We start from the raw sequence: 55607 nt of genomic DNA, 5'->3' as shown, positions 1-55607 counted from the left end.
CGCTATTGCAACGTGACGGGGGCTCGCCCGCCTTCATCCTGACGGTCGACGCCGCGACCAAAAATTTCACCGTCCGCAAGGTCGGGGCCGATGCCGAGCCCGGCAAGAGCTTTGAGCTGTGGCTGATCTCCGACAGGCTGCCGCAGCCGCGATCGCTCGGCGTGATCGGCGGCAGCGATTTCACCGCGCGCCCGGTGCTCGCCGACTTCGACGCCGGTACGATCAATTCCGCGCTTTTTGCGGTGACGGTCGAGCAGGCCGGCGGCTCGCCCGACGGCAAGCCGCACTCGGCGCCGGTCTTCACCGGCAAGCTGATCGAGACGGTGCCGGCCACGCGCTAGTGCTTCCCATCCCTCATGGTGAGGAGGCGCCAAGCGCCGTCTCCGGACGATGCTCCGCCTCGCCGGGCGAACCATGAGGCCCCCGATCTGCCCGCCGCCATCCTTCGAGATGCAGGCTTCGCCTGCTCCTCAGGATGCGGTCTGTGGGTGTGGATGAGGTCGATCAGCATGGCGGCAGCTACCGCACAAAAAGAAAACGCCCGTGGGGAGCGGGCGTTTTCGTAGTCAACTTGGGGGTAGTTGGGGTCTTAAATATCCACGTGGCGACTTTGGGGGGCTATAAAGAGCCGCGTGAATTCCGTGAATTCGTGAATTCTCCTCTAGCGTACGACAGAGTTGCCTGAACTCGTAATCACGACCGGCTTACCGGCCTTCATTACGCGCGTGCTCGCGGTCTGGGTCAGACCCTCATCCGAGGTGCTGCGCGCCGAGATGCTGAAACCGGCAAGTGCGATACCCGCAACCAAAGCCACGACCACGATCTTGAGATGGGTCGTGCGATCTGCGCTGTAGATCGAATGGTTCATGGAAGTCTCCTGCCGCCTTCCGCCTCGCAAATTCGTCGATGCCATTCGCAGGGCGGTTCAACGTCTCGCGTCAGGAAACGTGGGAATCCGGGGAATAGTTCCCAAGGGGCGATCACAAGCCGGTGAAAAGACTTGAACAGCCGCGATCAGCAAGCTGCGTCCGCTGCGGAAAATTGAAAATTATTTTTTGTATTACAATATGTTAAGTCGATAATCGCTGCGCGCGGCGTGGAGTCCTGCCGATCTGCGCGGTTTTAACAAACCATTTGCCTGTGGCGAAAAGGCTTCGCCGTTTTTACCGCTGATTTGCGTTAGCCGCCCGGCTTGCCGGCCTACACGCTTCCCACCGTCTTCAGCCGCGCGCGCGGGTGGATTTCGGCCTGCGACAGCACGGTGGTCTGCGCGCGGAAGCGCTCGACCAGCGAGCGGACGAACGGGCGGATCGCGGACGAGGTGACGAGCACCGGCGCTTCGCCTTCGCGGGCGGCCTGCTCGAAGGCGTTGCGGACCGAGGTCATGAACTCCGACAGTTTTGAGGGCTGCATGGCCAGGCTGCGGTCCTCGCCGGTGCCGACGATCGATTCCGCAAACGCCTGCTCCCAGCGCGCCGACAGCGCGATCAGCGGCAGGTAGCCGTTATAGGTGGTGTTCTGCGCACAGATCTGCCGCGCCAGCCGGGCGCGGACGTGCTCGACCATGGTGGCGGGGTGTCGCGAGAAGGCGAGCGCGTCGGCGATGCCTTCGAGAATGGTGGAGAGATCGCGGATCGAGATCCGTTCGGCCAAAAGCAGTTGCAGCACGCGCTGGATGCCGGAGACCGTGACCGAACTCGGCACGATGTCCTTGACCAGTTCGCCCTGTTCCTTCGGCAGGTCCTTCAAGAGCTTCTGCACCTCGCCATAGGACAAGAGGTCGCTCATGTTGTTCTTGAGCAGCTCGGTCAGATGCGTCGACAGCACGGTGGCGGCGTCGACCACCGTGTAGCCCTTCAGCGACGCCTCTTCCTTCAGCGCGGCATCGACCCAGGTCGCCGGCAGGCCAAACGTCGGCTCGATGGTGTGAATGCCGGGCACGCCGACCTGGTTGCCGGCGGGGTCCATGACCATGAACTGGTTCGGCCAGATCTTGCCAGAGCCGGCGTCCACTTCCTTGATCTTGATGACGTAGGTGTTGGCCTCGAGCTGGACGTTGTCGAGGATGCGCACCGCCGGCATCACAAAACCCATTTCGATGGCGAGCGAGCGGCGCAGCGCCTTGATCTGTTCGGTCAGGCGGTCGGTGCCGTCGGGACCATTGACCAGCGGCAACAGCGCGTAGCCGAGTTCGATCTTGAGATCGTCGATCTTGAGCGCGGTGGCGATCGGCTCTTCGGCGGCGGCCTGGGCGGCTGCGGCTGCGAGTTCGGGCGCTGCCGCTGCGGTCGCTTCCGCCGCCTTGGTGACGCGGTTGTGGTTGCGCGCTTTCCAGGCCAGCGCCGCGGCGCCGCCGCCGAGCGCAAGGAACGGCAGCATCGGAATGCCCGGCAGCAGCGCCAGCACCAGCATCACGCCGGCCGACATGCCGAGCGCCTGCGGATAGCCCGAGAGCTGCTTCATCATCGCCTTGTCGGCCGAACCGGTGATGCCGGCCTTCGACACTAACAGGCCCGCTGCGGTCGAGACGATCAGCGCCGGCACCTGCGTGACGAGACCGTCGCCGACGGTCAGCACGGTGTAGGTGCGGGCGGCGTCGCCGAAGCTCATGCCCTGCTGCGCGACGCCGATGATGATGCCGCCGATGACGTTGATGAAGACGATGAGAAGACCCGCGATGGCGTCGCCGCGAACGAATTTCGAGGCGCCGTCCATGGCGCCGAAGAAGCCGCTTTCGTCTTCCAGCGCCTTGCGGCGGGCCTTGGCGGTCGCCTCGTCGATCAGGCCGGCGGAGAGATCGGCGTCGATCGCCATCTGCTTGCCGGGCATCGAGTCCAATTGAAAGCGGGCGGCGACTTCGGCGATGCGGCCCGAACCCTTGGTGATGACGACGAAGTTCACGATCACGAGGATCGCGAACACGATAATTCCGATGACGAAATTACCGCTCATCACGAAATTGCCGAAGGCCTCGATGACGTGGCCGGCCGCGGCCGTGCCCTCATGCCCGTGCGACAGGATTAGCCGGGTCGAGGCCATGTTCAGCGACAGCCGCAGCATGGTCGAGATCAAGAGCACGGTCGGAAACGCCGAGAATTCCAGCGGCGCCTGGATGAACAGGGAGGTCATCAGGATCAGGATCGAGACCGTGATCGAGATCGCCAGGAAGAGATCCAGCACCAGCGAGGGCAGCGGCAGGATCAGCACCACCAGGATGGTGAGGACGCCGAACGCCAGCGCCAGATCGCCGCGCTTCAGGATATCTCCGATTTCGCTTAAGGACGGAAACTTGCCGCTGGCGCCTGCGCCGCCCTGACCCGCCGTGATATCGACCATGGTAGCTCCCCCCCGCGATTGACGCCCGCGGGCGCCAAACGTCTGCGCGGCGGCCGAAGGGCCACCGGTCCGAAAGTGAGGCACCGCACTGGCGTCCACGGGGTTCCTCCCGTTCTACGCGGCCGACGACACTCGACTTCACTCGGCAATTCTTGCCGGGTGTATGGTTAGCAAAGGGTTAACGGGGTGGCTTTGGCCCGTCATTCGGGGCGAGGCGCCGGCATGAACCCCGGAATCTCGACCCGCATACACTGTCGTACCCCGCGCAGGCGGGGTACCCAGTACGCCGCGGCCTCTCGGTTAAATCACTGCGGCCTCTGGAATACTGGATCGCCCGCCTTCGCGGGCGATGACAGCCATAGATATTCCCGCGGCGCGTTTCGCCCGGGGTCTTGCCAACCGCTTCGCCCCATCAAGAGGGCGCAGGGAATGCCGGGTGCTTGCTGCACCCGCGGTCTCGCGTGCAAGAGATGGTGTGAGATGCGCACACGAGCATACAGGTACAGTCGGAGCACTCCGGCATTCCCTGCGCAATGGTCCTACGGCTTATGCCGCGCTCTCCCCGGAGAAGAATTCCTTTTTGCCTCCGTCATCGACGAATTGACGGTGTTGCGCGCCCGGTCGGGTTCGCAACGCCTCCGCCGATTTGACGCCAGCCACGGGCGCCAGGACCACACGGTTTTGCCGTACGCTTCAGTGCCGCTCGTCTGCCGCGCCGCCGATCGCTCACAGGCCAAAGCCCGCCCTGCGATCCCTCAGCGCAGCGGGCGCTGCCGCGTCCACCGCATTCCCTGCCCAACGTCCGTGACGATCGCGATACGCCCCTCTTGGCGGGCTGGGAACGGGCGGAGTTCTAGGACTGATTTGGGGCTCGCGCGAAGGGGTTTATTTTTGCAGCGAGGGCTGGACCGGGCAAATCATGTTGATTGGCCTGGGGAAATTCGTCTCTTCGCGCTTTGTGCTGCAGGACACGCTGGCCCCCGACCGTAGTCCACCGCAAATACGCCTTAGGTCAACCCGACTGTATTTTCCGACTCGGTGAACCGTGCTCGCTTGCGCGATAATCAGCTTGGTTTGCGGGGGCCAAGGCGTGAGCCAGTTATCTTGCATGCTTCTGCTCGTGGCGGCCTTGATGCTGACGGCATGCTTCGGACTTGCAGCTTGGCGAATCTCCGGTGGTGAAGACGATGTCACCGGAAGCGCTTCGCCGGCGTCTTTCCACTTGCGTTGATATCCACCGCCATCGGGGACGCCCGTATGTCTACGGGCTTGCTCTCGACCGTCGGTTGCGCTTGGGTGGGACGGGGGGAATTTCAAAAATGCGAAATTTGGGAATCGTGGTGCTAGGTGCCGCGCTGGCGGGCTGCGCTTCTTCCGCTGCGGATATTGCACCCGCGTATGTTTCGCCGGTTGCGTACCAATCATACACATGCCAGCAGCTTGCGCTTGAGGCTCAAGCGATCTCGACGAGGGCGGCTACGTTGTCGGGCGCCCAGGACAGCCAGCGCACAAAAGACGGCGTCGCCACTGCGGCTGCGATCGTGATCTTCTGGCCAGCAGCTTTCTTCGTCGGCGGAGACAAACAGACGGCAGCGGAATTGTCCCAGATGAAGGGGCAGATGGTAGCCGTTGAGCAAGCCTCTATCGCGAAGAAGTGCGGAATCCAATTTCAAGGGCCGCGCCCGCCAGGCACGTAGTTAACGCCTCCAAATTGAGGGGCGCGAATTGCAAACTCGACAAGGTTCATATGCTGACGTGCTGACCCGGAAAAGGCTGCGCGGGATTATCGAGGTCGCTGCAGGTGTGCTTCACGTGCGTCGACAAGTAACCTTCCGACGTGAAGCCTCTATTCGATTATCGCTGATCAGAGCAAGATCGCCGCAAGGCAATGCCGATTCCATGGTCGAAACAGGCGCGGGCCGTTTGCTGGCCCCGTGCTGAAGGAAGCGTTGTCCTGCTATCCACATGCCCGTAGCGAAGGCGAGAAGGACCATTGCGCTTGCGCATTGCATGAGCCATTCCCGCGAACTAGTCATGAAGGTCGACCAATTTGACATATTCGCCATTGACGCCGCTCGCGGCGTGGCCGGCCACCATGACAGCCGCCGTCGAGATAACCATCATGGTCAAAGCGGCGAACACGATGCCAATCAATTTCAAAGCACGCTTGTCTGCCATTGCAATACGTCCTTCCGACGGCGGTCTGAAAAGCCCGGCCGGCGTTCCGACCCGGGCCTTTCTTCCCTCTGGCAATTTCATCTAGTGAACAACGTGAACCAAATAATAGCCGACGCCGCCGACAACGATCACGGCCGGGACGGCCCAGAGCAAAAGAACGGGCATGTACGTTTCCTCCTCATCCGCTGCCCTCATCCATCAAACGCAGGTCCATTGCCACTTGTTCCCGATGTCGTGAGTTTCCCGTGGGGGATGGTTACCGAAAGCCGCCGAAACGAACGCATCCATAAATGGTCTTGCGGGCAAGCGCGCTACCGGAGTCGTTTCTGTCGGCCGCTGCCTGAATGGTTCCAGCAGAACGCAGTTTTAGTTACGGGAACCGCGTGCCTGAAAATCGATTGTTGATGTACGGCCTCACCCTATTGGAGGCAGGGCAATTGGAAGTGGACGGCACGAGCTTTTGCCGGAGCACTTTAATGAAAACATTTTTCAAGGTCGTCATCTGGATGGCGGCCGCCGTTGCAGGTCTTACTGTTTGGAACGCGGCTCCTGACTTTCGACCGCTGGTCTCCTCGATTCTCGCGGCAGCGTTCGTCTGTTACGTATTGTCTGCCATCGTTGAGGTCACCGTTAAGCGGGTCATATCGGACGAGCAGCTGGAGCTTCGCGACCGTCTTGAAGTCCTGGATCGCAAGGTGACCGCAATTTTGCGGGAGGCGTTTGAACGCCGCCGCCTCCATGACGATTTGAAGCCGTGATGTGCGATGCGAGCCCGCGCCAAGCGGCCCCCGCCACCTTCACGCAAGAAGCAGGAAGATCAGTCCGCCGCTGAGTGCGGCCAGCCAGATCAGCGAGACCACGAACGGGATATCGTGTTGCGTCATGCTCGTCAGCTCAGCGAAAGGCCGCCGACCTTACGATCCAGCGGCGCCCCAGGTTACAATCAATCGCAAAGTATAATTTCGCTTCCCTGGACAGGTACACGCCGGCGCGCGCCGCCTGCCTTAACAAATGATAAGAGGTTGGGAAAAAGTGGCAAACGTCATTCAAAGGTGAGGACTCCTCCGCAGTGCGGTGGAGTACAGCGCGGCGCGACCTCTCACCTTTGATGACATGGAGATGATGGCTATCGCTTCCGCCTCCGCCCTGGCGAGCTGCGGCGGACTAGTCGCTCCACCCATCCTGCGTGCTTCAATCGCAGTAGGCCGACCTGCCATAGTCGTCGACGCATCGTGCCCGCGCACGGTAGGGCACGGGCAGCGGCGGCCGCGGTGCATATTCATAGTCGTATTCCTGCGCGGAGTAGCGCTCGCGGGCGTAGTAACGCTCGGGATAGGCGGGCGCGCGGTCGACATAGACCGGCCGCGCCGCGTAGGGCGGTTCATAGTCGCCATAGACCGCTGCCGGTGCGCGATAGGCGGGGTCCACGTAAGAGGGCTGCCGATATCCGTAACCGGGTTCGGCGTAAGGCCGATAGGCCGGTCCGGGACGCACGTAGACGTTGGCGGAAGGCGCGTAGATTCCGCCGGGCGCCACGTACACGGATGACAGGTCGCTGGCCGCGCCTGCCGCCGAGTACAGGACGCAGAAGGCCAGCGTGAGCGATGATCGGTACATGTGTGTCGCCTCCAACAATGCAGCCCCTCAGCCAGCATATGATTAATTTTCGCTAAACAATTCGGAGGGCGCAATGATATTCTGCGCGAAGAAGTGTGCCATTTCTGGACTGTGCACATATCCCAAGGTCGAGCACGCAGACGTAAGCGCAATCGAGTACACCGTCACGCAATTGTAATTTCCGCGTGCCTGCTTCCGCCTTCGCTCTGGCAAGCAACGGCGGACAAGTCGTTCGCTCTTCGTCATGACGGGTGAAGTCACACATTCGAAAAGGACCGCCCGCTAATGGACGCTCTCATCGTTCGAACAATGCGGCCGGATGAAATCTCGTTGGCCGTGGACTGGGCCGCGGGCGAGGGGTGGAATCCGGGCCTCGCCGACGACGTCTGCTTTGCTTCCGTCGATCCGGAAGGCTTCCTCATCGCAGAGCTCGATGGCAGGCCTGCCGCGATCGTCTCCTGCGTCAATTACGATGCGAACTTTTCCTTTCTCGGCTTCTACATCGTGCGGGCGGATCTGCGCGGCAACGGCTACGGCTTGCGCATATGGAATGCGGCCATCGCGCACGCCGGCCCACGCGTGATCGGGCTCGATGGCGTGGTGGCGCAGCAGGACAATTATCGAAAGTCCGGCTTTCGGCTTGCTTACGCCAATGTCCGTTACGGCGGCACGGTTGCGGCGCCCGCCGCGCCGCGAGCCGGCGTCATTGCCTTGTCCGACGTCCCGGTTGCGGCAGTGGAGGCGGATGACGCGACGGTGTTTCCGGCGCCGCGGTCTGCGTTCCTGCGTGCGTGGATCGGCGCGCCTTCGCATGTCGGTTGCGCGCTGGTGCGGGATGGCCGGCTTGCCGGCTGGGGCGTGATCCGGCCGTGCCGGAGCGGTTTCAAGATCGGCCCGCTGGTGGCCGACGACCGCGCCAGCGCCGAAGCGGTGCTGTCGGCCTTGCTCGCCAGGGTAGGCGGCGGCGAGATTTTTCTGGATGTGCCCGGCATCAACCGCGTGGCGATCGCGCTCGCTCAGGATTTTGGGCTCGCGCCGGTGTTCGAGACGGCCCGCATGTATACCGGCGCGATTCCGCCGCTGCGGCTGGAGCGGGTGTTCGGCGTCACCAGTTTTGAATTGGGGTAGGTTCCCGCGATCGTTCAGGATTAATGTACCACGATCAGTTCCCACGGAACGGGTCGCGCACTCGCTTGTTAATGCCGATGGATCGTTTCTGGCTACATATCATCTGCGCAAGCACCCTGCTGCTCGTGACGGCGTTTGCGCTGGGAACGCCTGGATTGAAATCGGAAAATCCGCCCGAGAAAGCACTTTTGCTGCGGGTCGCAGCCCGATGAAGCCGATGGTTCCATCGTTGATGCCTGCAGGAAGCCGCACGGCCGCAGACTGCTAGACGTCATCCCCTGACGTGGCCCGCGATCCGACGAATATTTCCCAGCTCACCATGAACATCGCGGCAATCAACGGCCCGACGACAAAACCGTTCAGGCCGAACACTTCGATGCCGCCGAGCGTGGAAATCAGCACGATGTAATCCGGCAGCTTGGAGCCCTTGCCGACCAGGAAGGGGCGCAGAAGATTGTCCACCAGCCCGATGACGAGCACGCCATACAGGATCAATCCGATGCCCTGCCAGATGGACCCCGTCGCCAGGAAGTAGATCGCGACCGGAAGCCAGACCAGCGTGGCGCCGATCGCAGGGATCAGCGACAGGAATGCCATCAGCGCGGCCCATAGCAGGGCTGCGTGGATTCCGAGAAACCAGAACGCGATGCCACCGAGCGCGCCTTGCGCCATCGCGACGAGGATGCCGCCCTTCACGGTGGCGCGAACGACGTCGGCGAACCGGGCGAACAGCGCCGCCTTCTGCTCGCCGCGCAGCGGAATGGCCTCCCTGATCCGTTCGGCCAGGGATCTGCCGTCACGCAACAGGAAGAACAGCAAGTAAAGCATGATGCCAAGACGGATCACGAAATCGAACGTGTTCATCCCGATGCTCAGCGCCTGCGGGGCGAGAACCTGGCCGCCCTTCATGAGGCCGGAGGTGAGCTTTTCGCGCAGCGCCGAAAAATCGGCGAGGTTGAGCCGCTCGAGCAATCCGGTGGCCCAGGCCGGCAGGGCGTCGAGTACCCGCTGCAGATAGCTGCCGAAATTGTACTCTCCAGACTGGATCTTCGCGAAAAGGCCTGACGCTTCCTGCACCAGCGAAGCCGCGATCACCGCCAGCGGCAGGATGACCATGGCGATGATGATCAGAACAGTGAGCCCGGCCGCGAGGCTCGGTCTGCCCTGCATCGATTGCAGCAGCCTTCGATAGACCGGCGCGAAGAGCACCGCTACGACGACCGCCCAGAGAACGGCGCCGTAGAACGGATACAGCACCCAGGCAAACGCCAGGGTGACGGCCGTGAGCAGCAACAGAAAGCCTTGATGTTCGATTCTTTGCACGGCCTGTCCCGTTTCGCTTTTGCTCGAACCATCCTACGGCTTCGTGCCGCAATGTCGAGATTGGCGGATTTTGCGCTTTGGGAGTGTAGGGTGGGCACGCTCACGCTTTGCCCACCCTGCGGTTTCGTCCGTCAGTTGCTCTTCTGCATCTTCGTCACGGTGTATCCCGATGCGGCTTGCTCCGCCTCGAACTCGACCTTGTCGCCGACCTGCACTTCCCTCAGCATCGCGGGGTCCTTGACGCGGAAGGTCATGGTCATGCCAACGTCCATGCCGAGATTCCTGATCGGGCCGTGCTTGAGGGTGACCTTGCCGACAGCCTCGTCGATCTTCCTGACTTCGCCCTGAACGGCGTTGCCTTGCGCGGTTGCGGTGGACAGCGACAAGATCGCGGCGAGCATCGCGGCCGCCAGGGTGTGAATTGGTTTGTTCATTTTTGTCTCCTTTAAGCTTGCAGTATTCGCTTCACTTCGCGGTCATTCATTTCACCGTGACTTTGCCAATCATGCCGTAGTCGCGATGGTCGGGGATCAGGCAGGAATATTCGAACGTGCCGGCGTGAGTGAACTTCCACAAAATCTCGGCCGATTTCGCCGGCGCCAGCCGCACGCCGTTCGGGTCGTCGTGCTCCATATGCGGGTGCTTCTTCATGTCCTCGGCGTGCTTCAGGTTTTCTTCCGTGGTGGCGAGCAGGAATTCGTGATCTTCCTTGCCGGCATTGCGGATCACGAAGCGGATCTGCTCGCCGCGCTTCACCTCGATGCGCGACGGCGTGTATTCCATCTCGCTCATTTCGACCTCGATGGTGCGCGAGGGCATTTTTGGATTGCCGGGCTCGCCGGCCGCCCAGGTTTCGTGGGCGTGTTTGTCGTGGCTGTTCGCCAACGGCGGCAGCGCGACAAGTGCAGTCAGCGCCAGGGCGGCCTTCGTGATGTTCTTCATTGGTTGTTCTCTCGTTGTTGATTCAAGCGTCGTCGGTTCGGGCAATCGCGGGCTACTCGCTACATCTTCATCCCCTTGTGCATGGACTTGTGATCCTTATCCTTCGTCGCCGGCGGCGAAGTCGCCGGCGTTTCCTGCCGCGCCGGCGCGGCTGCGGGCGCGTCGACTTCCCAAGCCACCGTACCCGGAGGAAATTTGTAGGGACCGGGATCGCTGTAATCGTCGCGCGCGAGTCCCTCGCGGATCTTCATCACCGTGAACATGCCGCCCATTTCGATGGGGCCGAACTGGCCGGTGCCGGTCATCATCGGCAGCGTGTTGTCGGGCGCCGGCATCTCCATGTTGCCCATCGACATGCCGGTCGATCCCATCACCATCGCGTCCGGCGCGAGTTTGCCGACCGCCTTGGCGAGATCCTTCTGCGACACGCCGATGAAGTTGCGCATGTCGTGGCCCATTGCGTTCATGGTGTGATGCGACTTGTGGCAGTGGAACGCCCAGTCGCCGGGGTTATCGGCCAGCACGTCGAACGCCCGGATGGCACCGACCGGAACGTCGGTGGTGGTCTCCGGCCATTGCGCGCTTTCCGGAATCCAGCCGCCGTCGGTGCACGACACCACGAATTTGTGGCCGTGCAGGTGGATCGGATGATTGGTCATGGTGAGGTTGCCGATGCGCACGCGCACCCTGTCGCCGAGCCGCACCGGCAGCGGATCGATGCCGGGGAAGACGCGGGAATTCCAGGTCCACATGTTGAAGTCGGTCATCTCGTTGACCTTCGGCAGGTACGTGCCGGGGTCGATCAGATAGCTCGACATCACGAAGACGAAATCGCGGTCGACGGGGCGGAATTTTGGATCGCGCGGATGCACGACGAACATGCCCATCATGCCCATCGCCATCTGCACCATCTCGTCGGAATGCGGGTGGTACATGAACGTTCCGCTGTGTTTGAGCTGGAACTCGTAGACAAAAGTCTTGCCCGGCGGGATGTGCGGTTGGTTCAGGCCGCCGACGCCATCCATGCCACAGGGGAGGATCATGCCGTGCCAGTGCACGGTGGTGGCTTCGGGCAGGCGGTTGGTGACGAAGATGCGCACCTTGTCGCCCTCGACCGCCTCAATGGTCGGTCCCGGCGCCTGGCCGTTATAACCCCATAGATTGGCCTTCATGCCTTCGGCGAATTCGCGCACCACCGGCTCCGCCACAAGGTGGAATTCCTTCCAGTCGCCATTCATGCGCCACGGCAGCGACCAGCCGTTCAGCGTCGCCACCGGGCGATAGTCGGGGCCTGATGTCGGATGCAGCGGCGGCTGCATCACCGCCTTGTCCATGGTGGGCGCTTCGGGAATGGCGGCGGCCTGGACGCGGCCGGTGACGGCGCTGGCGCCGACGAGGGCGGCGGTGCCAAGAAATCCTCTGCGTGAAAACATGGTTGATCTCCTTCAGTGCGCGGCGGCGGCCGCCGGCGCCGCCGCGGCCGTGGTCGTTGGATTCTCTCTTGCGCCACCCGAGGCGCCGCCGTTGACGGCGGTCTGCAGATCGGATTGCGCCAGCCAGAAGGCGCGCCGGGCGTCGATCGCCGCGCGCAACGAGGCGAGCCGCTGGCGCGCTTCGGTCAGAAGCGCGAACACGTCGATCTGCATGCTGGAGAAGCGAAGCTGCATTTCCTCGGTGATGATCTGGCGAAGCGGCAGGATCTCGCGCTGATAGTGGCTGGCGATGTCGTGAGCCGAGCGGTAGACGCGATAGGCGTCGCGGGCTTCCGACCGCACGTTGACAGCTTTCTCGGTCAGAAGGTTGAAGGCCTGGTTGTAGGTCTCCACGGCTTGCCGGACGCGCACCTCGCCGCCGTCGAAGATCGGAATCTGGAACTGGACGTCGAAACCGCGTTCGCGGAACGGCGGCGTGTCCGGATCGGCGGTGCGCTTCGCGATCCCCGCGACGTCGAGCAAGGTAACGAAACGCGTCGCCTGCGTCAGGCCGAGCGATTTTTCCAGCGCCGTGAGCTCCATGCGCGCGATCTGCAGGTCGATGCGGTGACCGACCGCATCGGCTTCGATGGTCGGCAACGATCGCGGATGCCGCGGCAGCGCCGGCAGCCGGTCGGGCAGCCGGAAGCCGAGGTCGTCGCCCCACAGGCCCATCAGCCGCGTCAGGCGCTCGCGCGTGCTGGTCGCTTCCTGGCGCGCGCTGGCGAGGTCGGCGGTGGTTTCGGCATAAAATACCTGTTCGCGGGCCTGATCGAGCTTGTTCAGCGCGCCGGTCTCGCCCAGCTTCTTGGCGAGCTGCGCCGTACTCTCGGCGGTCGATTTGGCGTCGGAGAGCAGGACGACCATCTCATTGGCCGCAACGCTGCGAAAATAAGTCCGCCGAACTTCGGCGGCGAGTCGCAGCGTTTCGAGCGTTGCGCGCAACTGCGCCTGGCGAAACCGTTCGCGCGCGATCTCGGAGCGGAACGGCAGGGTGGCGAGCGCAAGGATGTCGCCGACCACCTGCCGTTCGATTTCGCTGGCGCCATTGCCCGAGATGCGGGAAATCGAAAACGTCGGATTGGGCGGCAGGCTCTGCGCGACCAGATCGGGTTTCCGCCAGCGCCAGTTCGTTATAGGCGGCCTGCAGGCCCTTGTTGCCAAGGAGCGCGATCTGCACCGCGGTCTCGGCGGTGAGCGGGCGGCCGAGCAGGCGGCGCACCGTGCCGCTGGCGCGCTCGGAATCGTCGGCCGAGCGCACGAAGGCGACTTCCTTGCCGATGGTCTGGCTGGCGACGTCGGACACGACGCTCATGCCGCTGTCAGGTGAAAACGATGCGCATCCCGACAGGCAGAAGCCTGAAGTCAGCAGCAAGGCGATGATTCGCGTGCGCCACATCGAACGGATGCTCATGGCTGTTCCCGCCGGGGCTTGGGGGTGACGCTGTCGTTGCGCTCGCGCCAGGGCGCGGGCGTTGACGGGCGCAATGAAGTGTAGGGCGCGATTGTCGAGCGGTAGCCGACGCCGGCGGCTCGCGCACCGGGATCCGCTGGATCGGCGTCGGCCACGCGCGTTGTCGCGGGCGTGCAGCCGCTCGCAGCGATGGCTAGCGCGATGACGGCACCGCGTATCACTGAATTGAAGACGGATTGGCGCTCGCGCGCCGAATCAACGGCGGCGAACCACGCCCCATACTGCGCAGACATTGAATGAAATCCCCGATCTGTCGATGGACCACGGGCATGCGCGCGCTCGTCGCGCGATACCCCACGTCGTTACGTCAGAGATCAGGCGATGGGGGGACGGTAGAGCAGAGGGGGCGCCTCGCCCGGCAGGCGCTGAAAGGTCTCGGAGACGCAAACCGATCTTGGCTGCGAGGGCTTTGCGACGGCAGGCAGGTTGGCCGTGATCGCCGAAACGCAGAGCATGGCGCAGCACGGTCCCGTGGAGCCCTTGCCGTCGTGCGGATGCTTGGCGTGCCCGGGCATGGCGTGGCCGGCATCGGCGTGATGCATCGCATGCTGATCCGCTTGCATCGCATGATGCTGGTGCGAGGCCGCGGGCTGCGGCTGAGCTCCCTCATGCACATGCGCGGCGGCGTCGCTCCCGACCTGATGCCCGAGGCACGAGACGGCGTCGCCGGCCGCCAGCGCCACGCCGGGCGCGAGCACGCAAAACAGATAGAGCAGGGCGATGAACCACCCCGCTTTGGCGCGCATTGGCCTCGTCAAGCGAACGAACATGGCGGCAACCTAATGCCGTCAGCTGATTTCGCCAAGGGGGCGATGGACGCTGTCCCACCACATCTGCATGCCCAATATCGCGGCAATGTGGCTTGACCTTGGGCGAATAGCCTACGAAGTTGCGCCGGCCGTGGTAATTTCTTCCGAACTCACCCGAGATTCCGACCTGTTCGTTCCCGACTCGCGCCGGGCATGGCTGCGGCTTGCCGTGGCCGTGCTGATCGGCTCGCTCGGCAGCGTCGGCATGTGGTCGGTGGTGGTTGCACTTCCGGTGGTGCAGACCGAGTTCGCCGCAAGCCGCGGCACCGCCTCGCTGGCGTTCACGATGCTCATGCTCGGATTCGGTTCCGGCGCGGTGCTGACCGGCAAGATCACCGACCGTTACGGCATCGTCACCGCGATCGGGCTCGGCATCGGCATTTTGGGCCTGGGCTATATCGTCGCGGGAATGTCGTCCTCGATCTGGCAATTCATCCTGGTGCATTTCGCGATCGGGCTGTCCTCGTCGGCCACGTTCGGACCCTTGATGGCGGAAGCCTCGCACTGGTTCGATCGCTATCGCGGGCTCGCGGTCGCCGTTGCCGCCAGCGGCAATTACATCGGCGGCGCGATCTGGCCGCCGCTGGTCAATCACGGCATCGAGACCATGGGCTGGCGCAACACCCACATCGCGCTCGGCATCTTTACGGCGGTAGCGATGACGCTGGCGCTGATCGGCCTGCGGACGTTGATGGGAGCGGGCGTGCGGCGCGACCATCAGAATGCGCCGCCGCCGCGCGTCGACCTGCGTCTTTCGACCAATGCGCTGACGGTGATCCTGTCGCTTGCGGCGATTGCCTGCTGCGTGGCGATGTCGATGCCGCAGGTTCATATCGTCGCCTATTGCGGCGATCTCGGCTATGGTGTGGCGCGTGGCGCCGAAATGCTGTCGCTGATGCTCGGCTTTGGCATCATCAGCCGCATCGGCTCGGGCTTCCTCGCCGACAAGATCGGCGGCATTCGCACGCTTTTGATCGGTTCGGTGGCGCAGGGCACCGCGCTGCTGTTCTATCTGTTCTTTGACGGCCTGACCTCGCTCTACATCATCTCGGCGATGTTCGGCCTGTTTCAGGGCGGCATCGTGCCGAGCTACGCCATCATCGTGCGCGAGGCCATGCCGGCCTCCGAAGCCGCGACACGCGTCGGCATCGTGATCTTCGCCTCCGTGTTCGGCATGTCGTTCGGCGGCTGGATCTCAGGCGCGATCTTCGACGCCACCGGCTCCTACACCGCGGCGTTTGCCAACGGGCTGGCGTGGAATGCACTGAACATTGCGGTCATGCTTTTGCTTTTGATGCGCGCACGGCAGCGGCTGGCGATGGCGTGAGGGCCGATCCAGGAACTTTCGCCGCGACAAGGGGATCATGGCGTTCGCGATCAAAGCCGAAATCCCCGATCCGCGCGCGAAGGCGTTCTCGCTTGTCGCGCAAAAGACGATGTATGGCGGCAAGCATATCGCCGAAGGCGACACGGTCTTCGTGTTCGCGAGCGAGAACGAGGGTGGGCAAGGCCTGATCGCGCGCGGCGTTGTCAGTTCGGCCAAGGCGATGGCGAAGAAGCGCGGGATTGCCAGGCAAACGCCGCGTGTGAGCGTCGCCATCAGACGCACCGCGCTTGCGAAGCGGCCGCTGGGGCGGAGCGAACTCAAACGATTCCGCGACTGGAATGACGGTCAACCCCAGACCGAACTCAACTTCAAATTCTATCGTCAGGCAACGAACAAGATCGTCGGCATCTCGGACCAGGCCGCCGACTTCCTCGGCAAATTCTTCCAGCCCGGCTAGACCGCCTGTCCCGCCTTCAGCAGTGAACATCCCGTGATCTTCAGGCTGCCGTCCGGCTGCTGCTCGAGCGTATACATCGCTTCCCAGGCTTCGCCATTGTCGTCGACGATGTGGACGCGCTGGGCGATCCGGCCGCCGGCCGCGCGCGCCTCGCCGAATTCAAAACTCTTGTGGCGATAGACAGGTGTGTAAGCCTGCTGCACCATCTGCATGAAGATGTCGGCCTGCGGGAAGAGCTGCCTGATCTCGGGCGCAGCATGGGAATAGGCCACGGTGGCGTCGTCGCGGCTGAACGCCTGCTCCTGCGCCCGGATCACGTTCTGCGCCGCGGCGACGTCGTCGGCGAATGCCGGCGTGGCCCAATGGAGCATGAGCGCAAGAAGCAGGACAAGGACACGCATGAGATGCTCCCGATTGGTCGCGCGGGCACTGCGGGACCAAAAGTTACACCTGGCGGAAAGGGCGCGCAAATCACGGTTCGCGGCGTCGATGCCGATTCCGCGCGCGAGCCCATTCGGGGAGTCCTCGCCTAGTGCGACATCATGTCGAGAAATGGCGTGTCGTTGGCGCTGACATAGAAGATGACGACCTTGGTCGTGTCGGTGGCGCTGCGGTTGTAGCCGGTCATCGCCACCTTCGGCGGCTCGACCAGCGCTTCGCCGGCCTTGACCGTGAGCGGCGGGCGGCCGTCGAGCTCGAGCGTGAAGGCGCCTTCCAGCACATAGACCGTCACCGGAAAACGGTGCGTATGATAGACGGTCTTGTCGCCCGGCTTGAACGTTGCGGTCATGACCCGCACCGTCTGCTTGTCGTCCGTGGGCAACCCCTCGACGACCTGCTGCAGCACCATGTTGGGCCTGGCGATGCCGGGTGCCGCGGCGCCGTGCTGTTGCGCCAATGCCGGATGGCTGGCGCCGACGCCGAGGCTGGCGAGCAGGATGATGCCCGGGACGAGATGGCTGCGCATGTATCGCTCCTTTTGGTTGCCGATGACGGCTCGACATAAAGCCTAAGCCAGCCGGGCCGCGCCGCGGGAGCCGCAAGATTGCTAGGACCCGCTCCAAAAGTGCATAATGGCCGCATGTTCGACTGGAACGATTTGAAGTATTTCCTCGCCGTTGCGCGCCACGGCAGCACGATTGCAGCCGGCAAGGCGCTCGGCACCAGCCAGTCGACCGTGCATCGCCGGCTCGAAGAGCTCGAACGCCGGATCGGGCAGGCGCTGGTGACGCGGGCTGCGAGCGGCTATCGCCTCACCGAATACGGCACCACGCTGCTGCCGTTCGCCGAGCGCATCGAGGCTGCGGTCGGGGATTTCCAGCGGCGGGCAACCGACACCGAGCAGGACATGAAGGGCGCGATCCGCGTGACCTGTCCGGAGCCGATCGTCATCCGCATGACGCAGTCGGGCCTGATCGATCGGTTTCATGCCCGCCATCCGCATTTGCGCGTCGAGTTCATCACCAGCGACCGTTATCTCGACCTGTCGAAGGGAGAGGTGGATGTCGCCTTCCGCTCCGGCGATACCGACGACGAGCTGATCGGCCGCAAGATCGCGGATTCGCTCTGGGCGGTTTACGCCAGTCGTGACTACATCGAGCACCACGGCAAGCCCGGCCGCGTCGAGGACTTGTCGCAACATCTTCTCATCGGCTTCGACGAGACGCTGGCTGGTCACCGCGCCGCAAAATGGCTGAAGGACGTCGCACCCGAGGCCAGGATGCCGGTGCGCAACAACAGCGTGCTTGGCCTGGTCTCCGCGGTGAAATCCGGCGCCGGGTTAGGGCCGCTGCCGACGGCGCTCGGCGATGCGGAGCCGGATCTGGTCCGCGTGCTCGGTCCCGTTCCGGAGCTGACGCGAAGCTGGCGGCTGCTGACGCATCCCGACATCCGCCGCGTGCCTCGCATTGCCGCGTTCTTCGATTACATCATCGAGCAGCGCGACGTACTGAAATCGATTTTGACCGGATAAGGATTGAAACAGTCCGCCGCGCCTGCCGGATCGATCCGTCCGAGATTGTCGCCTTGCCGTAAGGGTCTGGTGGCGCGATCAGAGGTCGATCGTGATTTCGATGGTCGCCGCATCGCCGAAGCGGGCGCGAACATGCTGGCCAGCGCGTATCGGCAGCATGCCGGTCATCGAACCGGTAGAGATCGTCTCTCCGGCGCGGAGCCCGTCGCCCCATTGGCGGCGCTGTTCGGCCAGCCACCACAGCGGCCGCAGCGGATCGCCCATGACGTCGGCGCCGACGCCCTCCCGGCGTAGCGCGCCGTCGACTTCAAGCCGCACGGGTATGGACGCAAGTCCCCCGCGCCAGGTCTCGATGCGATCGCCAAATACATAGCGCCCCGAGGCGCTGCCATCCGCGAGAATGCCGGGCAGCGGCGGCAAAGCCTTTCTCGGATAGCGGCATTCCGCCACTTCGATGCCTGCATGAACGTCGGCGATCGCCGCGATGGTTTCGGGAAACGTCCAGGGCTCGTCTCTCGGCGGCAGGTCGCGCGCGAGCGTGACGAAGAACTCGCATTCGATCAGCGGGTCGAGCAACTCCGCGGCCTTGAAATGCACCGGAGACGTGCAGGCAAAGCGGCGGAAGGTCCGGCCGTAGATCGGTCCGTCCAGTTGCAGCTTGCCGCGCACCGCGTCCGTCGTGCCGGCGATCTTCCAGCCCAGCGGCTCCCAGCCGAGACGTTCCGCCACCATCTGGTTGACGGCATAGGCTTCAGGAGCCGCATCCGGCACGAGATCATCGGGCAGGGAGAACTGGCTGACGTTGCGCCGCGCCTGCACGAGCAGGTTCGCCAGTTCTTTCTGTTTTCCGGAGATCGATTTCATGTTCGCCTCAACGCCCCTGAAACACCGCGGCGCGCCGCTCGATGAAGGATTGAATACCCTCGCGCGCGTCGGCGCTGTTCAGCACGCGTTCGCGTACGGTGGGAATATAGGCGATGGCGGCCTTCTCGCCGTACTCAACATATTTCGCGGCAGCCTCCTTGGTCACCTGAATGCCAAGCGGCGCATTGCGCGCAATGATGGCTGCAAGCGCCATTGCGCGCTCGACCTGCTGGCCCGCCGGCACCACCTCCTGAACCAGGCCGATCTCGCGGGCACGCGATGCGGTGAATTCATCGCACAGCAACAAATGATACATCGCATTGCCCCAGCCGGTGCGCGACAGGAAGCGGAAATGCGCGCCGCCGAACGGCGCGATGCCGCGCTTGGATTCCATCTGGCAAAACCTGCTGTCATCGGCCGCGACGACGATGTCGCCCGCCAGCATCAGTTCGATGCCGATGGTGAACACAATGCCCTGCACGGCGGTGACGATCGGCTTCTTGCAGCGCTTCTGCAGACCGAATGCGTCGACATTGCCTTCCTTGAAGTTTCGCTTCTCGGCGTTAGGGCCGAAGAATTTCGGCATGTCGAGGCCGGCGGTGAAATCCTTGCCTTCGGCGCAGATCACGCCGACCCAAAGGCTATCGTTGTCGTGAAGCTCGGTCAGCGCGTCCGACAATTGCTCCATCATGGCCGGCGAGAACGCGTTCTTCTTGGCGGGGTTGTCGATGATGATTTTGAAAATGCGATCATGGGTTTCGGTGCGGATTTTTCCTTCGGCGCTCATGGTGTTTCCTCTCGGTATGCTCTGGAACGACGGTGCGATGGCGCGTATCAGCTAGCGCTCGTATTTGACGGCGAGCGCGGTGCGGATCGCGGCAGTGCGTTCCGGCGAAAAGTGCGATGCACCGTGTTCGAGCAGGTCGAGGAATGATAGCACGCCGCCGCGCGAGCCCCAGCTGCCTTCCTCGATGATGCGGAAATTGATCCACCAGCCCGGCGACGGGGCCTTCATCCCGCAGGCGTCAGCGAGCGCCGCATGGATGTTGCGGATGACAGTGGCGCGATCCTCGCGCGTCCAGCAGCAGTCCATCGCGACGACATCGATCACCATGACGTCGCTTGGCTTGTCCGAAAGCAGTTCGCCGCCGTGCGCGATCATGTCGAGCGGCCGCTCGGTAAAATGCACCTGATAGCCGCGGCGCGCCTCGGGCGCGAGTTTGCCGACCTCCGGAACCAGCACGGCATCCGTCAGCGTCCTCGCCAGGACGCGCCGCTGATCGGCATTCAGGCGCCCTTGCGGGGTCATCACATAGATAACGGTCATCGTGCATCCTCCCTGCCGCTCACGCGCCCGACTATGACGGATGGCATAATCCAGACCAGGCTGGCTATGTCAAGCGTCATATTCTACAATGGCGCGACTCGAAGGGGAGTTCCGATGTCGTCCAATACCCGCGCCAAGATGGTGGCAGGCGCCGCCGACCTGATGAGCCGGCGTGGCGTCAATGCCACCAGCATGCGCGACGTGGTCCGCCATACCGGTACGCCGCGCGGCTCGATCGGCCATCATTTTCCGCGCGGCAAGCAGCAACTGATCGAGGACGCGCTTGTCTTTGCAGGCAGGCAGGTCAGCGGACCGCTCAAACATCTGACGCAGGAGCATGGTGCGATCAGCGGCCTCCGCGCCTTTATCGCCCTGTGGCGGCAGACGCTGGAGCGATCGAAATTCCAGGCCGGCTGTCCGGTGCTTGCGGTCGCGGTCGAGCAGTATGTCAACGACGCGACCGAGAAAGACGGCGTGCCCGACGAAGCGGCGCAAAAGCGCCTGCTCGATCTGGCTGAAGGCGTGTTTTCCGACTGGCAAGCCATCATGATCGTGGCGATGCGGCGCGAGGGCGTTACTGTCGCGCGCGCCCGGCGGCTCGCGGCACTGGTTATCGCGTCGCTGGAAGGCACGGTCGCGATGTGCCGTGCCGCGCGTGGCATCCAGCCGCTTGATGACGTCAGGCAGGAACTCGAACTGGTGCTTTCGAGCGCGCTGGGGAAGTGAGGTCAGCCGCATCCCAAGCGTGCGACCAAGTCAACACATCTGACATATAGTTGAGGTAGTAATTTTGTCGCAGCAACTTCTGCGATATAGTGAACTGCTTCACAGCCTTCCTTGAATTAATTTTGCAGTATTGCATTAGCCACGACATACACGCCTAGACGCGGGCTATGTTCAATTGCGCAGGAGACGCACCATGCGTGCGGACATCCCCAGGATTGCCATCCAGGTCGGTGAGATCACCATCGCAACGAGGATTGCTGTTCCTACCTCAAGAACAGGGACAGTGGAGCGAGCCCCCTACACCAGTGTTTGACGCTTTTTCGTTTGTTGGGAGGATAAAGCATGTCAACAGCATCACCGTATGTTCAAAAATTGGTAGCTATCGCTTCGGCCGAATTTGATGCCTTTCACGAACTGGACGAAACTGACGAGCCGTTGTTGTCGCGCATCGGCTTTTATTGCGAGCAGATTGGAATCCCGCGACCGGACAATGTCGAGGAGTTTCCCTGGTCTGCGACTTTCATCTCGTGGTGTGTCAAAGCTGCCGGCGCTACGCCTGGGGAGTTCAAGTTCAACCCGGCCCACGCGGTATTCGTCAAGGCGGCGATCGCCAATGCCGACGCCGAGAGCGGGGTATTTCGTGCACGTCCTGTGGATGCCTATGCACCAAAGATTGGCGATATCGTCCATCGCAATCGCAATGGTGGCAGGATCACCTACAAGCAGGCCCGGACCCGCTCCAACTATCAATCGCACAGCGCGATCGTCGTCGACCTGGTCGAGCGCAACGGCGCGAAGTTTGCGATCACGATTGGCGGGAACGAGGGCAATTCGATTCGCCGCCAGCGCGTACCGCTGGGAGCGGACGGACGCATCCAGCAATCGGAAAGCAATCCCTACATTTCAGTGATCGAGGACCTCAAGGTTGAAACTCCCGCGCACCAGGAGTTCGCCGAGAAGATCAGCGCGGAAACCGCCGCAATCTTCCTGGCCGAAGAACGGCTGGCCTGCGATGCCGGCGGCGAGCCTGAGCAAGCGATGATCGAGGCCGCGCCGGAGAAACCCCCGACGCGGCAGGAGGCGACGACCCACAAATCCAGCCGCAACGGAACGCCGATCGACCATATCGTGGTTCACTACACCACGTCGCGCAACATCAGCGGCACCATTTCGCATTTCAAGAACGGCACACCGCGCGTTTCCGCGCACTATATCGTCGGACAGGATGGCGTCCTTGTGCAGATGGTGCCTGATAGCGAGCGCGCCTGGCACGCCGGCAACTCCGGGATGAATGCGCGGTCCATCGGTATCGAGCACGTTGCCCGGCTCGGCGACAAGATTACCCCAGCGCAGTCGGCGACGTCGATCGCGCTCATCCGCTTCCTGATGCATACCCACGGCATTCCGGCTTCGAACGTAATCCCGCACGTCTGCGTAAAACCAACCGACTGTTGCGGCGATCTCTTCAAGGACTTCGGTGGAGGCGCCGGACTGTCCTGCGGCGTGCAGAAGGCCGCGGTGCAAGGCTGGCTCGCATCGAATGGGGTCGGCACCGAAGAAGAGATCACCTTCGCCGTGCAGAGTGTTGCAGAGCAGGGCCGGCTTGAATCCACCAGCACCTCCCAAGGTGTGGAGATGGCAAAGGCCATCGTCAACTTCGAGGCACGCCGGGACGCGCAGGGACGCCTGGCTGTCTATAATCTTCCGCCTGGCGACGGCGGCGGCCGATACGAGGTCGCCGGCATAAACGAGCGCTATCACAAGGCCGTCTGCGATGAACTGGTCGAACTGATACGGCACGGCCGGCATGCAGAGGCGGAATTGCGCGCGGCCGAGTTCATCGCGAGCTATACGGACAAGGCCTCGAACTGGACGCAGAACGCCGGGATCGAATTTTACCTCCGCGATACGATGTTCAACCGAGGACCCGGTGGGGCCGCCTGGGTGTTGCAGCGGGCGGTTGGGGTGCCCACGGACCGTGATGTGGGCCCGATTACGCTCGCCGCGGCGCGAACCGCAGAATCGCAACCGCGCCAGATGCTCGACAGATTGCGCGCGGCCCGCGAGTCGTACGAGCGCCTCAGGCGCGACGAGACCAGTATCTTCTGGAGAGGCCTGGTCAATCGCTGGAACAAGGCGAGGCAAATAGCACTTTCATTTATGCGATTGCCGGAGTCCGCGATCCTTGCGCCGGCGATGCCAGCTGAGGCCTCCGGCGCGGAGGCGGAGACGACCACCAGCGATGAAATTGATGTCGGCCTGAACATTCCGTTCATCGACACCGCTCCTCCGGAAAGCCCGTCGTTCCATGACATCGGCGATCAGAGTCCAATCGACAATCCGGCACAAATGCTTGCGGGCATTCGCGCCTTTCGTAACAACGTAGACTTCGAGGTCGCAATTGGCGCCGACACGTCGCTTCCTTCAGTCTTTCTGGAGGCCTTGGCAACGCAACGCCGTGCCGTAGGCAAGATCTCCACCTCCGGAACGGATTTTAGAGGCCGAAGTGGATCCTGGTCAGGAACCGGATTCCTGGTGGCCAAGAACATTCTCCTGACGAACCATCATGTGCTGAACTCGACCGATGTTGCGGGTCGGGCTGCAGTGGACTTCACTTTCGAGGTTTCCGCAGCTGAGCTGGCAACGGGGATCCAGGAGCCGAGTGGCCCGAGCGCCCGACGCTATCGTCTCGATCCAGCCAAGCTGTTTATTACCAGTCCGGTTGCTGGAGTCGGTCTGGACTACACTTTCGTTTGGATCGAGGACGAGGCCGAACCGACCTTCGGCTCGATAGCAATGACAAGAGCATCATTCTCGGTAGCCGAACGCGAGCGAGCTTTCATCATCCACCATCCCAGTGGACGAGGCCGCCGTGTTTCGCTCGACGAGAACGATGTGCTGCGGATTACGACAAGTGTGGTGCGCTATACGACTGACACCATGCCTGGATCATCCGGATCACCGGTATTCAACCGGCAGGGGCGCCTGATCGCCCTGCATCACGCCAGTACAAATGATCCGGCCCAACTGCCAGGTGGCGGCGCAACTGACGTCTTGAACGAGGGCATAAAGATCGCCGCGATTGTCACCGACCTTGAGGCTCGCGCGCCCGGGCCGGACGGCGCGATGGCCCAGCGAGTTCTGGATGCGGTCCAGGGTTCTGACACCATGACAGGATTCTTTGGAAGCCTCGGCCGCACCCGAAATATTCCACGTGACACCAGTGGCGTCGAACGTGTCGTCGACGTCTACAAGGGGTCCGAAAACGACATCGATATCGGCTTCTGGAATATCGAATGGCTTGCCAACCGATATGACGATCCGGAAAAGCTGCGGTTGGCGGCATTCCTCATTGTCGACCTCGGGCTCGACATCTGGGGGCTGGAAGAGGTCTCGCCGGCTGCGATCACGGCGTTGGTGAACGAATTGGACGTTCGCTTCGGCGAGAAGTACAGCTACGCCTTGTCCGAGCCTGACGCGAACGAGAACAAGCAATCGACTGCGGTAATCTGGAAGAGCAAGACCGTCAGCGGCACCCGCGAAGAATGGCCGGAGGATATCGAGCGACTGTGGCACCTGCGCAGCACGGACGATCTGGGTCTCGAGGCCGTTGAGGGCAAGATCTTCGATCGCTATCCGGGGCTGTTCCGATTCTCGTTGAAGCGCGGTGGCGCGCCGTTCGAATTCTACGTCGTGCCGCTCCACCTCAAGGCCATGCAGGAGGGCAGCAAGCGCCGCAAGCTCGCCTCGCGGCTGCTGGCCCACGCCGTCAAGACCATGACGGAGAAGTATCACAAGAGCAGCGACTGGGTGCTCGGGGGCGACTTCAATTCCGAACTCGCGGCCGATGACTTCGGTTCACTGCTTCAAGCCGATTTTGTGCCGCTCTCGGCGCAGGACGAGCAGTCGGGAGCGTTCAGCTACATCAAATCGCCGAAGTCGCTGATCGATCATATCTTCCTGTCGCCTAACCTCGCCCACCGGGCCGGCGATGACTCCTATTTCATCGTCGCAAAGGAAAAGTCGGTCGACAATTACGCTCGAAAGCTCTCCGATCACCGACCGGTGCTGGTACGGATAGCTTTGGAGGGACCCAGCGTCACGGACGATGCGACGGGGAAGGATGTTGATAGCGAGATCGCACGCCTGCTGCAGGGCAGCCCCCGTGAACGGACAGCGAGTCTCGCGCCAATTTAGTCTGAAGGCTAAGAGGCGCCCGAGGAGCGGAGAGAGACCGACTGCATGCTGGTACGCCAGGTTCGCAATGAGCTGAGCGAACCTGGCTGCATAACGTCAGCGGGCGCCGCGCCTTCATCGCCCTGTGGCGGCAGACGCCGGAGCGATCGGGCCGCGCGCAGCATCCAGCCGCTCGAAGATGTCAGGCAGCAGCCGGAGCTGATGCTTTCGGGCGCGCTGGCGAAGTAGGCCGAGATGCATCACATTCGAGTGCCGATGTCAGACCCAACGGAGCGGGTCTGGCGAGATTGAGCGGTTTGAGGCGACGTAGTCAATCTCGCCGCGCGTGATCCCAATGTCCGCGAGCTCGCTGTCCGTCAGGCGACACAGCTCGCTCCGCCGCTTCTCGCGTTTGCGCCACGCCTGAAATGCATTCCAACATGTTTCCCAATATGTTTCGAGAGGACTGTAGACCTGTCGCTTCGTGGTTGCCGGTCTCAGTTCGGTGGTCCCTTGAATTGTGCTCATTGCGGTGTGTCCTGTCTGGACTTCCTGACCAGACAAAGTTGCCGCAAGGCGCGGCGGCGCGCTTAACTGGTGGCTTACATTTCCCTTACCGGCAGCTTATTCTTCGTGCTGCGGGAGCGTTAGAGGTGGCCCGGAAGGAATGGCAACTTGCGCTATCTCTTCGAGAATTACACGCTTGACACTGAAAAGCGTGAACTGCACCGCGAGGCGGATGCGGTGTCGATCGCACCGCAGGCTTTTGACCTGCTCGATTACTTGATTCGAAACAGGGAGCGCGTCGTCAGCAAAGACGACCTCATTGCTGCCGTTTGGAATGGACGCATTGTATCTGATGCTGCGTTGACGACCCGCCTGAACGCCGCCCGGAATGCGATCGGCGATTCCGGCGAAGAGCAGCGCCTCCTCAAGACAATGGCGCGGAAGGGCTTCCGTTTTGTCGGGCAGGTACAGGAAGAGCGAGGCAGCGCAGCGCCTGACACCTGGGCAGAACCGCCGAAGGGCGCTCTGACGCTGCCCACCAGACCTTCAGTCGCCGTCCTCCCCTTCGTCAACCTGAGCGTAGATCCGGAGCAGGAGTATTTTGCCGACGGCGTCGTGGAGGACATCACGATGGCGCTGTCGCGCTTTCACTGGCTCTTTGTGATCGCGCGCAATTCGAGCTTCACCTACAAGGGCCGAAGTGTAGACGTGAGGCACGTCGGGCGCGAGCTTGGGGTGCGCTACGTACTCGAAGGCAGCGTGCGCAAGGCAGGAAATCGCCTGCGCATCGCGGGGCAGCTTATTGATGCCGAAACTGGTGCACATCTGTGGGCCGGCCACTTTGATGGTGCGCTCGAGGATGTGTTTGATCTACAGGACCATGTGACTTCCAGCGTGGTCGGTGCAATCGCACCAAAGCTGCAGCGTGAGGAAATCAAGCGGGCAAAACGCAAACCAACAGAAAATCTGGACGCATACGACTATTATCTGCGTGGGCTGGCCAGCGCTGGTCGGTGGACCAGGGACGCGAACGCCGAAGCACTCCGGCTCTTTTGCAAGGCAATCGAGCTCGATCATGGCCTGGCCTGCGCCTATGGCATGGCTGCGTGGTGCTACGTGCGGCGGAAAGCGCGTGGTTGGATGGACGAACGCATTCAGGAAAGTGCGGAAGCTGTACGGCTGGCTCGGAAGGCGGTGCTGCTGGGGGAGGATGACCCTATTGCGCTGTGTATGGGTGGATATGCACTCGCCTTGATAGCCCGTGAGTTCGACGACGCGGCGGCATATATGGACCGGGGACTTGCCGTAAATCCTAACTTGGGGCGAAGTTGGATCCTCAGTGCGTGGTTGAGAGTTTGGCGAGGTGAGCCGGACCTGGCACTTGAGCACGCCGCGCGTGCCATGCGCTTGAGCCCGCTCGATCCTTCCACGTACGCCATGCACGGGGCCATGGCCTATGCCCATTTTCTCGCGGGCCGCTATGACAAGGCGTCGTCATGCGCCGAAAGCTCTCTACGCTTCAATCCGACTTTCCTGCTGGCCACATACGTGTCCGCGGCGAGCAAGGCGGTCGCGGGGCAACTTGACCCGGCACAACGAGCGATATCACGAGCGCTCGAATTTGATCCTGATTTGCGCGCCACCAATCTGAGAAATTTGTTTCGTCGGGAGGAGGACTTCGCCACCTTCGCCAGGGGTCTCCGCGATGCGGGCCTTCCCGATTAATCGTGATGCGCATGCTCCAAAGGGGGACTGCTGGTTCCTGATATCCGTTTCGGGCGCACCAAAGTCCGCTTTGCACCTGCCGGGCGGTCCCGCGTTTTGCTTGGGATCGCCGGATGAACGGATTATCAGCCGGCCGCGGCGAGCGCCTGCCGCATCTCGGCCGGAGAGGCCGGCTCGCCGCTGTACTCGCCCACCATCCTGACCGCCTCTTCAACCAGCTCGAGGTTGCTCGCCTTCGTGCCGAGCGGCGCATCTTCGAGGCCGACGCGAACATGGCCGCCGCGCCTGACCGTCTCGCTGATCAGGGGACGGATATCGGCGCTGACGCCGGCGATCATCCAGGGCGCGCCGGGCGCTTCCTCCTCCAGCAGCGACAAATAAGCCGATAGCGCATACGGCTTTGGCGGAAAGCCGACCGCGACCTGGTTGCAGAACATGAATCGGTAGACAGGAGTCCTGGTGCCGGCCGCGCGGGCCAGCACTGCTCCGGCACGCATAAAGCCGGGCTCGTAGATTGCGAAATCAGGGTGGAGCCCATGCCGTGCGGCAAAGTCGAGTACATACCGGACATGGTCTTCCGGGTTCATGTAGGTGCCGGCTGGCTTTGCGGCCGATGTCGTTGTTGTCAGGGTGAAATTGACGCTGCCGGGGTCGATGAGTGCGAATTCGATCAGGCCGCGTTCGACAAGCGCTTCGATATGGGAATAGCGAGCGGATACGTCTGCAAGACCGGCATCCCCGTCCGTCGTGAATGCCGGGTAGGAGGGATAGACGGGAACGTCCACCTGATTGCGAATTCCTTCGATGATGCGCGCATACACCTGCCAATCGTGGGTCTGCGGGCCGCCGCCGTCATAGGCGTGGGTGTGAATGATGGTGGCGCCGGCGCGCGCGCAGGCGACGCCCTCGGCGATGATCGCTTCAACCGTATCGGGAATGCCCGGTTGAAACTTGCGGCTCCATGGGCCGTTCAGCGCCGCCTCGATCCAGACTTTGCGCATGCTGTACTCTCCTAAAATTTGGGCCTTCCCATGGGACATATGGACGAACGATAGCTGATTTTTTTCGGCCAGGCAGATGCAGCTTCGAGCTCTGGCGGAAGCCCGCAAATGACCCGGACTGGAGGCCAAATGCCGGACCGCCGGGCTTAGGGCCATGGCCAAGCCCGTATCACTCCAGCCGAGGCGGAGGTGTGCCCCGTGTGCAGGCACAAAGCATGGCTACTTGCAGCCATGCTGTTCGAGTTGGACTGCGGCCGGCCAGCTGATAAGCTTCTGATGATGGGAGCTCCCGTGATCTTGGACGCTCCGTGCGACGACGGCATTATCCGGCGTTTCTCCGATGGCGACTGTGTGATGACGCCAATCGAGCACAACCATTCCGAATCAGGTGCAAAGCGATTGCGATTCGATCGCTACGTCCTGGATTTCGAGCGTGGTTGTCTGCTTCTTGACGACAGCGAAATAGTTCTGCGGCCAAAGACCTTGGCCGTGTTGCGTTTCCTCGTCGAAAATCCCGGCCGACTTGTGTCGAAGGAGGATCTGTTCGCTGCGGTTTGGCCGAACATTGCCGTCACGGATGATGTGTTGGTCCAAAGTGTCGGCGAATTGCGGCGGGCACTTACCAATGATGGTCAGCGGCTGATCAAGACGATACCCCGGCGGGGCTATCGGTTCGAATCGATTGTGTTCACCGAGTCGTCTGCCAATCCAACGCCGGTCGGTGATGGCACGGCCGCGGCTTCAAGGGACGATGGCATCCCGGCCTTCAGGATGCCCAACGCGCCGAAAGCGCTGATATCAATCTTTAGAGGCGATTGGCGCCGGGCACTGGCCGTCGGACTTGGACTCGCGGTTCTGATTTTTGCGACAGTCCTCCTGACCGATCGCTCTGGCCGGGATCTGGGAGCGGATACCCGATCGCCGAAAACGGAGGAAGCAGGCGCAAAGCCCGCCATCGCCATACTGCCTCTCGTCAATCAGAGCGACGATGCATCCCGAGAGTATTTTGCCGACGGATTGACGCAGGACGTTATCCATGCGCTGGGCCGATTCCGCGGGCTGACGGTGATGTCATGGAATGCCGTGTTGCCTTACAAGACAAAGCCCGACAGTCCAGGCGAAATCGCCCGCAAGCTTGCCGTGCGCTATCAGGTTGAAGGAAATGTCCGCCAGATCGGTAACCGGGTTCACGCAAACACGCAGCTCGTCGATGCAAACGGCCAGGTGTTGTGGTCCGCAAGTTTCGATGAGGCTCTGTCGGACGTCTTTGCCCTGCATGATGCCATAGCAACCCAGATTGCGGGGAAGTTGGCCAGCCTCGTGATGCAAGTGGAATTGAGCCGGACCTTCGCCAAGCCGACAGGCAGTCTCGAAGCGTATGACTACGTGTTGCGCGCCAGACCCGCACTGCTGCAGCCTGAGCGCAGCAAGATCGTGCAGGCACGAGCACTGCTGAGACGCGCCATCGAAGCCGATCCACGCTACTCCGCCGCCTATTCCTCATTGGCGGAGACCTACTTCATCGCGGCATCGATGGGGTGGGCCGAGGTTCCCGCTGAATTCCTTGCGCGTGCGGAGGAAATGGCGAACAAAGCCCTGAGCCTGGATGACGCCGATGTGCGAGCCCGTGTGGTGCTTGGCCACATCCACACCTTCTATCAGCGGTACGATCAGGCCAGGACCGAAATGGATCGGGCAATAGAGATCAACCCCAGCGACGCACGCGGGATCGCCGGCCGCGGTACCATCCTCCTGTGGTCAGGACAAACTGATCCTGCCATCGCGGCGCTGGAGTTTGCCCAGCGGATCGATCCAGACCTCGCTCCGAGCGATCGCTTCGCCCTTAGCCTTGCCTACTATTTGAAAGGACGATACGACTCCGCGATCGAGCAGGCCGAGCTCAATCTTCGCAAGACTTCGGGTGCAAATTTCAGTCGGGTCATTCTCGCAGCGGCCCACGCCGAACTCGGTCATTTGGACGATGCCGTCCGTACAGTGACCATCATCCATCGGTTGGATCCAACCTTTGACGCGAAGGAATTTGGAACCAAGTTCCTACGCGCCGGCGATCTGGGCCGTTTGCGTGATGGATTGCGCAAAGCAGGCTTGATGACAGAGCAAACTGCACCGCGTTAGTTCGAGTCCTTGGGAAGGATCGGCCTGTTCTGGTGTGCATGGACGATATTGCCGGTGAGATCCTTCTGGAAAAGCTCAGGTCCCTTCGGTGCGGGCGAGCCGAAGAGATAGAGCTTGTTGTCGCTGATCAGCCAATTCTCCGGATCGGCCTTAATGATCTTGCCCAGCGCTAGCGCCATGGCGCAGTAATTGCCGAATTGCGGAGCGTAGCGGACAGGGTCAGCTTTAAATAGCTCGCGATTTTGGGCGCTCGCAAATCGATAGGTGTGTTCATCCCATTGATACTCGAATTCTGGCGTCCCGCGGGTGGGCTTGCCGTCGCTGAAATAGGCGACGGGGTCGTAGCCCTGGATGGCAAGCGGCAGATCCGTTGCGAGAGAGGAGGTTGGCACGACCAGCGGAAGAGCGATGACCAGGCCCAGGCGGAGGGTGGCACGCCGGGATAATTTATGCATGGCGGTCTCCTGAGTTTGCAAGGATCTCGTCTGGACACAAGCATGATGTCCGGCAGTCCCGACCACAAGCCATGGAGAAGGGCGCCAAGTAACGAAAGAGCGACGAAAAAACCCCGAAATCTGCCAATCACGCGGTTTCCTGGGAGCAATCCTGCCTGTGCAGCGGCAGATCCCTGGCCACCGAGCCGGGTTCAAGCTGATTTGCTTCCTCAGAACGTCGGTGGCGTGCATGCACTTATCACTTCACACGGTTTACCCCCGACGCAACGAAACCGATGCGGCCTGCGGCTTTCGAAATAATAGGCGTCGCCGGGGTCGAGGATACGGCGCTCGTCGTCCACGGTCACCTCCAGCCGGCCCGAGACCACGATGCCACCTTCCTCGCCGTCATGGGTCAGCGGCACCCGGCCGGTGTCGCTGCCTGGCTCGTAGCGTTCCTTGAGGATTTGCAGGCTCCGGCCGAACAGATTGTCGCCGACCTGGCGGAAGGAGATCGGCTTCTTGCCGATCTCGGTCAGTTCGTCGGCGCGATAGAACGCCTTGCGCGGCCGCTCCGGCTCGATCGCGAAGAATTCGGCGAGCCCCATCGGCAGGCCGTCGAGGATGCGCTTGAGCGCGCCGACGCTAGGGTTCATCTGGTTCGATTCGATCAAGGAGATCGTCGAATTGGTCACGCCGGAACGCTTGGCGAGCTCGCGCTGGGACAGCTTGTGGCGGGCGCGAACGAAACGGAGTCGCCCGCCGATATCGACACTCATCGAAAATCCCTGTTGCAAGTGTTTCGGATCGAACAAATATGCCCCAATGTCCCTAGTAAAATCAATGGGTTGCGGGACCGAAGAAAAGGACTTGTTGTGGCTTCCCGAGCGTGGCCCGCTGGTACCTTGAGCTGCCAGCACAGGAGCTACCCGTGACCCTTCATCAGAAGCCGAACACCCTGCAAACCGACTCGTTCTGGATGCCGTTTACGGCCAACCGGCAGTTCAAGAAGGCGCCGCGGCTGTTCGCTTCCGCCGAGGGCATGCACTACACCACCGTCGACGGCCGCAAGGTGATCGACGGCTCGGCCGGCCTCTGGTGCGTCAATGCCGGCCATGGCCGCCGCCAGATCGCGACTGCCGTCGAGCGGCAGTTGACGAACCTCGACTTCGCGCCCTCGTTCAACATGGGCCATCCGCTGGCGTTCGATTTCGCCGAGCGGCTCGCCGAGATCGCGCCCAAGGGTCTCGACCGCATCTTCTTCACCAACTCCGGCTCTGAATCGGTCGACACCGCGCTGAAGATCGCGCTCGCCTATCAGCGCGCCATTGGACAGGGCACGCGGACGCGCCTGATCGGCCGCGAGCGCGGCTATCACGGCGTCGGTTTTGGCGGGATGTCGGTCGGCGGCATGGTGGCGAACCGCCGCGCCTTCGCGACCCATCTGCCTGGCGTCGATCACATCCGTCACACCCATGATCTCGCGCGCAACGCGTTTGCGAAGGATCAGCCGGAGCATGGCGCCGAACTCGCCGACGATCTCGAGCGGATGGTGGCGTTGCATGGCGCCGACACCATCGCCGCCGTCATCGTCGAACCGGTGCCGGGCTCGACCGCGGTGCTGCCGCCGCCCAAGGGCTATCTGAAGCGCCTGCGCGAAATCGCCGACAAGCACGGCATCCTCTTGATCTTCGACGAGGTGATCACCGGCTTCGGCCGCCTCGGCGCGCCGTTCGCGGCGGACTATTTCGGCGTCACGCCGGACATGATGACGACCGCCAAGGGCATCACCAACGGCACCGTTCCCTGCGGCGCGGTGTTCGCCAGCCGCAAGATCCACGACGGGCTGATGAACGGGCCCGAGGGCACCATCGAGCTGTTCCACGGCTACACCTATTCGGCGCATCCGGTCGCCTGCGCGGCGGGCCTTGCGACGCTCGACATCTACAAGGACGAGGGGCTTTTGACGCGCGGCGCGTCGATGGCCGAATACTGGCGCGATGCGCTGCATTCGCTGAAAGGCTTGCCGAACGTGGTCGACATCCGCAATTGCGGCCTGATGGGCGCGGTCGAAGTCGCGCCGCGCAAGGACGGCGTCGGCACGCGTGGCTATGACGTCATGGTCGACTGCTTCAATCGCGGGCTCTATTTGCGCATGAGCGGCGATTCCTTTGCGTTGTCGCCGCCCTTGATTGTCGAGAAGAGCCATATCGACGACATCGTCTCGATTCTCGGCGACGCGATCAAGCGTGTGGCCTGATCCTTGCTCGCAAGGAAAGACAGAAGCCGCGGCAACGTTGCCGCGGCGGATGCGTGAGGGATCGTGAAAGTCATCGTTCTCGGCAGTGGCGTCATCGGCGTCACGACAGCCTATTATCTGGCGCGCGCCGGCCATGAGGTAACGGTCGTCGACCGCCAGGCCGAACCTGCGCAGGAAACCAGTTTCGCCAATGCCGGGGAGGTCTCGCCCGGCTATTCCTCGCCCTGGGCCGGCCCCGGCGTGCCGGTCAAGGCCATCAAGTGGCTGTTGATGCGGCACGGCCCGCTGGTGATCTGGCCCAAGCTCGATCCTGTGATGTGGATCTGGGGGCTGAAGATGCTGCGCAACTGCACGGAAGAGCGCTACGCCATCAACAAAAGCCGGATGATCCCGATCGCCGAATACAGCCGCGATTGTCTGCGCGCGCTGCGCACCGAGATCGGAATCAAATATGACGAGCGCAGCCAGGGCACGCTGCAGCTCTTCCGCAAGCAGAAACAGCTCGACAGCACCGGCGGGGATATCGCGGTGCTCAAGCAATATGGCGTGCCTTACGAGGTGCTCGATCCTGCCGGTTGCATTGCCGCCGAGCCCGGGCTTGCCACCGCGAAGGCCGAGTTCGTCGGCGGGCTTCGCTTGCCGCAGGACGAGACCGGCGATTGCCACATGTTTACGCAGGCGCTCGCCAGGGAAGCTGCAAAGCTCGGCGTGCAGTTCAAGTTCAACACCGGCATCGAGCGGCTGGTCGCGGAAGGCGACAAGATCACCGGCGTCATCACCAGCGCGGGGCTGTTGCAGGCGGATGCCTATGTCGCGGCGCTCGGCAGCTGGTCGCCGCGGATGCTCAAGCCGATCGGCATTTCCGTGCCGGTCTATCCGGTGAAGGGTTATTCGATCACGGTCCCCGTCATCGACGTGGCTGGTGCGCCGGTGTCCACCGTGATGGACGAGAGCTACAAGGTCGCGATCACGCGCCTTGGCGACCGCATCCGCGTCGGCGGCACCGCGGAAATCTCGGGCTATTCGGACAGGCTAGATGCGGCGCGGCGAGCGACGCTCGACCATTCCCTGACCGACATGTTTCCGCGCGGCGGCGACTTGAGAAAGGCGACGTTCTGGTGCGGCCTGCGCCCGATGACGCCGGATGGACCGCCGATTATTGGCGCGACGCGTTACAGCAACCTTCATCTCAACACCGGTCACGGCACGCTCGGCTGGACCATGGCCTGCGGGTCGGGGAGGGTGCTGGCCGATCTGATGTCCGGGCGGAAGCCGGACATCGACGTGAGCGAACTTAACGTGAGCCGGTACGATCATCGGTTTGGGTGAACCCAACTAAACTTGCCGTAACTTCCGCTGCGAAGCGTCTTCTGCTATCCTCGCATACAATCAGTGCGTGTGACGGGGTGGGGCAATGGGGTACGATCCTGCAGGCCGGGTAAGTCACCGGATTTTCGTCGTTGCGTTTCTCTGCCTTTGCATCAGTTTAGGCATTACCGCGGCGCAAGCGGAGCCGTCGGCGACCGTCGACAACTTTCCCGGCGCAGCCTTTGAAACCACGACGCCGGAGGCGGCCGGATGGTCGGCCGAAAAGCTCGCGGAAGCAAAAGCCTGGTCACTGAAGGTCGAGCCGGCCTCGGCCGTCATGATCGTTCAGCACGGCCGCGTCGTCGCTGAGTGGGGCGATACCGCGGTCAAGTCGAACCTGCATTCGGTGCGCAAGAGCCTGCTCAGCGCCTTGATCGGGATCGCGGTCGACGAGCGCAAGATCGATCTCAAGGCCAGCATCGGCGGCCTCGGCATCGACGACAATGCCCCGATCCTGACCGAGGCCGAGAAGGCTGCCACCGTCGCCGATCTGCTGAAAGCGCGCTCGGGCATCTTCCACGCCGCGCTCTATGAATCCCCTGGCATGGCCAGGCGGCGCCCGCCGCGCGGCAGCCATCCGCCCGGGACCTTCTGGTACTACAACAACTGGGATTTCAACGCGCTCGGCACGATCTACGAGCGTGCGGTGGGACAATCCATCTTCACGGCGTTTGACGAGAAGATCGCAGCCCCGATCGGCATGCAGGATTATCAACCGGGTGACGGCGAATATGTCAGGGGCGCCGCGTCCGATCACGCCGCCTATCCCATTCGCATGAGCGCGCGCGATCTCGCGCGCTTTGCGCTGCTCTATCTCCACGGCGGGCGCTGGAAGGACCGCCAGCTCATCCCCAGCGCATGGGTTCGCGAGAGCACGCAGTCCTACTCCGACGCCTATGCCGATCTCGGGCCGGGCCTCGGCTATGGCTACATGTGGTGGATCGGGTTTCTGCACAACACGGGTGCGCCGACGGTCAAGGTGCCGCCGGGAACGTTCGAGGCGATGGGGGCCGAGGGGCAGTATGCCTTCGTGATCCCCGCGTACGATCTCGTCATCGTTCACCGCATCAACAGCGATATCCCGGCGTCGCAACGCAAGGAGCCGACGTTTCAGCAGATGGCACGGCTGCTCTGGCTGGTGCTGTCAGCGGCGGGCGACAAAGACGTCGGGCCGGACATCACGCTGGCGCATGCGGTGGGTACGCGCCTCGAAGGGGATGCGCTGAAGGCCGCGCTCGCCGGGAAGACGCTCTCGGTCGCACAGTCGCTCGTCGGCTACGCCTGGCAAATTCGCGCAGACGGTACGCTCTCGATCCTCGCCGGCGCCGAGCGCCGGGAGCGCTCGAGCGGAAAATGGGGGATCGACGATCGCGGCCGCTATTGCCGGACGCTGAACGAACCCCGCGCGCGGGAGTTCTGCTTTGCGGTTGTCGCGAACCAGGGAAGACTCCAGTTCTTCGACGCAGATGACCTGATGCGATTCGATACGGTGGCGGAGTAGGCGGCTCCGTCATTGCGACTGCTGGCATCGCGGTTCGACCCACTGCAAGTCCACCACAATTGGCAAGGGGCCGCGAGACGCGCGAGTTGCGAGTTTCATTCAGTGCACGGCTTGCTCGCGGGTGCTTAGCGCCTTCTTCACCAGCTCCGGCAAGGTCCTGGCGTAGACCTCAATGAATGTGGCGTCGCCATTAGAGCGCGGTGTGTGCGCGGCCTGTTCGGCGATGCGTGCGGCCTTGGCCTCGCACTTCGCGAACAGGTTCCAGAACCATTCCGGCTCCTTGTCCACCATCCCCTTGTGGAGCTTGATGACGGCGGCGCCTACCGCCGCCATGGCATTGACGGCGCCCGCACTCATGGCGCTCAAGGCCGCCGAGCTCATGATATCTTCTCGGGCTTCGGCGGCAGCGGCTCGTGCTTTCCCGTGCTTCCCTCGGTTCGGCATGCTCGGCTCCTGATATGCTCATACGAACTTCGGGAAGCCTAGACCGCAGGGATTGACGGCGTCTGAATCGACAATCCTAAGTTCGGATTTTCGATTTCGTTCGGGTATGTCTAAATTCGTTCACGATGTTCCCGGCGCCGGGATCCGGAGTGTCGTCGCTGCTTCTGCATCACCCTTGATCGGGAGGATCAAACGCGCGGATGGGCGGCACCGATTCCCGATATTTCTCGCACTCGACCACCGTCACCTGACCGCAGCAGCCTTGCGCGAGCCGCGAGGTGCCGATGTCGCGGGTGAGCACGTTCGGATTGCCGTGGACGCAGAGCGGATGTTCCGCTGAGCCTGCTTGCGGATCGTACCAGGCGCCGGTGGACAATTGCACTACGCCGGGCATGACGTCGTCTGTAACGGCGGCGGCGGCAAGGCACGCGCCGCGATCGTTGAACAGGCGGACGACGTCGCCATCGGCGATGCCGCGGTGGGCCGCATCAGCGGGGTTGAGACGGACGGCCTCGCGGCCGGCGATTTTTTTGGACTGGCTGTAGGCACCGAAATCGAGCTGGCTGTGCAGCCGCGTCGCGGGCTGGTTGGCGATCAGCGTCAACGGGTGGCGCGAGTCAGGCGGTTCGGTCGATGGCAGCCAGGCCGGGTGGGGCGGGCAATCGTCGTAACCGAAGCCTGCGATGGCTTTCGAATGAATCTCGATCTTGCCGCTCGGCGTCGGCAGCTTGTTCTTGACGGGATCGTCGCGGAAGGCGCGCAGAAAGCCGCCGTCATCGGGAGCTGACGGCAGCGCGAGTTCGCCGCGCCGCCAGAACTCGTCGAAGTCAGGCGCATCCCAGCCGGCATCGGCCAGCGCGCGCCGCGTCGGCTCGTAAAGATGGGCCAGCCATTGCCTGCTGTCGCGTCCTTCCGTAAAGGCCTGTTCGACGCCCATTCGCTGCGACAGCGCGGCAAAAATATCGAAATCGTCGCGCGCTTCGCCGACCGGCTCCACCGCCCTGCGCATCGCGACCAGCCTTGGATCGGTGCCGGCGGCGCCGATGTCGTCGCGCTCCAGCGTCATGGTCGCGGGCAGCACGATGTCGGCGAATTTTGCCATCGGCGTCCAGGCGCTCTCGTGCACGACAATGGTTTGCGGGACATTGAAGGCCCGCCGCAGCCGGTTGATGTCCTGGTGATGGTGGAACGGGTTGCCGCCCGCCCAATAGACCAGCTTGATATCGGGGTATTGCATCGAGCGGCCGTTGTATTCGAACGGCTTCCCCGGATTGAGGAGCATGTCGCTGACGCGTGCCACCGGAATGAAGTCGCTGACGGCGTTCTTGCCCTGCGGCAGGGTCGGAATGGGAACGGCGTTGGGCCGGCGACCGGTGTGTCCGAGGGCGCCGAGCGCGTAATTGTATCCGCCGCCGGGCAGGCCGATCTGGCCGAGCATCGCCGCGAGCACCGCGCCCATCCACACCGGCTGCTCGCCATACTGCGCCCGCTGCAATGAGTGCGAGACCGTGATCAAGGTGCGCCCGCGCGGCAATCGGCGGGCGAGGCCGACGATCTCGGCAGCGGGAATGCCAGTGATATCGGCCGCCCACGACGCGTCCTTTGACGTATCGTCGTCGCGGCCGAGCAGATAGCGTTCGAAGATGTCGAAGCCGGTGCAACAGCGCGCGACAAAGGCGCTGTCCCACAGGTTTTCGACGAGCAGCGTATGCGCCAGCGCCAGCATCAGCGCCACGTCGGTGCCGACCTTGATCGGCAGCCACCGGGCGCCGGCTGCTTCCGGCATGTCGTCGCGCAAGGGTGCGATGCCGTAGAATATCGCGCCCCGGCGCGCGGCCTTCTCCATCGCATCGCGCTCGATGTGCCGGCTGATGCCGCCGCTTGCGACATCCGAATTCTTCAGCGCCATGCCGCCAAAGGCCAGCACCGTATCGGTATGTTCGGCGACCTGATCCCACGTCACGTTGTGGCGCGAGACGGCCTCGTAGCCGCCCATCACGTGCGGCAGGATCGCGGCCGAGGCGCCCGCGCTGTAGCTGTTCACCGAGCGTATGTAGCCGCCGAACGCCGTGTTCAGAAAGCGATGGACCTGGCTCTGCGCGTGGTGGAAACGTCCGGCGCTGGACCAGCCATAGGAGCCGCCGAAGACCGCGGCGGCGCCATAATCGGTCCGGATCCGCGACAATTCATTCGCAAGCAAATCGAGCACCTCGTCCCAGGGGCACGCGACGAATTTCTGGTCGAAGCTGCGCGCGCTGCGTGCTTCCCGGTCCTCCAGCCATGCCTTGCGCACCATCGGCCGCAGGATGCGGGCCTTGTGGCGCATCGCCGTGGTGAAGTTCTGCAAGATCGAGGAGGGCGCAGGATCGTCCTCGTGGGGCCTGATATCCAGCGTCGCGCCGTTCCATCGTGCCGAGAAGGCGCCCCAATGCGCGCTGTGCGGGCTCCAATCCTCTCGGGCCTGATCCATTTCTCTTCCCAGACGCTCGTTCATGACGCCTGCGTCACGCAATTCACCCATAGCACGACCGCTTTCGCATCTTCCGCCGGATTTGAAAAGCGGTGTGGCCTGCGGCTGGCGAAGCGAAAACTGTCGCCCGTCTTGAGCGACCAGGTCTCGGCGTCCACCGTGAGCGTCATCTCGCCTTCCAGCACCAGTCCCGCTTCCTCGCCATCATGCGTATAGAGCTCGTCGCCGGTGTTGCCGCCGGGCTCCAGGTGCACAAGAAACAGGTTGAGGCGGTTCTCCGTTCCCGCCGGGCTCAGCAATTGTTTTGATATGCCGGTGCGCCACAGTTTCAGTTCGGCGCGCTGCAACTGCCGCGTCACCACGCCGCCGGAAGCGGGATCGTCGCTCGGCTTTGAGCCGAACAGCGCGGCAATGCCGACACCGAGCACGTCGGCGAGTGTGGCGAGCACGCGCAGCGAAGGCGACGACAGCCCGCGCTCGATCTGGCTGAGGAAGCCGATCGACAGATCGGTCTTCGCCGCAATTGTCTCCAGCGACAGTTTGTGTTCACGGCGCAGGTCGCGAATGCGCCGGCCGACCGCAAGGTCCATCGCGGGCTCGGCCGGCCTGGTGGCAGCCTTCGCCTTCGGCCTGCGCGCCGTCTTTGCCGCGGCCCTTGCCTTGGTTTTGCCCGCCGGCTTCTTGATTCTTCTGCCACCGCTCACGTCAGCCTGCTTCCTTCATGTGCATGAAAATCGCTTGCAATGCCGCGGCAAGTGTGACCACAATTTCATAATGGTGAAAATAGGCCGGAACGGCGTTTCCCGCAACTCTTTGGTCTAACGCGGGGGCGAAGTTCGATCCAGGAGGTGGTGCCATGGCTCTCAAACGTCTCGTCCAGGCCGCGATGGCGGCCCTTGTTGTCGCCGCTGGTGCGATGCCGGCATCCGCGCAAAAGGCTCTGAAAGTGGGCTCGACGCCGACCGGCGTGCCCTTCACCTTCCTCGACACCAAGACCAACAGCATTCAGGGCATCATGGTCGATCTCATCACCGAGATCGGCAAGGACGCCGGCTTCCAGGTCCAGATCGAGCCGATGCAGTTCTCCGCGCTCGTGCCGTCGCTGACCTCGAACAAGATCGACATCATCTCGGCCGCGATGTTCGCAACTGCCGCGCGGAAAGAGGTGATCGACTTCTCCGACGCTGTCTACACCTATGGCGAGGGGCTCGTGGTGCCAAAGACCGACGCCAAGAATTACGCCTCGCAGGAAGACCTCAAGGGCGAGACCGTGGGCGCCCAGGTCGGAACGGCCTTCGTCGATGCACTGAAGAAGACGGGATTGTTCAGCGAGGTCAAGGTTTACGACACCATTCCCGACATCTTGCGCGATGTGAATGCGGGTCGCCTCAAGGCCGGCTTCGCCGACTATCCGATCCTCGCCTACAATCTCAAGCAGGGCAATTTCGCCGAGGTGCGTCTGGTTGATTCCTACAAGCCCGTCACCGTTGGCACCGTGGCGATCGGCATCCGCAAGAGCGACACCGAGTTGCTGGCCAAGATCAACACCTCGCTCGCCAAGCTCAAGTCAAACGGCACCATCGCCAAGATCCTCGAGAAATGGGGACAGAAGGCTGACGCCTCCTGATGTCCAGAAGCGCGACGCAAACATTCCCTTGGCAGGACGCAACCCTGATCTGAGCCGATGCAGAAGTTTTTCAGCGACGCCGTCGAGTTCTTCCCGATCCTGCTGCAGGGCGTCTGGCTGACGATCGTCGTCACAATCGGCTCGCTGGCGTTGTCGACCGTGCTCGGGCTGTTCTGGGCGCTGATGCGGGTGTCCGGCATAGGCGTGCTCGCCGGCCTGAGTGCCGGCCTGATCAACGTGATCCGCGGCATCCCGATCATCGTGCTGCTGTTCTATCTGTATTTCGTCATGCCGGATTTCGGCATCGCGCTGACGGCGCTGCAGGCCTCGATCCTGGGGCTCGGCATTGCTTATTCCGCCTATCAGTCGGAAAATTTCCGCGCCGGCATCGAGGCGATCGACAAGGGACAGATCGAGGCGGCTCAGACCATCGGCATGGGCTGGTGGCTCACCATGCGCCGGGTGGTGCTGCCGCAGGCGGTAAGGATCGTGCTGCCGCCCTACGGCAACATCATGATCATGCTACTGAAGGATTCTTCGCAGGCCTCGACGATCACGGTTGCCGAGCTCGCGCTGCAGGGCAAGTTGATTGCTTCCTCCACCTTTAAGAACACCAGCGTGTTCACCCTGGTGGCGCTGATGTATCTTACCATGAGCATTCCGCTCATCCTGCTGGTTCGGCATTTCGAGAAGAAGGCGAACCGGAAATGATCGAACTCGATGACGTCCACAAGAGCTTTGGCAAGGTCGAGGTGCTCAAGGGAATCTCCGCGTCGATTGCGAAGAGCGAGGTCGTTTGCATCATCGGCCCCTCGGGTTCCGGCAAGTCGACCATTCTCCGCTGCATCAACGGGCTCGAAAGCTACGATCGCGGCGACATCCGCATCGAGGGCGCCCGCGTCGATCGCAACGCCCGCTCGATCGTTTCGATCCGGACGCAGGTGTCGATGGTGTTTCAGCGCTTCAACCTGTTCCCGCACCGCACTGCGCTCGAGAACGTCATCGAAGGCCCGCTTTACGTGAAGAAGGAGCCGGCGGCCGAGGCGCGGGAGCGCGGTCGCGCGTTGCTGGCGCAAGTCGGGCTCGCCGACAAGGCCGACGTCCATCCGCCGCAACTCTCCGGCGGGCAGCAGCAGCGGGTTGCGATTGCCCGCGCGCTCGCCATGCAGCCGAAGGCGATCTTGTTCGACGAGCCGACCTCGGCGCTCGATCCCGAACTGGTCGGCGACGTTTTGGGTGTGATGCGCAAGCTCGCCGATGACGGCATGACCATGGTCGTCGTCACCCATGAAATGGGATTTGCCAAGGACGTCGCCGATCGCGTGCTGTTCATCGACGGCGGCGTGATCGTCGAGCAGGGGGCGGCGAAGTCCGTCCTCAACCAGCCGCAGCATGCGCGCACGCAGGACTTCTTGCGGCGCGTGCTGCATCCTCTGTAAGTATCCGGTTACGATCCATGAACGCGCCCACAACTCTGCCGCTGCCACCGAGCCTTTACGCCGATACGGCGGTGGCGCCGACACCGACGCCGCCGCTCGATGCGGACAAAAAAGTTTCGGTCGCGATCGTCGGCGGCGGTTTTACCGGGCTGTCCACCGCGCTGCACCTGGCCGAGCAGGGTGTCGACGTGACCGTGCTGGAGGCGCAGCAGCCGGGCTGGGGCGCATCGGGCAATAATGGCGGCCAGGTCAATCCGGGCCTCAAGCACGACCCGGACCGGATCGAGGCGGATTTCGGCGCTGAGCTCGGCGGCCGCATGATCGCGTTTGCCTACGGCACCACCAACTACACGTTCGACCTGATCCGCCGCTACCAGATTCCCTGCGAGGCGCGGCAGAACGGCACGCTGCGCGCGGCCTACAATGAAGCAAGCGCGGCGGCAATCGAGAGCACTGCGAAGCAGTGCATCCGCCGCGGCATGCCGGTGACGCTGCTGAACCGCGAGCAGATGCGCGCGATGACCGGTGCCGACCGCTATCTCTGCGCCATGCTCGACAATCGCGGCGGCGACCTGCATCCGCTGAGCTACGCGCGCGGGCTGGCGCGCGCCGCGCTGGCGGCCGGCGCTGCCGTCCATGGCGAGACGCCGGCGCTCTCCTTGTCGCGTGAAGGCGCCGGCTGGCGCATCGAAACGCCACGCGGAATCGTGCGCGCCGAAAAGGTGCTGCTGGCGACCAATGGCTTCACCGATGATTTGTGGCCGGGCCTGCGCCGCACCATCGTGCCGGTATTCTCCTCGATCGCCGCTACCGCGCCGCTGTCTGACGCCGTTGCGCGCGCGATCATGCCGACGCGCCCGGTGCTGTACGAGAGCGGTCACATCACGGTCTATTACCGCATCGATCAGCACAACAGGTTGTTGATGGGCGGGCGCGGGCCGATGCGCTGGATCAGCAAGCCTGCCGATGTCGCCTATCTCATGCGCTATGCGGAACGGCTATGGCCGAGCCTCAAGGGCGTGAGCTGGACGCACGGCTGGAACAGCCGGCTCGCGATCACGCCGGATCATTATCCGCACGTGCACGAACCGGCGGAGAATCTCTTGATCTCGCTCGGCTGCAACGGCCGCGGCGTCGCACTCTCGACCGCGATGGGCGGGCAGCTCGCGCGGCGTTTGATCGGCGGCAAGAATGCCGAGATCGACATGCCCGTTACCGGCATCAAGCCGATGGCGTTGCATGCGTTCTGGCCGATCGGCGTCACCGCCGCCGTCGTGGCGGGGCGGGTGCGGGACCGGCTCGGGATCTAGCAAAGTCGCACCCTCGTTACCTGCGCGCGCAACAAGCAGATTGACAACCCAAATACTCATAATTATGATCATCAAATATTTGACGGTAGGGGTGAGAAGATCATGCGTCCCACTGCCAGAACCCCTTTGCGAGACAAGCCGTCGGCGCTGATCGTCGGGCACGACGGCGTTCCCATCCGCCGCATATTGGCTCCGCTGGTGCGACGGCTTCAGCAAGTCTGCCTGAGCATGATCACCACGGCCTTGAAAGAGGCCGACCTGGTGCAGCTTGAGTATGCCTTGCTGGTGTTCGTCGACGATGTGCCCGGCATCAGCCAGCAGTCGCTGTCTGAAGCGCTTGGGATCGACCGCAACAATGTCAGCCTGATCGCCGACAAGCTCGAAGCGCGGGGTCTTCTGACGCGGGCGGTGAATGGCGCCGATCGTCGGGCTCGCGAGCTCTACATAACGCCTGGGGGCAGGAAGCTGTACCGCGATCATCGCGCCAAAATTCGTCAGGTCAACGATCGGATCCTGTCCTCGCTGACGGCTGAGGAAAAAGAGCTGTTTCTGGACATGCTGGTGCGTGTGGTGGAAGGCAATCGAACCCACGCGCGCCCCGGGGGCGGACGGCGCAAGCGCGGTTCCGTCAAGGCAGCTCTGACCGAAGCGAGGCCGGGCCATGCCACGTAGCGTACTCCTTGCATTCCTGTTTGTGGTGGCCATTGTCGGCCCTTCGCAACGGGTTCGCGCCGAACTATGGCCGCAGCGTACGGTCAGGATCATTGTGCCGCTCCCTGCCGGTCTCGCCACGGATCTCGCCGCGCGCCTGTTTGCGGAAGGGCTTTCCCGACGGTGGGGACAATCCGTGATCGTCGAAAATCGTCCTGGCGCTGACGGCATCGCGGGCGTCACAAGTTTCGTGAGTGCCCACGATGACCACACGTTGTTGTTTTCATTCGCGGGTCCGATCTCAATCAACCCGTTGATACACGAGAAACTGCCTTACGATCCCGTTCGAGACCTCGTGCCGATCGCGGCGGCGATCGATAATTTCTTCGCCATTGCGGTGTCGACGCCGACGGGGGTGCAATCGATCGACTCGTTCATCGCGGCGGCCAGGGCGTCTCCCGAGCGCTTCAACTGGGCTGCCACTGCGGGTTTGCCGCAATATATCTTCCTGGCGCTGCAGAAGAAGAACGGGCTGGCGCTGACGCAGGTGCCGTATCGCGAGTTCACGCCCGCACTGCAGGATTTCGCCGAAAACCGTATTCAGGTGCTGGTGACGGCGCCTACCAGCATGCTGCCGGCGGTTACAAGCGGCAAGGCAAGGCTGTTGATGGTCGCCAACCGGCAGCGCTCGCCGATCGCGCCTGATGTGCCGACCGCGATAGAAGCCGGATTCCCCGAACTTACTTTCGACGGCGTCGTGGGCTTCTTCGGCGGACGCGACTTGCCAACCGCCGTTCGCGACAGGATCGCTGATGACGTCGCTGCCGTCGGCGAGAATTCGGAGGTTAATGCGCGGCTGCAGGCGGTCGGCGTTAAGGTCCGCGTCCTGATGCCCGCGCAGTTTGCCAGTGCGATTGACGAGCAGCGCACCAAGGTGCGCGAGATCGTATCGATAAACAAGACCGCGCGCTAACCGCGGCGCGGCCGCGGGAACCGATCCGAGGAGGGTGAACGATGTCCGCATCGGAAGGAAGTGCCACCTCGCCGGCTACCTTGTGGCCGTTGATCACCGGCTACATGCCCGCGCGTGTGGTTCATGTGGCGGCCGAGCTTGGCATTGCCGATCTGCTTGCAACCGGGGCGAAGACGGCCGACGCCCTGGCGCAGGAAATCGATGCGGCACCGGTTCCGCTTCGCAGGCTGCTGCGCGCCCTCGCAAGCATCGGCCTGGTCGAAGAATGCGAGTCTGGACGCTTTGCTTTGACAGCTGCGGGAAATCAACTCCGATCGAATGTACCCGGTTCGATGCGAAACCTCGCCTTGATGTTCGGCGGCGAGCGTGCCTGGAGATCCTGGGGCGAGCTGCTTCACAGCGTGAGAACCGGCGAATCCGGCACGCGTCGTGTCTACGGCGTAGGCAGTTTCGAATATCTCGCCGCCAATCCAGAGCAGGCTGCTATCTTCAACGCGGCTATGGCCGAAAACACCAGGCGGATTACCGAGCTGTTGGTTTCGACCTACGACTTCTCCCAGTTCCGGAACATCGTCGATGTCGGTGGCGGCAATGGCGCATTGATGGCTGCCATTCTCGCTGCCAATGCGGGCGTCCTCGGCACGGTCTTCGATCTGCCCAGCGGAATGGCGCAGGCACAGCAGAACCTTGCCGATGCGGGCGTTGCCGCGAGATGCGAAATTATCGCCGGCGATTTCTTCCGCTCGGTGCCTGAGGCGGCCGATGCCTACGTTCTGAAATACGTCATCCCCGATTGGAACGACGCGCAAAGTATCGCGATCCTGAGCAACTGCCGTAACGCCATGCACCAGGCCGGCAAGATCCTGCTGATCGTGCGTGTCATGCCGGAAAGGATGGAGGCGACGCCGATCCACCAGCGGATCGCCATGGCCGACATGAACATGCTCGCGATGCCTGGCGGGCAGCAGCGCACCGAGCAGGAATATCGACAGCTATTTGCGGCCGCCGGTCTCTCGCTGGAACGCATCACGCCGCTGCCAGGATCGGAAATCAGCGTCATCGCGGCGAAGCGCGGGTGAGGCCAAGGGCGTTTAAGCGATCACGCGGGCTCGCTTCGCCTCATCCCTCCGCCACCGCCTCGCTCCACGGCTGGAACACCTCGGTCGCGCCGCTGTTGGTGTCGCCGTCGCGCAGCACGATGCTGGGGCAGGCGAATTTCATCGGCAGGGTCTGGATGCGCGCATTTTCGTAATCGAAACGCGCGCCCAGCGCCTCGTGCGCGGCCTGAGGCAGGCGCACATCGCCGATCACGACGGCGCCTTCGCTGGCGTCGATGCGCGGCTGGTGGATCACCGCATCGAGGTCCATGCCGTAATCCATCACAAAGGACAGCAGCTGGCTCACCGCCGGCAGGATGCGCCGGCCGCCGGAAGCGCCAATGGCAGCGCGCCGGCCATCGGCCGCCTGCGCCAGCACCGGCGTGTAGTTGGTCATGCAACGCTTGCCTGGCGCCAGCGAGTTCGGCGCGCCCGGCGCGGGATCGAACCACATGATGCCGTTGTTCATGGTGATGCCGGTCTGGCTCGAGACGAATTTGGAGCCGAAGGTCGACAGCAGCGTCTGCGTCACCGCGGCCATGTTGCCGTCGCGATCGACCGCCGAGAAATGCGTGGTGCAGGCCGGCGCCAGCGCTTCCGTGCCGAGCGAACGCCTGCCGTCTTCATCGCCCATGTCCTTCAGGCGCTCGCGATAGGCCGCCTGCAGTGCCGATGCGTAAGCGACGTAGGCCGCCGCATCCGGTCCGCCGCGCGCAGGCTTGAGATTTTGCTGCAGAAGACCGAGCGTGCGCGAAAGCGTTGGACCAGCGGTAAGTTCTGGCGTCGCGAATACCTGACCGCCGCGATAGGGAATGGCCAGTGCCTCACGCAGATGAGCGCGGAACGGCTTGAGGTCTTCGACTGACAGCGCGCCACCGGCGGCCTGGATGTCGGCAGCGAGGCTGTTCGCCAGATCGCCCTCGTAGAAGTCGCGCGGGCCGGCACTCGCGAGCTGCGCCATCGTGGCCTTGAGCCGGTCCTGCGGCATGCGGACCTCCGACTTGATGCCCCATTGCGGATTTGGCGGCAGGCCGTCCTGCAGATAGGCGGCGGCGCTGGCGGGGTAGCGGCGCAAGTCCGCAGCCGCGCTCGAAATCATCAGCGTGGTCCACCAGTCGACCGCAAGGCCTTTACCGGCGAGCTTGACGCTCGGCGCCAGCAATTCCTTCCACGGCAGTTTGGCGTGGCGACGATGCGCTTCCTCCATGCCGGCCACCACGCCGGGGACGGCGATCGAGCCGGGGCCATGAATGTTGCGGTCGTTCTTGACGCGCGGCCAGGGAAAAATATCCGATGCCGCGCCGTCGCCGGTCAGCGGATAATCCTCGAGCCGCAGGCTGCGCGGTGCGCGCATGCCGTAGTCGATCACTTCATAGCGGTCTTCGCGCGCCCGGTAGAGCACCATCGCGCCGCCGCCGCCGAGCCCGCTCATCCAGGGCTCCAGCACGCCCAGCGCAAACGTGGTGGCGATCACGGCGTCGACGCAGTCGCCGCCCGCGGCCAGCACCTCGGCGCCGACTTGCGCAGCCTTGCTGGATTGGGCGGCGACGATGCCGCCTTTGGAGGTAACCGCGGGTTTGCGGATCGCTTGCGTATTGGAGAACTGGTCGCGCATCGGATGCCTTCGATATCGTGGGGAAGTTTGCGGGTGGGGCGTGGTCGGGGTGAGCTGCATTACACCCTAAAAATCCTGGGCGAGCCATGACAGAATAACATGCGAGGGGACCACATTCGTTCGTCTTCAAGGTTGGCGCCAAGGGACCGACAATGGCACATTGCCGAGGATTGTCGCATCGCCAAAGGAGCATGCCGGCTTGACTGCAGACGCATTCATTCACCTGCCCGAGCTTCGAACCCGCGTGACGCATCCGGAAAAATCGCGGCTGCGCCTGACGCCGGAGATGTTTGCGATGTGGGAGCAGCGCATCCGGGCCGCGGGATGGCCCGAGGGCTGGCGGCTGTCGGACGAGGTGATCGAGGCGTCACGGCTCGCGGTGCTCGGCAATCACAGGGCGGGAGACGACCTCTGGATCTATTCCTACGGCTCGCTGATGTGGGACCCCGGATTTCATTTTGCCGAAGTCCGGCTCGCCGACGTCGAGGGCTATCAGCGCCGCTTCACGCTGAAGATCAATCTCGGCCGGGGCTCGCAGGACCATCCGGCGCTGATGCTTTCGCTGGAGCCGCAGCAAGGACGTTGCCATGGGCTGGCGTTCCGTATCGCTGCCGATTCCGTTCATGCGGAAACGGCGATCCTGTGGCGCCGCGAGATGCTGCGCGGCGGCTATGCACCGGCGATGGTGCCGATGACAACGCCGCAGGGGCCGATCGAGGCACTTGCCTTCGTCTCGAACCCTTCGCACCCGAGCTATGTCGGCGAACTGCCGTTTGCGGAGACCGCGGCGATGATTGCAAGCGGGAAGGGCATCCTCGGCACCAACAGGGAATACCTCGTGCAGCTGGCGACGCAACTCGACGCGCTGGGGATCGAGGACCCTTATGTCGCGCAGCTCCACGCCGAGATCGGCGTCACGCCGGATATGTGATGCAGCCCGTCGAGAGGCGACACCGTGCTCCGCTTCAAACAATGTTTGAGCGGACCGGTTTTGCAATGCAACCCGGCATCCTGACGCAAGTGCACGACGCGAATTATTGAGTATAGTCCAACCCGACTGCGCCAAGATCGTCCAAGAAACAACAATGGGGAAGCCGCGCATGACCGGGGACATCAAGCCGCATTACGAGGTCGTCGTCGTTGGCGCGGGCGTGTCGGGCATTTACCAGATCAAGCGGCTGGCCGATCTCGGGGTGGATGCCCTTGTGCTCGATGCCGCCCCCGATCTCGGCGGAACCTGGTACTGGAACCGCTATCCGGGCGCGCGCTTTGATTCCGAGAGCTACACCTACGGCTATTCCTTCTCGAAGGAGCTGCTCAACGAGTGGCACTGGAAGGAGCGGTTTTCGGCGCAGCCGGAGAACCTGCGCTATCTGAACTACGTCGCGGAAAAGTTCGATCTTCGCAAATACATGCGGTTCAATCTTAAGGTTGAGGCGGCGGCCTTCGACGAGGCCGGTCATCTGTGGCGGCTCCGGCTCGACGACGGAAGCGAACTGACCTGCCGGTTCGTCATTCTCACGGTCGGGTTGCTGTCGATACCGACGCTGCCGCGGCTGGAAGGCATGGAGGCGTTCAAGGGCCGCTCGTTCCACACGTTTCATTGGCCGCATGATCCGGTCGACCTCGCCGGCAAGAAGGTTGGCATCATCGGCACCGGTGCGACCGCGATCCAGGTGATCGGCGAGATCGCGGACAAGGTCGGCGAACTCACGGTGTTTCAGCGTCGTCCGAACTGGAGCGCGCCGCTCAATAACGGTCCGATCTCCGAAGCTGAGATGGCCGATATTCGCTCGCGCTACGACGAGATTTTTGCCGCCTGCACCCGGACGCCCGGCGGCTTCGAGCATGAGCCGGACCGGCGCGGTTTCTACGAGGTCACGGCCGAGGAGCGGATCGCACTGTGGGACAAGCTCTATGACGAGCCCGGCTTCGGCATCTGGCTGAGCAACTTTCGCGAGATCTTTACCGACGAGGCGGCCAACGCCGAATTTTCCGCCTACATCGCCGGCCGCATCCGCCGGCGCGTCAAGGACCCGGTGACGGCGGAAAAGCTGATCCCGAGGGATCACGGCTTTGGCGTGCAGCGGGTGCCGCTGGAGACCAATTACTTCGAGGCCTATAACCGCGACAATGTGCACCTCGTCGACATCGGCGAGACCCCGATCGATCGCGTGACCGAGAGCGGCCTGCGCACCAGCGCGCGCGACTACGAGCTCGATATCCTGGTCTATTCCACCGGCTTCGATGCCATCACCGGCTCGTTCGATGCGATCGACATTACCGGCGTTGGCGGCGTGAAACTGGCCGAGCAATGGCGCGACGGCCCCTCGACCTTTCTCGGCATGATGGCGCATGGTTTTCCGAACCTGTTGATGCCGACCGGGCCGCAAAGCGGTTCGGCCTCGACGAATTTTCCGCGCGGCATCGAGAACGGTGTCGGCTGGTGCATGGGCCTGCTCGAGCACATCTGGCGCCGCGGCTACACGCGCGCCGAACCAACCGCCGAAGCGCAGGCGCGCTGGACCGCGCATGTGACGAAGATGTACGCCATCATGCTGATGCGCAAAGCCAAGTCATGGTTCACCGGCTACAATTCCAACATCCCCGGCCACGAGCACGGCAAGACCCGCTACCTCGTCTATAATGGCGGCACGCCGAAATACGTCGCCGCCATCACCGACGTCGCGCAGAAGGGCTATGAGGGCATCGTGTTCGATGCGGACGCGCGGGCATCAGTGAGGTCCGCGACCGCCGCGGAGTAGGGCGCGCGCAGAGGCTTACCGTCAGTGCGTCCGCAGCAGGCGCCGGGGATGAACGCCGTCGACATATCCCATGAATGGCGGATGGATCGAATAGCCGATCAGCTCGCGGGCGCGCTCCGGCAATCGGCTCGCTACGTCGGCGGGGACGGCGAGCGCCATGTTTTCGAGCTGCCGCACCCAGCCCACGCAATATTGCGGCGTGATGATCAGGCGCGGCCGGTCTGACCGGTTGGCGCCGCCGCGATGCCACAGCGTTCCCTTGGTGATGGCCAGCGATCCCGACGGCATGATCAGCTTGACGGCGTCCGGCCGGTCACCCTCGTCATGCTCGGCTTCGTTGGTGAAATGGGCGGGCTGTATCGCGCCCGCGATATATTGCCCATCCCACAAATGGCTTCCCGGAATGATTTCGGTGGCGCCGTTCTGCTCGGTGGTGTCGTCGATCGCCCAGAAGGTGCTGATGCCGAGCGCGGGACGAGGCCGGGGAATCTTTGCGCCGCTGTCGTCGAAATGCCAGGGCTGCACCGTCTCGCCCGGATGCAGATTGATCGCGAGCAGGGCGGACAGCAGGCAGCTCTCGCCGAGTTCGGCTTCGACAAAGGCCATGGCAAGCGGATGGATCGCGAGCTCGGCGAAGACAGGCGATTTCGCCAGCAGGGCATAGACGCGATTGGTTTTGGTGCCTTCAAAATCGTTGCGGCCGAGCAGATCGCGCGCCAGATGCGGCGCCAGCGCCGCGCGGATTTCAGCGACACGCTCGGGAGGCAGAACGCGTTCGAAGATCAGGTAACCGCTGCGGTCGAACTCTTCCCGCCAGGCGGCGAATGATCGCCCGTTGAGCCAGGGCGCTGCTTGCTCCGCTGTCGCTGCCATCGGCGCTCTCCCTTTGCGAGCCGGTATGACCACGGCTTCCTTGCGAGACATCATACGCAATTGAAAGCGCTTTTCACGAGGTATTTATGATCGCGGTGCGAACCTGTAGCGGAACGTACAGCTCGGCGCGCCCTGCATCAGGGTCTCGTCGCGCGTGAGGCCGACCTCGCTGCCGCCGGCCGCAACGATATCGAAATCGGTGGCGCAGACCAGCAGCGCGCCGAGTTCCGGTTCGCCGAGCGCGCGAAAGAATTCCGCGAAGCGGCAATGCGTGACGTCGAATTCCAGCGCCTCCTCATCGTGCCTGATCATCTCGACCGTCACTTCGCGTTCGGTGACTTCGGCGAGCGCGGTGTGCATGGCCGCCCATTTGCGCCGTGCGCTACCCTCAACACGCTCGCCCACGGCGGCGAACAATTGCTTCGACCAGTCGCGCAGCGCGTCCTTTACGATCGCGTCGGCCCTTTCCCGGCCCAGTTCCGCGCGCAACGCTTGCAGCACCGGCACCAGCACCTGGGCCTGGATCCGCGTCCTGTCCAGAAGCGACAGGTGGGAATCGACCATGTAATCATCGAGTACGTTCATCGCGGGCTTCCTTCCATATGGCCCGGCCTGCGGCAGGCTATTCCCGCGTTTCGGTCATAAAAACCTTTTGCGCGATCTGCCAGCGGCCATCGATCTTCAACAGCGACAGTTGATCGGTAAAGAAGCGCGGAGGGATTGCGCATTTGAGCTTGACGTAGGCCATCGTCGGACCGACGAGGTCGATCGACAGCACTTCATCGTGCCGCGAGAGGCCCCGCTGCTTCGGCGACGGCCTGTTCCGGACGTTGTTCAGCCAGACGTCGCGCGGCGTGATCGTCAGTTCGCCGTCGTCCGCGACGCTGGTCAGCGCGCTGGTTTGGTGAAAGGCGCTGGCAATCTTGTCGGCGTCGCCCTCGTGGAGACCGTCGAGGTAGGACTGGATCACGCCTTCGATGGCTTTTGCGTCGTCTGTCATGAGATTTGGCTTCCGATGTCTTGTTTTGGTGGCGTCGGCGACAATAAGCGAAATCCAGCGGGAGGTTGACGTAGAAAATCTATTGCATGACAGTCTGCCGGACGCCGCGAACCAGCGGCGTAACCGGGTTTGAACCAGGCCGGATTAAAGATGGTTGCCAGCGAAACCTATGCCGAGTTTCTGCGCGAGCAGCTCGCGCCGCTCGGCAGCGTCACCCTGCGGGGCATGTTCGGCAAGACCGGCGTGTTCTGCGACGGGGTGATGCTGGGTATGGTGACGGAGAACACGCTCTATTTCCGGGTGGATGAAGAGAACCGGGAGACGTTCAGGGAAGCCGAGGCATTTCCGCCGCTCAACTATGCGAAGCAGGGCCAGATGATAGACCTCGCATTCTGGCGCGTGCCGGACCGGCTGTTCGATGAGCCCGACGAGTTCATCACGTGGGCGCGCGCCGCGCTGGCGGCCGCACACCGGGTTGCGGCCAAGCGGCCGGCGCCAAAGCAGCCCACCGCGTCAAGGCAACGCAAACGCCCGTCGTGAGCGGACTAAAATTTCAGGCCGCTCAAAGGACAGGCCGTCGTTGCCTTGCGCGTTACCCCGCGGCAGCGTTGACCGCGATCGGCGAGAGGTCCTCGCTCTCTTTCAAGTTCCGTGGCAGTCCCGCAAAGCCGCGCAGCGCTTCCGCCATCTTTGCGCGTCCGCTGACGCCGGTGACCACCACGTCCACCATCATCAGGGACGTATGGATGTGGCCGCGCGCCTGCAATTGCTCGACCGGGACACCGGCGGCAGCCATGGCCTCGGCATATGCGATGCCCTCGTCACGCAGCGGATCGAACTCGCAGGTTGCCACGAACGCCGGGGGCAAGTTCGTCAGATTGCCGCGCAGCGGTGAGGCGCGCGGATCGGTGCGGTCGGCGGGCGAGCAGTAGATGTCCCAGAACCAGAACATCATCGATCGCGTCAGGAAATAGCCGGCCGCATTGTCGGTGTAGGACGAGCGGTCGAACCTGCAATCGGTGACCGGGCACACCAGCAGCTGGCCTGCGATTGGCGGGCCGCCGCGATCGCGCGCGAGCTGGCAGGTGACGGCGGCGATGTTGGCGCCGGCGCTCCAGCCTGCGACCAGCACCGGTCCCGGTTTGCCGCCGAGTTCGGCCGCATGCTCGGCGATCCAGCGCGTCGCCGCATAACCATCCTCGGCCGCCGCCGGGAAGCGATGCTCGGGCGCGTGGCGGTACCCGACGCTGATCACGATCATGCCGCTGCGGCGGCAGATGTCGCGGCAGAACGGATCGTCGGACTGCTCGTCGCCGAACACCCAGCCACCGCCATGGAAATAGACCACGATCGGGTGTGGCCCCGGCGTTGCCGGCCGATAGAGGCGATAGGGCAGCGGACCGTCGGCGCCTTGCAGCGCGCCGCTGCCGACCTCGCCGACGGGACGACCGGCAGGCCGGCCCTTGTTGAATTCGGTGACGAAGTCGCGCGCGCCTTGCGCGCCAAGCTGTTCGAGTTGCGGCAGGTTCATTTCCGCCAGCATGCCCAGCACCAGCCGCACGTCCGGCTGCAGGCGAACCACCTCGCCATCGTTGCATTGCTCGGCGACATTGGGGCCCGACAGCTTGAAGCCCAGCATGCCGCGGCCGACGACCTCGTTGCAGATGCTGCGGTAGGGGCCGACGCCGCCGGTATAGGGCATCAAGCTCTGCGCCTTGCCGGGAACGTTGGCGCCCGTGTACCAGGTGTTGGCCAGCCGGTGCAGCGTCATCATCGAGCAGTCGGCCATGTGCTGCGCCCAGCCGGCTTGCGCGGTTTCAGTTGCTTCCATGGTCGTGAAGCCGGCCTCGCGCAACGCCGCCAGCCGATCGACCACCCAGTCGACGTTCTGCTCGATGGACACCGCCATGTTCGACAGCACCGACGGGCTGCCGGGACCGGTGATCATGAAGAGGTTGGGGAAGCCCGCGACCGTGAGGCCGAGATAGGTCTGCGGTCCCTGGGCCCAGACGCTCGACAACGACTTGCCGGCCCGTCCGGTGATCGGATGCACCGCCATGATCGCGCCGGTCATGGCGTCGAAGCCGGTGGCGAACACGATGGCGTCGACGTCGACGCTGCGCTTGTCGGTGACGATGCCGGAGGCGGTGACGGCCTTGATCGGCTCTTGCCGCAGATTCACCAGCGTGACGTTGGGACGGTTGTAGGTGGCGTAGTAGTTGGTATCGAGGCAGGGCCGTTTGGCGCCGAATGGATGGTCATGCGGGCTCAGTGCCGCGGCAGTGTCGGGATCCTTCACGACGGCCCGAATCTTCTCGTGAATCAACTTGCCGATCAGCGCGTTGCCGTCGAAATCGACGCCCTGGTCAGCCCAGAGCTGGGTCAGGATGTGGACGAGATCGCCGGCAGCCCACGCTTTCTCGAAGCGCTCGCGGCGCTCGGCATCGCTCAATTGCCAGCTCACCGCCGTCTCCTGCGGATACGGCACGCCGGCGAGCGACCAGCGCGCCTGCTCACGATAGGCAGCACGGTCAGCCTCGAAATAGGTCCTGCGATCGTCGGGCGCCGGACCGTTATGCGCGGGCAGGGCAAAGCTCGCGGTGCGCTGGAACACGGTCAGATGCGCAGCCTGCTCGGCGATCAGCGGAATCGACTGGATGCCCGATGATCCGGTCCCGATCACGGCGACGCGCTTGCCTGCGAGATTGACGCCATCATGCGGCCAGCGTCCGGTGAAATAGACCGCGCCCTTGAAATCCTTGACGCCGTCGATCTCCGGCGGCTTTGGCGTGGAGAGACAGCCGGTGGCCATGATGTAATAGCGGCAGGATACGCTCGCGCCGTTGTCGGTGACGAGTTGCCAGCGCTCGCTGGTGTCATCCCAGTTCGCGGCCTCGACCCTGGTGCTGAAGCGGATGTCGCGACGGAGGTCATAACGATCGGCGACGAAGCCGAAATAGCGCAGGATTTCCGGTTGCGTCGCGTATTTTTCCGACCAGGTCCATTCGCGCTCCAGTTCGGAATCGAACGTGTAGCTGTAGTCGATGGTCTGGATGTCGCAGCGTGCGCCGGGATAGCGGTTCCAGTACCAGGTGCCGCCGACGTCGCCGGCCTCCTCGATCACGACAGCCGAGAAGCCGGCCTTGCGCAGGCGATGCAGGAGATAGAGGCCGGCAAATCCGGCGCCGACGACGGCGACATCGACCTGTTGGGTCGTGCCACTGCTCGTCGATTCAGAAGAACGTGCTGCGACCGCTGCGTCTGCCATGCTATTCCTCCCGTG

Annotated in this window: 51 protein-coding genes and 2 pseudogenes (1 of these 53 running past the window's edge); 25 read left to right on the top strand and 28 right to left on the bottom strand. The window is 63.1% G+C overall.

All coding sequences use genetic code 11. The features are described from left to right. On the top strand, positions 1 to 341 hold the final stretch of the coding sequence (locus tag ACVWVY_RS00265) for an anti-sigma factor (RefSeq protein ID WP_456624528.1). Its footprint begins 562 nt before the window's first position; 341 of the gene's 903 nt are visible here — the last part of the coding sequence; its start codon lies off the left edge, out of view; it ends in the stop codon at positions 339 to 341. Between the two features lie 320 nt (positions 342 to 661). On the opposite strand, the gene ACVWVY_RS00260 is transcribed toward ACVWVY_RS00265, so the two are convergent. Next, positions 662 to 868 (bottom strand): hypothetical protein, encoded by a 207-nt coding sequence (locus ACVWVY_RS00260; RefSeq protein WP_456624527.1) that lies wholly within the window; start codon positions 866 to 868, stop codon positions 662 to 664. A gap of 332 nt (positions 869 to 1200) precedes the next feature. Then, the gene (gene flhA / locus ACVWVY_RS00255) at positions 1201 to 3336 is read right to left on the bottom strand and encodes a flagellar biosynthesis protein FlhA (RefSeq protein WP_456624526.1); all 2136 of its coding nucleotides are present in this window, start codon (positions 3334 to 3336) and stop codon (positions 1201 to 1203) included. Between the two features lie 1154 nt (positions 3337 to 4490). On the opposite strand from flhA, the gene ACVWVY_RS00250 reads away from it, so the two are divergent. After that, a complete protein-coding gene (locus tag ACVWVY_RS00250; protein ID WP_456624525.1) occupies positions 4491 to 5033 on the top strand; it encodes a hypothetical protein in 543 nt (180 codons plus the stop codon). A 331-nt stretch (positions 5034 to 5364) separates the two neighbouring features. Here the strand turns inward: ACVWVY_RS00250 and ACVWVY_RS00245 are convergent, their stop codons facing one another. Further along, positions 5365 to 5595, bottom strand: a complete 231-nt coding sequence (locus ACVWVY_RS00245; RefSeq protein ID WP_456624524.1) for a hypothetical protein — start codon at positions 5593 to 5595, stop codon at positions 5365 to 5367. Positions 5596 to 5990: 395 nt separating this feature from the next. On the opposite strand from ACVWVY_RS00245, the gene ACVWVY_RS00240 reads away from it, so the two are divergent. Further along, complete coding sequence (locus tag ACVWVY_RS00240) at positions 5991 to 6272, top strand: hypothetical protein (RefSeq protein WP_456624523.1); 282 nt, start codon at positions 5991 to 5993, stop codon at positions 6270 to 6272. Between the two features lie 433 nt (positions 6273 to 6705). Here ACVWVY_RS00240 and ACVWVY_RS00235 read toward each other — a convergent pair whose 3' ends face one another. After that, positions 6706 to 7131 carry a hypothetical protein gene (locus ACVWVY_RS00235; protein ID WP_456624522.1) on the bottom strand — a complete coding sequence of 142 codons (426 nt, stop codon included), beginning with the start codon at positions 7129 to 7131 and terminating at the stop codon, positions 6706 to 6708. Positions 7132 to 7416: 285 nt separating this feature from the next. Here ACVWVY_RS00235 and ACVWVY_RS00230 point away from each other — a divergent pair, with 285 nt between their 5' ends. Then, entirely contained in the window at positions 7417 to 8259 is an 843-nt protein-coding gene (locus ACVWVY_RS00230; protein ID WP_456624521.1) for a GNAT family N-acetyltransferase, read from the top strand. A gap of 264 nt (positions 8260 to 8523) precedes the next feature. Here ACVWVY_RS00230 and ACVWVY_RS00225 read toward each other — a convergent pair whose 3' ends face one another. From ACVWVY_RS00225 to ACVWVY_RS00195, 7 genes and pseudogenes are all read right to left on the bottom strand, one after another. Then, positions 8524 to 9582 carry an AI-2E family transporter gene (locus ACVWVY_RS00225; protein ID WP_456624520.1) on the bottom strand — a complete coding sequence of 353 codons (1059 nt, stop codon included), beginning with the start codon at positions 9580 to 9582 and terminating at the stop codon, positions 8524 to 8526. Positions 9583 to 9713: 131 nt separating this feature from the next. Beyond that, the gene (locus ACVWVY_RS00220) at positions 9714 to 10016 is read right to left on the bottom strand and encodes a copper-binding protein (protein WP_456624519.1); all 303 of its coding nucleotides are present in this window, start codon (positions 10014 to 10016) and stop codon (positions 9714 to 9716) included. Positions 10017 to 10062: 46 nt separating this feature from the next. Further along, positions 10063 to 10524 (bottom strand): cupredoxin domain-containing protein, encoded by a 462-nt coding sequence (locus ACVWVY_RS00215; RefSeq protein ID WP_456624518.1) that lies wholly within the window; start codon positions 10522 to 10524, stop codon positions 10063 to 10065. A 59-nt stretch (positions 10525 to 10583) separates the two neighbouring features. Continuing rightward, the gene (locus tag ACVWVY_RS00210) at positions 10584 to 11957 is read right to left on the bottom strand and encodes a multicopper oxidase domain-containing protein (RefSeq protein ID WP_456624517.1); all 1374 of its coding nucleotides are present in this window, start codon (positions 11955 to 11957) and stop codon (positions 10584 to 10586) included. A 12-nt stretch (positions 11958 to 11969) separates the two neighbouring features. Further along, positions 11970 to 13395 (bottom strand): annotated as a pseudogene (locus tag ACVWVY_RS00205) (TolC family protein). Positions 13396 to 13406: 11 nt separating this feature from the next. Beyond that, a complete protein-coding gene (locus ACVWVY_RS00200; RefSeq protein WP_456624516.1) occupies positions 13407 to 13703 on the bottom strand; it encodes a hypothetical protein in 297 nt (98 codons plus the stop codon). 81 nt (positions 13704 to 13784) lie between these two features. Continuing rightward, complete coding sequence (locus ACVWVY_RS00195) at positions 13785 to 14216, bottom strand: hypothetical protein (RefSeq protein WP_456624515.1); 432 nt, start codon at positions 14214 to 14216, stop codon at positions 13785 to 13787. 154 nt (positions 14217 to 14370) lie between these two features. On the opposite strand from ACVWVY_RS00195, the gene ACVWVY_RS00190 reads away from it, so the two are divergent. Beyond that, positions 14371 to 15606 carry an MFS transporter gene (locus ACVWVY_RS00190; protein ID WP_456624514.1) on the top strand — a complete coding sequence of 412 codons (1236 nt, stop codon included), beginning with the start codon at positions 14371 to 14373 and terminating at the stop codon, positions 15604 to 15606. A gap of 37 nt (positions 15607 to 15643) precedes the next feature. Further along, positions 15644 to 16063 (top strand): hypothetical protein, encoded by a 420-nt coding sequence (locus tag ACVWVY_RS00185; protein WP_456624513.1) that lies wholly within the window; start codon positions 15644 to 15646, stop codon positions 16061 to 16063. Here ACVWVY_RS00185 and ACVWVY_RS00180 read toward each other — a convergent pair. Together ACVWVY_RS00180 and ACVWVY_RS00175 are read right to left on the bottom strand one after the other, a co-directional pair. Further along, positions 16060 to 16464, bottom strand: a complete 405-nt coding sequence (locus tag ACVWVY_RS00180) for a DUF4864 domain-containing protein (RefSeq protein WP_456624512.1) — start codon at positions 16462 to 16464, stop codon at positions 16060 to 16062. The two genes, ACVWVY_RS00185 and ACVWVY_RS00180, sit on opposite strands and share 4 nt — an antisense overlap. Before the next feature lie 128 nt (positions 16465 to 16592). Next, a complete protein-coding gene (locus tag ACVWVY_RS00175; RefSeq protein ID WP_456624511.1) occupies positions 16593 to 17030 on the bottom strand; it encodes a cupin domain-containing protein in 438 nt (145 codons plus the stop codon). A 78-nt stretch (positions 17031 to 17108) separates the two neighbouring features. On the opposite strand from ACVWVY_RS00175, the gene ACVWVY_RS00170 reads away from it, so the two are divergent. Further along, positions 17109 to 18035 (top strand): LysR family transcriptional regulator, encoded by a 927-nt coding sequence (locus ACVWVY_RS00170; RefSeq protein ID WP_456624510.1) that lies wholly within the window; start codon positions 17109 to 17111, stop codon positions 18033 to 18035. A gap of 78 nt (positions 18036 to 18113) precedes the next feature. On the opposite strand, the gene ACVWVY_RS00165 is transcribed toward ACVWVY_RS00170, so the two are convergent. From ACVWVY_RS00165 to ACVWVY_RS00155, 3 genes are read right to left on the bottom strand one after another with little or no spacing between them, the layout of a single operon-like run. Continuing rightward, positions 18114 to 18899 carry a 2-keto-4-pentenoate hydratase gene (locus tag ACVWVY_RS00165; RefSeq protein WP_456624509.1) on the bottom strand — a complete coding sequence of 262 codons (786 nt, stop codon included), beginning with the start codon at positions 18897 to 18899 and terminating at the stop codon, positions 18114 to 18116. Positions 18900 to 18906: 7 nt separating this feature from the next. Next, positions 18907 to 19686 carry a crotonase/enoyl-CoA hydratase family protein gene (locus ACVWVY_RS00160; RefSeq protein ID WP_456624508.1) on the bottom strand — a complete coding sequence of 260 codons (780 nt, stop codon included), beginning with the start codon at positions 19684 to 19686 and terminating at the stop codon, positions 18907 to 18909. 51 nt (positions 19687 to 19737) lie between these two features. After that, a complete protein-coding gene (locus ACVWVY_RS00155) occupies positions 19738 to 20226 on the bottom strand; it encodes a tautomerase family protein (RefSeq protein WP_456624507.1) in 489 nt (162 codons plus the stop codon). Between the two features lie 114 nt (positions 20227 to 20340). Between ACVWVY_RS00155 and ACVWVY_RS00150 the strand changes: the two genes are divergently transcribed. From ACVWVY_RS00150 to ACVWVY_RS00140, 3 genes and pseudogenes are all read left to right on the top strand, one after another. Next, positions 20341 to 20952, top strand: coding sequence for a TetR/AcrR family transcriptional regulator (locus ACVWVY_RS00150; RefSeq protein WP_456624506.1), 612 nt, complete (start codon positions 20341 to 20343; stop codon positions 20950 to 20952). 342 nt (positions 20953 to 21294) lie between these two features. After that, a pseudogene (locus ACVWVY_RS00145) lies at positions 21295 to 22344 on the top strand (DUF2272 domain-containing protein); the annotation flags it as partial. A gap of 126 nt (positions 22345 to 22470) precedes the next feature. Further along, a complete protein-coding gene (locus ACVWVY_RS00140) occupies positions 22471 to 25149 on the top strand; it encodes a trypsin-like peptidase domain-containing protein (protein WP_456632051.1) in 2679 nt (892 codons plus the stop codon). Between the two features lie 258 nt (positions 25150 to 25407). On the opposite strand, the gene ACVWVY_RS00135 is transcribed toward ACVWVY_RS00140, so the two are convergent. Continuing rightward, positions 25408 to 25656: a DUF1127 domain-containing protein gene (locus ACVWVY_RS00135; protein ID WP_456624505.1), complete on the bottom strand. Its 249-nt coding sequence runs from the start codon at positions 25654 to 25656 to the stop codon at positions 25408 to 25410. A gap of 147 nt (positions 25657 to 25803) precedes the next feature. On the opposite strand from ACVWVY_RS00135, the gene ACVWVY_RS00130 reads away from it, so the two are divergent. Then, positions 25804 to 27360 carry a winged helix-turn-helix domain-containing tetratricopeptide repeat protein gene (locus tag ACVWVY_RS00130; RefSeq protein ID WP_456624504.1) on the top strand — a complete coding sequence of 519 codons (1557 nt, stop codon included), beginning with the start codon at positions 25804 to 25806 and terminating at the stop codon, positions 27358 to 27360. Positions 27361 to 27485: 125 nt separating this feature from the next. Here ACVWVY_RS00130 and ACVWVY_RS00125 read toward each other — a convergent pair whose 3' ends face one another. Beyond that, positions 27486 to 28361 (bottom strand): 3-keto-5-aminohexanoate cleavage protein, encoded by an 876-nt coding sequence (locus tag ACVWVY_RS00125; RefSeq protein WP_456624503.1) that lies wholly within the window; start codon positions 28359 to 28361, stop codon positions 27486 to 27488. Between the two features lie 231 nt (positions 28362 to 28592). Between ACVWVY_RS00125 and ACVWVY_RS00120 the strand changes: the two genes are divergently transcribed. Further along, positions 28593 to 30497, top strand: a complete 1905-nt coding sequence (locus ACVWVY_RS00120; protein WP_456624502.1) for a winged helix-turn-helix domain-containing protein — start codon at positions 28593 to 28595, stop codon at positions 30495 to 30497. Here the strand turns inward: ACVWVY_RS00120 and ACVWVY_RS00115 are convergent. Together ACVWVY_RS00115 and ACVWVY_RS00110 are read right to left on the bottom strand one after the other, a co-directional pair. Beyond that, complete coding sequence (locus ACVWVY_RS00115) at positions 30494 to 30952, bottom strand: YHS domain-containing (seleno)protein (protein ID WP_456624501.1); 459 nt, start codon at positions 30950 to 30952, stop codon at positions 30494 to 30496. The two genes, ACVWVY_RS00120 and ACVWVY_RS00115, sit on opposite strands and share 4 nt — an antisense overlap. Before the next feature lie 209 nt (positions 30953 to 31161). Next, positions 31162 to 31710 (bottom strand): cupin domain-containing protein, encoded by a 549-nt coding sequence (locus ACVWVY_RS00110; protein ID WP_214492342.1) that lies wholly within the window; start codon positions 31708 to 31710, stop codon positions 31162 to 31164. 152 nt (positions 31711 to 31862) lie between these two features. Here ACVWVY_RS00110 and ACVWVY_RS00105 point away from each other — a divergent pair, with 152 nt between their 5' ends. From ACVWVY_RS00105 to ACVWVY_RS00095, 3 genes are all read left to right on the top strand, one after another. Then, positions 31863 to 33191, top strand: coding sequence for an aminotransferase class III-fold pyridoxal phosphate-dependent enzyme (locus tag ACVWVY_RS00105; RefSeq protein ID WP_456624500.1), 1329 nt, complete (start codon positions 31863 to 31865; stop codon positions 33189 to 33191). A gap of 63 nt (positions 33192 to 33254) precedes the next feature. Further along, positions 33255 to 34520 carry a D-amino acid dehydrogenase gene (locus ACVWVY_RS00100; protein ID WP_456624499.1) on the top strand — a complete coding sequence of 422 codons (1266 nt, stop codon included), beginning with the start codon at positions 33255 to 33257 and terminating at the stop codon, positions 34518 to 34520. An 85-nt stretch (positions 34521 to 34605) separates the two neighbouring features. Further along, positions 34606 to 36060, top strand: a complete 1455-nt coding sequence (locus ACVWVY_RS00095; RefSeq protein WP_456624498.1) for a serine hydrolase domain-containing protein — start codon at positions 34606 to 34608, stop codon at positions 36058 to 36060. A gap of 99 nt (positions 36061 to 36159) precedes the next feature. Here ACVWVY_RS00095 and ACVWVY_RS00090 read toward each other — a convergent pair whose 3' ends face one another. From ACVWVY_RS00090 to ACVWVY_RS00080, 3 genes are all read right to left on the bottom strand, one after another. Continuing rightward, entirely contained in the window at positions 36160 to 36441 is a 282-nt protein-coding gene (locus ACVWVY_RS00090) for a hypothetical protein (protein WP_456624497.1), read from the bottom strand. A gap of 232 nt (positions 36442 to 36673) precedes the next feature. Next, the gene (locus ACVWVY_RS00085) at positions 36674 to 38974 is read right to left on the bottom strand and encodes a molybdopterin guanine dinucleotide-containing S/N-oxide reductase (protein WP_456624496.1); all 2301 of its coding nucleotides are present in this window, start codon (positions 38972 to 38974) and stop codon (positions 36674 to 36676) included. A 20-nt stretch (positions 38975 to 38994) separates the two neighbouring features. Then, positions 38995 to 39678 carry a cupin domain-containing protein gene (locus ACVWVY_RS00080; protein WP_456624495.1) on the bottom strand — a complete coding sequence of 228 codons (684 nt, stop codon included), beginning with the start codon at positions 39676 to 39678 and terminating at the stop codon, positions 38995 to 38997. 152 nt (positions 39679 to 39830) lie between these two features. Between ACVWVY_RS00080 and ACVWVY_RS00075 the strand changes: the two genes are divergently transcribed. From ACVWVY_RS00075 to ACVWVY_RS00045, 7 genes are all read left to right on the top strand, one after another. Then, positions 39831 to 40601 carry an ABC transporter substrate-binding protein gene (locus ACVWVY_RS00075; protein ID WP_456624494.1) on the top strand — a complete coding sequence of 257 codons (771 nt, stop codon included), beginning with the start codon at positions 39831 to 39833 and terminating at the stop codon, positions 40599 to 40601. 57 nt (positions 40602 to 40658) lie between these two features. Next, the gene (locus tag ACVWVY_RS00070; RefSeq protein ID WP_456624493.1) at positions 40659 to 41312 is read left to right on the top strand and encodes an amino acid ABC transporter permease; all 654 of its coding nucleotides are present in this window, start codon (positions 40659 to 40661) and stop codon (positions 41310 to 41312) included. Then, positions 41309 to 42040, top strand: a complete 732-nt coding sequence (locus ACVWVY_RS00065) for an amino acid ABC transporter ATP-binding protein (RefSeq protein WP_456624492.1) — start codon at positions 41309 to 41311, stop codon at positions 42038 to 42040. Before ACVWVY_RS00070 ends, ACVWVY_RS00065 begins: the two co-directional genes overlap by 4 nt. 17 nt (positions 42041 to 42057) lie before the next feature. After that, positions 42058 to 43350, top strand: a complete 1293-nt coding sequence (locus tag ACVWVY_RS00060) for an NAD(P)/FAD-dependent oxidoreductase (RefSeq protein WP_456624491.1) — start codon at positions 42058 to 42060, stop codon at positions 43348 to 43350. A 102-nt stretch (positions 43351 to 43452) separates the two neighbouring features. Further along, positions 43453 to 44022 carry a MarR family winged helix-turn-helix transcriptional regulator gene (locus ACVWVY_RS00055; RefSeq protein ID WP_456624490.1) on the top strand — a complete coding sequence of 190 codons (570 nt, stop codon included), beginning with the start codon at positions 43453 to 43455 and terminating at the stop codon, positions 44020 to 44022. Beyond that, positions 44012 to 44974: a Bug family tripartite tricarboxylate transporter substrate binding protein gene (locus ACVWVY_RS00050; protein ID WP_456624489.1), complete on the top strand. Its 963-nt coding sequence runs from the start codon at positions 44012 to 44014 to the stop codon at positions 44972 to 44974. Before ACVWVY_RS00055 ends, ACVWVY_RS00050 begins: the two co-directional genes overlap by 11 nt. 41 nt (positions 44975 to 45015) lie before the next feature. Then, entirely contained in the window at positions 45016 to 46053 is a 1038-nt protein-coding gene (locus ACVWVY_RS00045; protein WP_456624488.1) for a methyltransferase, read from the top strand. 40 nt (positions 46054 to 46093) lie between these two features. On the opposite strand, the gene ACVWVY_RS00040 is transcribed toward ACVWVY_RS00045, so the two are convergent. Continuing rightward, on the bottom strand, positions 46094 to 47686 hold the full coding sequence (locus ACVWVY_RS00040) for a gamma-glutamyltransferase (protein ID WP_456624487.1): 1593 nt from the start codon (positions 47684 to 47686) through the stop codon (positions 46094 to 46096). A gap of 199 nt (positions 47687 to 47885) precedes the next feature. On the opposite strand from ACVWVY_RS00040, the gene ACVWVY_RS00035 reads away from it, so the two are divergent. Both ACVWVY_RS00035 and ACVWVY_RS00030 read left to right on the top strand, forming a co-directional pair. Beyond that, positions 47886 to 48617, top strand: coding sequence for a gamma-glutamylcyclotransferase (locus ACVWVY_RS00035; protein WP_456624486.1), 732 nt, complete (start codon positions 47886 to 47888; stop codon positions 48615 to 48617). Positions 48618 to 48786: 169 nt separating this feature from the next. Next, on the top strand, positions 48787 to 50451 hold the full coding sequence (locus ACVWVY_RS00030; protein ID WP_456624485.1) for a flavin-containing monooxygenase: 1665 nt from the start codon (positions 48787 to 48789) through the stop codon (positions 50449 to 50451). Between the two features lie 21 nt (positions 50452 to 50472). Here ACVWVY_RS00030 and ACVWVY_RS00025 read toward each other — a convergent pair whose 3' ends face one another. The 3 genes from ACVWVY_RS00025 to ACVWVY_RS00015 all read right to left on the bottom strand — a co-directional run bounded on the left by ACVWVY_RS00025 (position 50473) and on the right by ACVWVY_RS00015 (position 52324). Beyond that, entirely contained in the window at positions 50473 to 51324 is an 852-nt protein-coding gene (locus ACVWVY_RS00025; RefSeq protein ID WP_456624484.1) for a phytanoyl-CoA dioxygenase family protein, read from the bottom strand. An 84-nt stretch (positions 51325 to 51408) separates the two neighbouring features. Next, positions 51409 to 51909: an L-2-amino-thiazoline-4-carboxylic acid hydrolase gene (locus tag ACVWVY_RS00020; protein WP_456624483.1), complete on the bottom strand. Its 501-nt coding sequence runs from the start codon at positions 51907 to 51909 to the stop codon at positions 51409 to 51411. Between the two features lie 37 nt (positions 51910 to 51946). Beyond that, the gene (locus ACVWVY_RS00015; RefSeq protein WP_456624482.1) at positions 51947 to 52324 is read right to left on the bottom strand and encodes a nuclear transport factor 2 family protein; all 378 of its coding nucleotides are present in this window, start codon (positions 52322 to 52324) and stop codon (positions 51947 to 51949) included. 129 nt (positions 52325 to 52453) lie between these two features. Between ACVWVY_RS00015 and ACVWVY_RS00010 the strand changes: the two genes are divergently transcribed. Continuing rightward, positions 52454 to 52864 carry a TfoX/Sxy family protein gene (locus ACVWVY_RS00010; protein WP_456624481.1) on the top strand — a complete coding sequence of 137 codons (411 nt, stop codon included), beginning with the start codon at positions 52454 to 52456 and terminating at the stop codon, positions 52862 to 52864. A gap of 52 nt (positions 52865 to 52916) precedes the next feature. Here the strand turns inward: ACVWVY_RS00010 and ACVWVY_RS00005 are convergent, their stop codons facing one another. Continuing rightward, complete coding sequence (locus ACVWVY_RS00005; RefSeq protein WP_456624480.1) at positions 52917 to 55592, bottom strand: flavin-containing monooxygenase; 2676 nt, start codon at positions 55590 to 55592, stop codon at positions 52917 to 52919. Positions 55593 to 55607: the final 15 nt, after the last annotated feature.

It is taken from the genome of Bradyrhizobium sp. URHC0002, from assembly GCF_054059515.1.
This window is presented reverse-complemented; position numbering and strand designations above follow the sequence as displayed.

What these genes read in the sequence shown, in the direction of transcription:
- ACVWVY_RS00025 (WP_456624484.1), bottom strand. Translation starts at nt 51,324, where the DNA reads ATGGCAGCGACAGCGGAGCAAGCAGCGCCCTGGCTCAACGGGCGATCA.
- ACVWVY_RS00060 (WP_456624491.1), top strand. Translation starts at nt 42,058, where the DNA reads ATGAACGCGCCCACAACTCTGCCGCTGCCACCGAGCCTTTACGCCGAT.
- ACVWVY_RS00030 (WP_456624485.1), top strand. Translation starts at nt 48,787, where the DNA reads ATGACCGGGGACATCAAGCCGCATTACGAGGTCGTCGTCGTTGGCGCG.
- ACVWVY_RS00185 (WP_456624513.1), top strand. Translation starts at nt 15,644, where the DNA reads ATGGCGTTCGCGATCAAAGCCGAAATCCCCGATCCGCGCGCGAAGGCG.
- ACVWVY_RS00210 (WP_456624517.1), bottom strand. Translation starts at nt 11,957, where the DNA reads ATGTTTTCACGCAGAGGATTTCTTGGCACCGCCGCCCTCGTCGGCGCC.
- ACVWVY_RS00070 (WP_456624493.1), top strand. Translation starts at nt 40,659, where the DNA reads ATGCAGAAGTTTTTCAGCGACGCCGTCGAGTTCTTCCCGATCCTGCTG.
- ACVWVY_RS00240 (WP_456624523.1), top strand. Translation starts at nt 5,991, where the DNA reads ATGAAAACATTTTTCAAGGTCGTCATCTGGATGGCGGCCGCCGTTGCA.
- ACVWVY_RS00005 (WP_456624480.1), bottom strand. Translation starts at nt 55,592, where the DNA reads ATGGCAGACGCAGCGGTCGCAGCACGTTCTTCTGAATCGACGAGCAGT.
- ACVWVY_RS00155 (WP_456624507.1), bottom strand. Translation starts at nt 20,226, where the DNA reads ATGACCGTTATCTATGTGATGACCCCGCAAGGGCGCCTGAATGCCGAT.
- ACVWVY_RS00175 (WP_456624511.1), bottom strand. Translation starts at nt 17,030, where the DNA reads ATGCGCAGCCATCTCGTCCCGGGCATCATCCTGCTCGCCAGCCTCGGC.
- ACVWVY_RS00180 (WP_456624512.1), bottom strand. Translation starts at nt 16,464, where the DNA reads ATGCGTGTCCTTGTCCTGCTTCTTGCGCTCATGCTCCATTGGGCCACG.
- ACVWVY_RS00200 (WP_456624516.1), bottom strand. Translation starts at nt 13,703, where the DNA reads ATGTCTGCGCAGTATGGGGCGTGGTTCGCCGCCGTTGATTCGGCGCGC.
- ACVWVY_RS00135 (WP_456624505.1), bottom strand. Translation starts at nt 25,656, where the DNA reads ATGAGCACAATTCAAGGGACCACCGAACTGAGACCGGCAACCACGAAG.
- ACVWVY_RS00040 (WP_456624487.1), bottom strand. Translation starts at nt 47,686, where the DNA reads ATGCGCGACCAGTTCTCCAATACGCAAGCGATCCGCAAACCCGCGGTT.
- ACVWVY_RS00095 (WP_456624498.1), top strand. Translation starts at nt 34,606, where the DNA reads ATGGGGTACGATCCTGCAGGCCGGGTAAGTCACCGGATTTTCGTCGTT.
- ACVWVY_RS00230 (WP_456624521.1), top strand. Translation starts at nt 7,417, where the DNA reads ATGGACGCTCTCATCGTTCGAACAATGCGGCCGGATGAAATCTCGTTG.
- flhA (WP_456624526.1), bottom strand. Translation starts at nt 3,336, where the DNA reads ATGGTCGATATCACGGCGGGTCAGGGCGGCGCAGGCGCCAGCGGCAAG.
- ACVWVY_RS00245 (WP_456624524.1), bottom strand. Translation starts at nt 5,595, where the DNA reads ATGAAATTGCCAGAGGGAAGAAAGGCCCGGGTCGGAACGCCGGCCGGG.
- ACVWVY_RS00195 (WP_456624515.1), bottom strand. Translation starts at nt 14,216, where the DNA reads ATGCGCGCCAAAGCGGGGTGGTTCATCGCCCTGCTCTATCTGTTTTGC.
- ACVWVY_RS00125 (WP_456624503.1), bottom strand. Translation starts at nt 28,361, where the DNA reads ATGCGCAAAGTCTGGATCGAGGCGGCGCTGAACGGCCCATGGAGCCGC.
- ACVWVY_RS00160 (WP_456624508.1), bottom strand. Translation starts at nt 19,686, where the DNA reads ATGAGCGCCGAAGGAAAAATCCGCACCGAAACCCATGATCGCATTTTC.
- ACVWVY_RS00020 (WP_456624483.1), bottom strand. Translation starts at nt 51,909, where the DNA reads ATGAACGTACTCGATGATTACATGGTCGATTCCCACCTGTCGCTTCTG.
- ACVWVY_RS00065 (WP_456624492.1), top strand. Translation starts at nt 41,309, where the DNA reads ATGATCGAACTCGATGACGTCCACAAGAGCTTTGGCAAGGTCGAGGTG.
- ACVWVY_RS00085 (WP_456624496.1), bottom strand. Translation starts at nt 38,974, where the DNA reads ATGGATCAGGCCCGAGAGGATTGGAGCCCGCACAGCGCGCATTGGGGC.
- ACVWVY_RS00075 (WP_456624494.1), top strand. Translation starts at nt 39,831, where the DNA reads ATGGCTCTCAAACGTCTCGTCCAGGCCGCGATGGCGGCCCTTGTTGTC.
- ACVWVY_RS00050 (WP_456624489.1), top strand. Translation starts at nt 44,012, where the DNA reads ATGCCACGTAGCGTACTCCTTGCATTCCTGTTTGTGGTGGCCATTGTC.
- ACVWVY_RS00260 (WP_456624527.1), bottom strand. Translation starts at nt 868, where the DNA reads ATGAACCATTCGATCTACAGCGCAGATCGCACGACCCATCTCAAGATC.
- ACVWVY_RS00015 (WP_456624482.1), bottom strand. Translation starts at nt 52,324, where the DNA reads ATGACAGACGACGCAAAAGCCATCGAAGGCGTGATCCAGTCCTACCTC.
- ACVWVY_RS00055 (WP_456624490.1), top strand. Translation starts at nt 43,453, where the DNA reads ATGCGTCCCACTGCCAGAACCCCTTTGCGAGACAAGCCGTCGGCGCTG.
- ACVWVY_RS00120 (WP_456624502.1), top strand. Translation starts at nt 28,593, where the DNA reads ATGCTGTTCGAGTTGGACTGCGGCCGGCCAGCTGATAAGCTTCTGATG.
- ACVWVY_RS00115 (WP_456624501.1), bottom strand. Translation starts at nt 30,952, where the DNA reads ATGCATAAATTATCCCGGCGTGCCACCCTCCGCCTGGGCCTGGTCATC.
- ACVWVY_RS00090 (WP_456624497.1), bottom strand. Translation starts at nt 36,441, where the DNA reads ATGAGCTCGGCGGCCTTGAGCGCCATGAGTGCGGGCGCCGTCAATGCC.
- ACVWVY_RS00165 (WP_456624509.1), bottom strand. Translation starts at nt 18,899, where the DNA reads ATGAAATCGATCTCCGGAAAACAGAAAGAACTGGCGAACCTGCTCGTG.
- ACVWVY_RS00235 (WP_456624522.1), bottom strand. Translation starts at nt 7,131, where the DNA reads ATGTACCGATCATCGCTCACGCTGGCCTTCTGCGTCCTGTACTCGGCG.
- ACVWVY_RS00045 (WP_456624488.1), top strand. Translation starts at nt 45,016, where the DNA reads ATGTCCGCATCGGAAGGAAGTGCCACCTCGCCGGCTACCTTGTGGCCG.
- ACVWVY_RS00215 (WP_456624518.1), bottom strand. Translation starts at nt 10,524, where the DNA reads ATGAAGAACATCACGAAGGCCGCCCTGGCGCTGACTGCACTTGTCGCG.
- ACVWVY_RS00150 (WP_456624506.1), top strand. Translation starts at nt 20,341, where the DNA reads ATGTCGTCCAATACCCGCGCCAAGATGGTGGCAGGCGCCGCCGACCTG.
- ACVWVY_RS00220 (WP_456624519.1), bottom strand. Translation starts at nt 10,016, where the DNA reads ATGAACAAACCAATTCACACCCTGGCGGCCGCGATGCTCGCCGCGATC.
- ACVWVY_RS00110 (WP_214492342.1), bottom strand. Translation starts at nt 31,710, where the DNA reads ATGAGTGTCGATATCGGCGGGCGACTCCGTTTCGTTCGCGCCCGCCAC.